This window comes from Salinibacillus aidingensis (assembly GCF_055393355.1).
In genome coordinates, this window is record NZ_AP043759.1 from 400512 (window position 1) to 456348 (window position 55837).

Annotated in this window: 65 protein-coding genes, 2 pseudogenes and 1 riboswitch (2 of these 68 only partly in view); of the genes and pseudogenes, 43 read left to right on the plus strand and 24 right to left on the minus strand. The window is 41.3% G+C overall.

Annotated features, from left to right (window positions below; genetic code table 11):
* Window positions 1-833, plus strand: partial view of an IS200/IS605 family element RNA-guided endonuclease TnpB gene (tnpB, locus tag ACZ5OK_RS02240; protein ID WP_343841851.1) — the 3' portion only. It extends 259 nt beyond the left edge of the window; only the last 833 of its 1092 coding nucleotides appear in the window; its start codon lies off the left edge, out of view; it ends in the stop codon at window positions 831-833.
* Between the two features lie 239 nt (window positions 834-1072).
* On the opposite strand, the gene ACZ5OK_RS02245 is transcribed toward tnpB, so the two are convergent.
* Complete coding sequence (locus ACZ5OK_RS02245; protein ID WP_343841853.1) at window positions 1073-1990, minus strand: SDR family oxidoreductase; 918 nt, start codon at window positions 1988-1990, stop codon at window positions 1073-1075.
* 134 nt (window positions 1991-2124) lie between these two features.
* On the opposite strand from ACZ5OK_RS02245, the gene ACZ5OK_RS02250 reads away from it, so the two are divergent.
* Complete coding sequence (locus tag ACZ5OK_RS02250; protein ID WP_343841854.1) at window positions 2125-2295, plus strand: hypothetical protein; 171 nt, start codon at window positions 2125-2127, stop codon at window positions 2293-2295.
* 79 nt (window positions 2296-2374) lie between these two features.
* On the opposite strand, the pseudogene ACZ5OK_RS02255 reads toward ACZ5OK_RS02250, so the two are convergent.
* Window positions 2375-3071 (minus strand): annotated as a pseudogene (locus tag ACZ5OK_RS02255) (aspartate/glutamate racemase family protein).
* Between the two features lie 101 nt (window positions 3072-3172).
* Between ACZ5OK_RS02255 and ACZ5OK_RS02260 the strand changes: the two are divergent.
* From ACZ5OK_RS02260 to ACZ5OK_RS02270, 3 genes are all read left to right on the plus strand, one after another.
* On the plus strand, window positions 3173-4333 hold the full coding sequence (locus ACZ5OK_RS02260; protein ID WP_343841857.1) for an MFS transporter: 1161 nt from the start codon (window positions 3173-3175) through the stop codon (window positions 4331-4333).
* Window positions 4334-4932: 599 nt separating this feature from the next.
* The gene (gene putP / locus ACZ5OK_RS02265) at window positions 4933-6429 is read left to right on the plus strand and encodes a sodium/proline symporter PutP (RefSeq protein ID WP_343841860.1); all 1497 of its coding nucleotides are present in this window, start codon (window positions 4933-4935) and stop codon (window positions 6427-6429) included.
* A gap of 131 nt (window positions 6430-6560) precedes the next feature.
* A complete protein-coding gene (locus tag ACZ5OK_RS02270) occupies window positions 6561-7514 on the plus strand; it encodes an agmatinase family protein (protein ID WP_343841863.1) in 954 nt (317 codons plus the stop codon).
* Window positions 7515-7585: 71 nt separating this feature from the next.
* On the opposite strand, the gene ACZ5OK_RS02275 is transcribed toward ACZ5OK_RS02270, so the two are convergent.
* Window positions 7586-7969 carry an SLAP domain-containing protein gene (locus tag ACZ5OK_RS02275; protein ID WP_343841865.1) on the minus strand — a complete coding sequence of 128 codons (384 nt, stop codon included), beginning with the start codon at window positions 7967-7969 and terminating at the stop codon, window positions 7586-7588.
* A gap of 81 nt (window positions 7970-8050) precedes the next feature.
* On the opposite strand from ACZ5OK_RS02275, the gene ACZ5OK_RS02280 reads away from it, so the two are divergent.
* The 5 genes from ACZ5OK_RS02280 (at window position 8051) to ACZ5OK_RS02300 (ending at window position 10354) form a co-directional block, all read left to right on the plus strand.
* On the plus strand, window positions 8051-8629 hold the full coding sequence (locus ACZ5OK_RS02280; RefSeq protein ID WP_343841867.1) for a hypothetical protein: 579 nt from the start codon (window positions 8051-8053) through the stop codon (window positions 8627-8629).
* A gap of 74 nt (window positions 8630-8703) precedes the next feature.
* On the plus strand, window positions 8704-8982 hold the full coding sequence (locus ACZ5OK_RS02285; protein ID WP_343841870.1) for a hypothetical protein: 279 nt from the start codon (window positions 8704-8706) through the stop codon (window positions 8980-8982).
* 467 nt (window positions 8983-9449) lie between these two features.
* A complete protein-coding gene (locus tag ACZ5OK_RS02290) occupies window positions 9450-9755 on the plus strand; it encodes a hypothetical protein (protein ID WP_343841872.1) in 306 nt (101 codons plus the stop codon).
* A 39-nt stretch (window positions 9756-9794) separates the two neighbouring features.
* The gene (locus tag ACZ5OK_RS02295) at window positions 9795-9953 is read left to right on the plus strand and encodes a hypothetical protein (RefSeq protein WP_343841875.1); all 159 of its coding nucleotides are present in this window, start codon (window positions 9795-9797) and stop codon (window positions 9951-9953) included.
* On the plus strand, window positions 9950-10354 hold the full coding sequence (locus ACZ5OK_RS02300) for a spore coat protein (RefSeq protein ID WP_464758351.1): 405 nt from the start codon (window positions 9950-9952) through the stop codon (window positions 10352-10354). Before ACZ5OK_RS02295 ends, ACZ5OK_RS02300 begins: the two co-directional genes overlap by 4 nt.
* A gap of 142 nt (window positions 10355-10496) precedes the next feature.
* Here ACZ5OK_RS02300 and ACZ5OK_RS02305 read toward each other — a convergent pair whose 3' ends face one another.
* From ACZ5OK_RS02305 to ACZ5OK_RS02320, 4 genes are all read right to left on the minus strand, one after another.
* Window positions 10497-11126 (minus strand): queuosine precursor transporter, encoded by a 630-nt coding sequence (locus ACZ5OK_RS02305; RefSeq protein ID WP_343841880.1) that lies wholly within the window; start codon window positions 11124-11126, stop codon window positions 10497-10499.
* 45 nt (window positions 11127-11171) lie between these two features.
* On the minus strand, window positions 11172-11669 hold the full coding sequence (gene queF, locus ACZ5OK_RS02310; protein ID WP_343841882.1) for a preQ(1) synthase: 498 nt from the start codon (window positions 11667-11669) through the stop codon (window positions 11172-11174).
* A 73-nt stretch (window positions 11670-11742) separates the two neighbouring features.
* A riboswitch (PreQ1 riboswitch) is annotated at window positions 11743-11789 on the minus strand.
* Between the two features lie 83 nt (window positions 11790-11872).
* Window positions 11873-12049 carry a hypothetical protein gene (locus ACZ5OK_RS02315; RefSeq protein WP_343841885.1) on the minus strand — a complete coding sequence of 59 codons (177 nt, stop codon included), beginning with the start codon at window positions 12047-12049 and terminating at the stop codon, window positions 11873-11875.
* Between the two features lie 2 nt (window positions 12050-12051).
* Window positions 12052-12894, minus strand: a complete 843-nt coding sequence (locus ACZ5OK_RS02320) for a hypothetical protein (protein ID WP_343841888.1) — start codon at window positions 12892-12894, stop codon at window positions 12052-12054.
* A gap of 430 nt (window positions 12895-13324) precedes the next feature.
* Between ACZ5OK_RS02320 and ACZ5OK_RS02325 the strand changes: the two genes are divergently transcribed.
* Entirely contained in the window at window positions 13325-13753 is a 429-nt protein-coding gene (locus ACZ5OK_RS02325) for a VanZ family protein (RefSeq protein WP_343841892.1), read from the plus strand.
* A gap of 22 nt (window positions 13754-13775) precedes the next feature.
* Here ACZ5OK_RS02325 and ACZ5OK_RS02330 read toward each other — a convergent pair whose 3' ends face one another.
* On the minus strand, window positions 13776-13952 hold the full coding sequence (locus tag ACZ5OK_RS02330) for a hypothetical protein (RefSeq protein WP_343841895.1): 177 nt from the start codon (window positions 13950-13952) through the stop codon (window positions 13776-13778).
* A gap of 67 nt (window positions 13953-14019) precedes the next feature.
* On the minus strand, window positions 14020-15975 hold the full coding sequence (locus ACZ5OK_RS02335; protein WP_343841898.1) for an aconitate hydratase: 1956 nt from the start codon (window positions 15973-15975) through the stop codon (window positions 14020-14022).
* Window positions 15976-16258: 283 nt separating this feature from the next.
* On the opposite strand from ACZ5OK_RS02335, the gene ACZ5OK_RS02340 reads away from it, so the two are divergent.
* Window positions 16259-17245 carry a Gfo/Idh/MocA family protein gene (locus ACZ5OK_RS02340; protein WP_343841901.1) on the plus strand — a complete coding sequence of 329 codons (987 nt, stop codon included), beginning with the start codon at window positions 16259-16261 and terminating at the stop codon, window positions 17243-17245.
* Window positions 17246-17484: 239 nt separating this feature from the next.
* Here ACZ5OK_RS02340 and ACZ5OK_RS02345 read toward each other — a convergent pair whose 3' ends face one another.
* From ACZ5OK_RS02345 to ACZ5OK_RS02360, 4 genes are all read right to left on the minus strand, one after another.
* Window positions 17485-17817 (minus strand): helix-turn-helix domain-containing protein, encoded by a 333-nt coding sequence (locus ACZ5OK_RS02345; protein ID WP_343842213.1) that lies wholly within the window; start codon window positions 17815-17817, stop codon window positions 17485-17487.
* 92 nt (window positions 17818-17909) lie between these two features.
* A complete protein-coding gene (locus tag ACZ5OK_RS02350; RefSeq protein WP_343841904.1) occupies window positions 17910-18026 on the minus strand; it encodes an anti-repressor SinI family protein in 117 nt (38 codons plus the stop codon).
* 425 nt (window positions 18027-18451) lie between these two features.
* A complete protein-coding gene (gene mreBH, locus ACZ5OK_RS02355) occupies window positions 18452-19459 on the minus strand; it encodes a rod-share determining protein MreBH (RefSeq protein WP_343841907.1) in 1008 nt (335 codons plus the stop codon).
* Between the two features lie 128 nt (window positions 19460-19587).
* Window positions 19588-19719: a YflJ family protein gene (locus tag ACZ5OK_RS02360; protein ID WP_044163932.1), complete on the minus strand. Its 132-nt coding sequence runs from the start codon at window positions 19717-19719 to the stop codon at window positions 19588-19590.
* Window positions 19720-19905: 186 nt separating this feature from the next.
* Here ACZ5OK_RS02360 and ACZ5OK_RS02365 point away from each other — a divergent pair, with 186 nt between their 5' ends.
* Together ACZ5OK_RS02365 and ACZ5OK_RS02370 are read left to right on the plus strand one after the other, a co-directional pair.
* Window positions 19906-20631: a YkgJ family cysteine cluster protein gene (locus tag ACZ5OK_RS02365; protein ID WP_464758356.1), complete on the plus strand. Its 726-nt coding sequence runs from the start codon at window positions 19906-19908 to the stop codon at window positions 20629-20631.
* Between the two features lie 15 nt (window positions 20632-20646).
* Window positions 20647-21027: a DnaJ family domain-containing protein gene (locus ACZ5OK_RS02370; protein ID WP_343841912.1), complete on the plus strand. Its 381-nt coding sequence runs from the start codon at window positions 20647-20649 to the stop codon at window positions 21025-21027.
* A gap of 162 nt (window positions 21028-21189) precedes the next feature.
* Here the strand turns inward: ACZ5OK_RS02370 and ACZ5OK_RS02375 are convergent, their stop codons facing one another.
* Complete coding sequence (locus ACZ5OK_RS02375; RefSeq protein WP_343841915.1) at window positions 21190-22017, minus strand: HAD family hydrolase; 828 nt, start codon at window positions 22015-22017, stop codon at window positions 21190-21192.
* A 95-nt stretch (window positions 22018-22112) separates the two neighbouring features.
* On the opposite strand from ACZ5OK_RS02375, the gene ACZ5OK_RS02380 reads away from it, so the two are divergent.
* The 5 genes from ACZ5OK_RS02380 to ACZ5OK_RS02400 all read left to right on the plus strand — a co-directional run bounded on the left by ACZ5OK_RS02380 (window position 22113) and on the right by ACZ5OK_RS02400 (window position 25681).
* Window positions 22113-22784 (plus strand): SOS response-associated peptidase, encoded by a 672-nt coding sequence (locus ACZ5OK_RS02380; protein WP_343841918.1) that lies wholly within the window; start codon window positions 22113-22115, stop codon window positions 22782-22784.
* Window positions 22785-22946: 162 nt separating this feature from the next.
* The gene (locus ACZ5OK_RS02385) at window positions 22947-23465 is read left to right on the plus strand and encodes an RNA polymerase sigma factor (RefSeq protein WP_343841920.1); all 519 of its coding nucleotides are present in this window, start codon (window positions 22947-22949) and stop codon (window positions 23463-23465) included.
* Window positions 23462-23905 (plus strand): hypothetical protein, encoded by a 444-nt coding sequence (locus ACZ5OK_RS02390; RefSeq protein ID WP_343841922.1) that lies wholly within the window; start codon window positions 23462-23464, stop codon window positions 23903-23905. Before ACZ5OK_RS02385 ends, ACZ5OK_RS02390 begins: the two co-directional genes overlap by 4 nt.
* Window positions 23898-25007, plus strand: coding sequence for a hypothetical protein (locus ACZ5OK_RS02395; protein WP_343841925.1), 1110 nt, complete (start codon window positions 23898-23900; stop codon window positions 25005-25007). Before ACZ5OK_RS02390 ends, ACZ5OK_RS02395 begins: the two co-directional genes overlap by 8 nt.
* The gene (locus ACZ5OK_RS02400) at window positions 25004-25681 is read left to right on the plus strand and encodes a LiaF transmembrane domain-containing protein (RefSeq protein WP_343841928.1); all 678 of its coding nucleotides are present in this window, start codon (window positions 25004-25006) and stop codon (window positions 25679-25681) included. Before ACZ5OK_RS02395 ends, ACZ5OK_RS02400 begins: the two co-directional genes overlap by 4 nt.
* Before the next feature lie 120 nt (window positions 25682-25801).
* Here the strand turns inward: ACZ5OK_RS02400 and ACZ5OK_RS02405 are convergent, their stop codons facing one another.
* Window positions 25802-27193, minus strand: coding sequence for an alanine/glycine:cation symporter family protein (locus tag ACZ5OK_RS02405; RefSeq protein WP_464758759.1), 1392 nt, complete (start codon window positions 27191-27193; stop codon window positions 25802-25804).
* Window positions 27194-27371: 178 nt separating this feature from the next.
* On the opposite strand from ACZ5OK_RS02405, the gene ACZ5OK_RS02410 reads away from it, so the two are divergent.
* The 3 genes from ACZ5OK_RS02410 (at window position 27372) to ACZ5OK_RS02420 (ending at window position 28995) form a co-directional block, all read left to right on the plus strand.
* Window positions 27372-27845, plus strand: a complete 474-nt coding sequence (locus ACZ5OK_RS02410) for a low molecular weight protein-tyrosine-phosphatase (RefSeq protein ID WP_343841934.1) — start codon at window positions 27372-27374, stop codon at window positions 27843-27845.
* A 16-nt stretch (window positions 27846-27861) separates the two neighbouring features.
* Complete coding sequence (locus tag ACZ5OK_RS02415) at window positions 27862-28128, plus strand: YtxH domain-containing protein (protein WP_343841936.1); 267 nt, start codon at window positions 27862-27864, stop codon at window positions 28126-28128.
* A gap of 69 nt (window positions 28129-28197) precedes the next feature.
* The gene (locus ACZ5OK_RS02420) at window positions 28198-28995 is read left to right on the plus strand and encodes a YihY/virulence factor BrkB family protein (protein WP_343841938.1); all 798 of its coding nucleotides are present in this window, start codon (window positions 28198-28200) and stop codon (window positions 28993-28995) included.
* Between the two features lie 136 nt (window positions 28996-29131).
* Here ACZ5OK_RS02420 and ACZ5OK_RS02425 read toward each other — a convergent pair whose 3' ends face one another.
* Together ACZ5OK_RS02425 and ACZ5OK_RS02430 are read right to left on the minus strand one after the other, a co-directional pair.
* A complete protein-coding gene (locus ACZ5OK_RS02425) occupies window positions 29132-31066 on the minus strand; it encodes a heavy metal translocating P-type ATPase (RefSeq protein ID WP_343841940.1) in 1935 nt (644 codons plus the stop codon).
* Between the two features lie 411 nt (window positions 31067-31477).
* Entirely contained in the window at window positions 31478-32668 is a 1191-nt protein-coding gene (locus ACZ5OK_RS02430) for an MFS transporter (RefSeq protein WP_343841942.1), read from the minus strand.
* Window positions 32669-32847: 179 nt separating this feature from the next.
* Here ACZ5OK_RS02430 and ACZ5OK_RS02435 point away from each other — a divergent pair, with 179 nt between their 5' ends.
* Window positions 32848-33663: a YfkD family protein gene (locus ACZ5OK_RS02435; RefSeq protein WP_425542228.1), complete on the plus strand. Its 816-nt coding sequence runs from the start codon at window positions 32848-32850 to the stop codon at window positions 33661-33663.
* Window positions 33664-33703: 40 nt separating this feature from the next.
* Here ACZ5OK_RS02435 and ACZ5OK_RS02440 read toward each other — a convergent pair whose 3' ends face one another.
* Window positions 33704-34564: a mechanosensitive ion channel family protein gene (locus tag ACZ5OK_RS02440; protein WP_343841948.1), complete on the minus strand. Its 861-nt coding sequence runs from the start codon at window positions 34562-34564 to the stop codon at window positions 33704-33706.
* Between the two features lie 90 nt (window positions 34565-34654).
* Here ACZ5OK_RS02440 and ACZ5OK_RS02445 point away from each other — a divergent pair, with 90 nt between their 5' ends.
* The 7 genes from ACZ5OK_RS02445 (at window position 34655) to ACZ5OK_RS02475 (ending at window position 41793) form a co-directional block, all read left to right on the plus strand.
* Window positions 34655-34807 (plus strand): SE1561 family protein, encoded by a 153-nt coding sequence (locus tag ACZ5OK_RS02445; protein ID WP_202925668.1) that lies wholly within the window; start codon window positions 34655-34657, stop codon window positions 34805-34807.
* Between the two features lie 141 nt (window positions 34808-34948).
* Window positions 34949-36253 (plus strand): Na+/H+ antiporter family protein, encoded by a 1305-nt coding sequence (locus ACZ5OK_RS02450; RefSeq protein WP_343841952.1) that lies wholly within the window; start codon window positions 34949-34951, stop codon window positions 36251-36253.
* 54 nt (window positions 36254-36307) lie between these two features.
* On the plus strand, window positions 36308-37576 hold the full coding sequence (hisD, locus tag ACZ5OK_RS02455) for a histidinol dehydrogenase (protein WP_343841955.1): 1269 nt from the start codon (window positions 36308-36310) through the stop codon (window positions 37574-37576).
* 61 nt (window positions 37577-37637) lie between these two features.
* Window positions 37638-38435, plus strand: coding sequence for a delta-lactam-biosynthetic de-N-acetylase (gene pdaA, locus ACZ5OK_RS02460; protein ID WP_238389606.1), 798 nt, complete (start codon window positions 37638-37640; stop codon window positions 38433-38435).
* Window positions 38436-39006: 571 nt separating this feature from the next.
* A complete protein-coding gene (locus tag ACZ5OK_RS02465) occupies window positions 39007-39876 on the plus strand; it encodes a DNA-3-methyladenine glycosylase family protein (RefSeq protein ID WP_343841962.1) in 870 nt (289 codons plus the stop codon).
* Between the two features lie 71 nt (window positions 39877-39947).
* Window positions 39948-40703: a GNAT family N-acetyltransferase gene (locus tag ACZ5OK_RS02470; protein ID WP_343841965.1), complete on the plus strand. Its 756-nt coding sequence runs from the start codon at window positions 39948-39950 to the stop codon at window positions 40701-40703.
* A 184-nt stretch (window positions 40704-40887) separates the two neighbouring features.
* Window positions 40888-41793 carry a ferritin family protein gene (locus tag ACZ5OK_RS02475; RefSeq protein ID WP_343841968.1) on the plus strand — a complete coding sequence of 302 codons (906 nt, stop codon included), beginning with the start codon at window positions 40888-40890 and terminating at the stop codon, window positions 41791-41793.
* A gap of 111 nt (window positions 41794-41904) precedes the next feature.
* On the opposite strand, the gene ACZ5OK_RS02480 is transcribed toward ACZ5OK_RS02475, so the two are convergent.
* Window positions 41905-42798: a Cof-type HAD-IIB family hydrolase gene (locus ACZ5OK_RS02480; RefSeq protein WP_343841971.1), complete on the minus strand. Its 894-nt coding sequence runs from the start codon at window positions 42796-42798 to the stop codon at window positions 41905-41907.
* A 208-nt stretch (window positions 42799-43006) separates the two neighbouring features.
* Here ACZ5OK_RS02480 and ACZ5OK_RS02485 point away from each other — a divergent pair, with 208 nt between their 5' ends.
* From ACZ5OK_RS02485 to ACZ5OK_RS02500, 4 genes are all read left to right on the plus strand, one after another.
* A complete protein-coding gene (locus ACZ5OK_RS02485; RefSeq protein ID WP_343841974.1) occupies window positions 43007-43774 on the plus strand; it encodes an SDR family NAD(P)-dependent oxidoreductase in 768 nt (255 codons plus the stop codon).
* 13 nt (window positions 43775-43787) lie between these two features.
* Window positions 43788-44708: a heme o synthase gene (gene cyoE, locus ACZ5OK_RS02490; protein ID WP_343841977.1), complete on the plus strand. Its 921-nt coding sequence runs from the start codon at window positions 43788-43790 to the stop codon at window positions 44706-44708.
* A gap of 114 nt (window positions 44709-44822) precedes the next feature.
* On the plus strand, window positions 44823-45002 hold the full coding sequence (locus tag ACZ5OK_RS02495) for a hypothetical protein (RefSeq protein ID WP_343841980.1): 180 nt from the start codon (window positions 44823-44825) through the stop codon (window positions 45000-45002).
* Window positions 44995-45144: a hypothetical protein gene (locus ACZ5OK_RS02500; RefSeq protein WP_343841983.1), complete on the plus strand. Its 150-nt coding sequence runs from the start codon at window positions 44995-44997 to the stop codon at window positions 45142-45144. Before ACZ5OK_RS02495 ends, ACZ5OK_RS02500 begins: the two co-directional genes overlap by 8 nt.
* Window positions 45145-45266: 122 nt before the next feature.
* Here ACZ5OK_RS02500 and ACZ5OK_RS02505 read toward each other — a convergent pair whose 3' ends face one another.
* Window positions 45267-45629 carry a DoxX family protein gene (locus ACZ5OK_RS02505; RefSeq protein ID WP_343841985.1) on the minus strand — a complete coding sequence of 121 codons (363 nt, stop codon included), beginning with the start codon at window positions 45627-45629 and terminating at the stop codon, window positions 45267-45269.
* Window positions 45630-45897: 268 nt separating this feature from the next.
* Here ACZ5OK_RS02505 and ACZ5OK_RS02510 point away from each other — a divergent pair, with 268 nt between their 5' ends.
* From ACZ5OK_RS02510 to pepV, 9 genes and pseudogenes are all read left to right on the plus strand, one after another.
* On the plus strand, window positions 45898-47016 hold the full coding sequence (locus ACZ5OK_RS02510) for an NAD(P)/FAD-dependent oxidoreductase (RefSeq protein WP_343841988.1): 1119 nt from the start codon (window positions 45898-45900) through the stop codon (window positions 47014-47016).
* Window positions 47017-47071: 55 nt separating this feature from the next.
* Window positions 47072-47677 (plus strand): transporter, encoded by a 606-nt coding sequence (locus ACZ5OK_RS02515; RefSeq protein ID WP_343841990.1) that lies wholly within the window; start codon window positions 47072-47074, stop codon window positions 47675-47677.
* A gap of 59 nt (window positions 47678-47736) precedes the next feature.
* Window positions 47737-48051, plus strand: coding sequence for a hypothetical protein (locus ACZ5OK_RS02520; RefSeq protein WP_343841993.1), 315 nt, complete (start codon window positions 47737-47739; stop codon window positions 48049-48051).
* Window positions 48044-48397 (plus strand): annotated as a pseudogene (locus tag ACZ5OK_RS02525) (MMPL family transporter); the annotation flags it as partial. The gene ACZ5OK_RS02520 and the pseudogene ACZ5OK_RS02525, both read left to right, overlap by 8 nt.
* A 202-nt stretch (window positions 48398-48599) precedes the next feature.
* Window positions 48600-49250, plus strand: coding sequence for a hypothetical protein (locus ACZ5OK_RS02530; protein ID WP_343841995.1), 651 nt, complete (start codon window positions 48600-48602; stop codon window positions 49248-49250).
* Window positions 49247-49984 (plus strand): cytochrome c biogenesis CcdA family protein, encoded by a 738-nt coding sequence (locus ACZ5OK_RS02535; RefSeq protein ID WP_343841997.1) that lies wholly within the window; start codon window positions 49247-49249, stop codon window positions 49982-49984. Before ACZ5OK_RS02530 ends, ACZ5OK_RS02535 begins: the two co-directional genes overlap by 4 nt.
* 18 nt (window positions 49985-50002) lie before the next feature.
* Window positions 50003-50521: a TlpA family protein disulfide reductase gene (locus tag ACZ5OK_RS02540; RefSeq protein WP_343842000.1), complete on the plus strand. Its 519-nt coding sequence runs from the start codon at window positions 50003-50005 to the stop codon at window positions 50519-50521.
* A gap of 150 nt (window positions 50522-50671) precedes the next feature.
* The gene (locus ACZ5OK_RS02545; RefSeq protein ID WP_343842002.1) at window positions 50672-51484 is read left to right on the plus strand and encodes a hypothetical protein; all 813 of its coding nucleotides are present in this window, start codon (window positions 50672-50674) and stop codon (window positions 51482-51484) included.
* A 47-nt stretch (window positions 51485-51531) separates the two neighbouring features.
* Window positions 51532-52923: a dipeptidase PepV gene (pepV, locus tag ACZ5OK_RS02550; RefSeq protein WP_464758370.1), complete on the plus strand. Its 1392-nt coding sequence runs from the start codon at window positions 51532-51534 to the stop codon at window positions 52921-52923.
* 47 nt (window positions 52924-52970) lie between these two features.
* Here pepV and ACZ5OK_RS02555 read toward each other — a convergent pair whose 3' ends face one another.
* From ACZ5OK_RS02555 to ACZ5OK_RS02570, 4 genes are all read right to left on the minus strand, one after another.
* Window positions 52971-53618 (minus strand): glycoside hydrolase domain-containing protein, encoded by a 648-nt coding sequence (locus tag ACZ5OK_RS02555; protein ID WP_343842007.1) that lies wholly within the window; start codon window positions 53616-53618, stop codon window positions 52971-52973.
* A gap of 185 nt (window positions 53619-53803) precedes the next feature.
* Window positions 53804-54280, minus strand: coding sequence for a hypothetical protein (locus ACZ5OK_RS02560; protein ID WP_464758371.1), 477 nt, complete (start codon window positions 54278-54280; stop codon window positions 53804-53806).
* Between the two features lie 65 nt (window positions 54281-54345).
* Window positions 54346-54609, minus strand: a complete 264-nt coding sequence (locus ACZ5OK_RS02565) for a hypothetical protein (RefSeq protein WP_343842012.1) — start codon at window positions 54607-54609, stop codon at window positions 54346-54348.
* A gap of 756 nt (window positions 54610-55365) precedes the next feature.
* Window positions 55366-55837, minus strand: the 3' end of a protein-coding gene (locus tag ACZ5OK_RS02570) for a zinc-dependent alcohol dehydrogenase (RefSeq protein WP_343842014.1). 662 nt of this gene lie beyond the right edge of the window; 472 of the gene's 1134 nt are visible here — the last part of the coding sequence; its start codon lies off the right edge, out of view — the gene reads right to left on this strand; its stop codon occupies window positions 55366-55368.

Here is a 55837-nt window from a genome sequence, read left to right on the forward strand (position 1 = left end):
ACAAATCCCCTCGTTTCAAGTCTAAAAAGAACAAGGTTCAATCGTACGTAACTAAACATACAAACGGCAACATTGCTATTGTTCATAATAAAATCAAGTTACCTAAGATTGGTTTCGTTAAGTTTGCAAAAAGCCGAGAAGTTGAAGGTCGTATTTTAAACGCTACGATTAGACGTAACCCAAGTGGGAAATACTTTGTATCTATTCTTGTTGAAACAGAAGTCCATGAGCAACCTAAAACAAATTCGTCTGTTGGCATTGATGTTGGACTAAAGGATTTTGCGATTCTATCTAACGGAACGGTATATAAGAATTCTAAATACTTCCGTAAACTTGAGAAAAGGTTAGCAAAAGCCCAAAAGGTTCTTTCCAGACGAAAAAAAGGTTCTTCTAACTGGCATAAGCAACGTATCAAGGTTGCACGATTGCATGAAAAAATAGCTAATGCACGAAAGGACTATTTGCATAAAATCTCTACCAGTATTGTCAAAAACCACGACATCATTGGTATGGAAGATTTGCAGGTAAGTAATATGTTGAAAAATCACAACTTAGCTAAAGCGATAAGTGAAGTAAGTTGGTCGCCATTCCGTACCATGATTGAATACAAAGCAAAATGGTATGGAAAACAAATAGTCACAGTAGCGAAAAGCTTCCCTTCCAGCCAACTTTGTTCTTGTTGCGGCTATCAAAACAAAGACGTTAAGAATCTTGCATTGCGTGAGTGGGAATGCCCAGAATGCAACACTCATCATGATAGAGATATTAACGCAAGTATCAATCTTCGTAAGGAAGCAATACGATTAACCGCAGGAACTGCGGGGATAGCCTAATAATTAACTGACCGATAGGTTGGTGTTCCTAGGAATCCCCACTTCAATCAGCCCGAAGGGTGATAAGTGGCGGGTAGTTCAAATGTTTTCTTTTTCCTTATTCAGTTGTGTACTATATACGGAAAAAACGGTGGGAGGATAAGGATATTTAAGAGAAATAAGGTTTTAACAACATTAGGTCTTTACGTTTTGTAACAGAAAAAGAAGCAGATAAAAATGTTCTGCTTCTTTTCAGGAAGTTACCCAAACACCTGCCCGCCATTTACATGTAATGTTTGCCCTGTTACAAAACGGGAGTCATCAGAAGCAAGATAGACAAAGGTAGGAGCGACTTCAAATGGCTGGCCTTGTCGATCCATGGGATTATTGGCTAGTGGCACTTGATCTGCAGAGAAACTTGATGGAATTAAAGGAGTCCATATACGTCCTGGAGCAATGGCATTGACACGGATTCCTTTTTTTACCAGACTGTTGGCTAAAGCACGGGTGAATCCTACGTTGGCTCCCTTTGTTGCAGTGTAGTCAATTAATTGTTCGTTGCCATCAAACGCGACTACAGAAGATGTATTAATGATGGAGCTCCCTTCTTTTAGGTGTTTCAGTGCTTCACGGGTTGTATAAAAATGTGAGTATATGTTGACCTTAAAGGTGTCATCGAACTGTTCATCGGTGATATCCAGTAAGCTTAATTGCTGAAATTGAATTCCGACATGATTACATAGAATATCGAGTTTTCCGAACCTATTTACCGTAAGATTTACAATGTCAATGCATTGTTGTTTGTGTCTGAGATCACCAGGCAGCAATAAACACCTTTGACCAATCTCTTCAATTCTATTCTTTGTTCGCTTAGCATCTTCATGCTCATCTAAGTAAGCGATGGCAATATTTGCGCCCTCCTTTGCGAAGGCAATAGCTGCCGCTGCCCCCATTCCGCTGTCTCCTCCAGTAATGAGGGCAACCTTTCCTGTTAATTTGCCACTTCCTTTGTAGTTGGGATTTTCAACTATGGGCTTTGGTACCATTGCTCCTTCTACACCAGGCTGCCGATATTGACGCTGCTCAGGGACGGTTAAGGGAACCTCCTCATATTGTGTAATTTTCCCGTAGTTCGGGTACAAGGGATAATTTTGGTTCTTTGAGTGATTCGTAGACATTTTATGCACAATCCTCCTCATTAACAATTTAAATTAACCTATGTTTCTTAGGCGAATGACGTGCAAATAAGTACAGGCTCGTTTTTTTGAAAGGAGAATAGCATATAGGGAATATGCAATGAGGAGGAATTGGAATGCAATATTATTACAATCCTGAAGTGAAGTTACTGTTGATCAACCAGTCTAATGAAAAGGATGCAGTCATCTATGATGAGAATTCTCATCCTTTTAAGGCACCGAAGATTGGTCCAAGACCGCCATATTACTGTTATCCAAGATATGAACCTTATTATCCGGTTATTTAGTCCTGTTATCATAGAAAACAGATTTTGTCTCAGGCTTCCTGGTTTTACTGATATTTACCAGAGAAGCCTTTATTGTAGTCTATGATTCTATGTTTAATGCCAGATGAGCAGCTTCTTTAGCGTGTAGAAAAGTAGTATCAAATAAAGGAATATCTGTATCCTGTTGATTTATTAATAAGCCATGTTCCGTACAGCCTAAAATAATCCCTTTAGCTCCGTGACTGAATAACTGTTTTATAATGTCCAAAACAAAATTTTTGGAGAGAGGCTGGTTTTCCCGACGCACAATTCTTCAAAATAATGGCATTTAGTCTCTGTCTATCTTCTCTGTTTGGAATAGATACCGTTATACCATTTGCCTCCAGACGTGATGTATAAAAATCCTGTTCCATTGTATATTGCGTTCCAAGCAGTCCGACTCTTTGAATACCTTCGTTTTGGAGTTTCCTGGCTGTTGGATCGGCGGTATGAATAATAGGGATAGTTAGCGTTTTATCCATATAAGGAATGACTTTATGTATGGTATTGGTACAAATCACGATCATATCTGAACCAGCATATTCTAAAGATTGTCCAACTTCTGCTAATAATTGACCAGCTTTATCCCATCCTCAGTTTCTCTGATATTGTTCGACTTCATCAAAATCAATACTATATAAAATGCATTTTGCGGAATGCATTTCGCCCAATTTTTTGTTCACTTCTTCATTAATGATTGGGTAATATTCCAATGATGATTTCCAGTTCATACCACGGATAAGTCCAATCGTTTTCATGTGCAACACTCCCTTACCTTGTTTTAGGGACAGTCCCCAAAAAATTAGCTTGTCTAACTTCGCTATTCTCTGCATACATTGTTGGAGAGAGGTGAGGAAATTTGAAGCAGACAGCTGCAGAAAAACTACCAATCTTTTTGATTATGTTTTTGATTAGTTTAATTGCGAGTATCGAATCACCTGTCTTCACACCCTTTGCATCTGGGTTCGGGGCTACAAGTGTTTTGATCGGAATGATGCTCAGTTTTGGATCACTGGCCGACCTGGTTGGAAATTTATTGGCGGGGCCCCTGGTTGATCGTTTTGGGAAGAAACTTTTTATTATTTTTCCCTTGTTTGTTTCTGGAGGGCTATTTATAGCGCATGGCCTGGTTTCAAACTCGAGTGAACTATTTCTTTTGCATGGTTTAAATGAGTTTGCTATGGCCTTTTTAATTCCGGCAGCTTTCACACTTCTATCAGGATATGCGAAAAACCGAAGACAACAGGGGAAGAATATGGCGATTAACGGGATTCTTACAACCATTGCAAGCATTATGGCTCCTGTCATTGGTGGGCAGATGGTAGTGTGGATAGGTTATGTGAATACGTATTACTTTATTGGATCTGCGATGTTACTTACTAGTATATATGGGATGACCTTTTTAAAGGAAAGAGATTTTATCGTGAAAGAGCCGAGAGGTACACAAGTTAGTCTTATGAAAATCTTTACTTCACAGGAACTGAAACTCATTTATTTGATCGGATTTGCCGTGATGTATATCCACGGCGTCATTGCTTATGAAATACCTTATTTAACGGTTGAAAGAGGGGTTTCCACGTTAAATACAGGTCAGTTGTTCAGCTTTATGGGGCTTGGTACGTTTCTTGCCTTATCCCTTTTCTTTATTAATCGCTTCGATCCCTTTAAAAGGTTTATGACAGGCCTTGCAGGGATGAATGCCTCTTTGTTCTTATTGTTCGGGTTATCTTTTGCTTTACCTGTGTCATTGTTTTTCGTTGGTTTTTTCTTTGGTCTGGTCATGCCGGCCATTGCTACAGCCATTACGGAAAGTGTTTCTGCAAAGTATCATGGCAGAGCCTTTGGTGTCATGTCAGCTGTTTATTCTTTGGGAATTATTATAAGTTCCTTTGTTACCGGGTTTATACGGGATATAATTTCTCCATACTTTATTGCTTTTGTGGTAGGAATGATCATTCTCATGTTTGTTGGGTATTCAAAGCTGTCCATGGCCCCGGCCATTCGAAAAAAGACCTCATAGGATAATGCTTAGGAACTTATAAGGAGAAGTGCTGAAGGGTGATCTCATTTTGGGACCACCCATTCTTTTATAATTTTTTCTTTATTCCTCATAAAGTTTGGATAAATCAGTAAGTACATATAGGTATAAGGATTTTATCACGCATTAACTGGCCGTAATATCCCCACTTCAAGGGTCCTGAGGTTACGCCAACAAAACTACAAGTGGGGGATAAACGACCAGTAAATTCCTGATAAGTTCAACTAACCATCAGTGGGGGGAGTAAACCCCCACTGATGGAAGTTTCACTTTATGATGTTTTTTGACAAAATACTTGATTCATTAAGGAATATCCCTTTTAATTATATGTATAACAATTTTTTAAAAATTCTATATTTATATTCAATTCTGTCACTTCAAGGAAGCGGGAAATGGACAGGAAGGAACCCTGAGACATGAGAAAACCGATTCCTGTTTTCAGGATCGTTTTCTATACATTCCATAAGAGGAGGGAAGAAAATGATTACAGGCTGGACATTATTCTGGTTTGCGGTGCCCATGCCGTTACTCGTTATCTGGGCAATATACACTTACTTTAAAGAAGGGAAGGATGAAGGTTAATGGATCCGATTTTAATTACTTTTGTAGCCTACTTGGCACTTATGTTAACCATTGGAATTATAACGTATCGTAAAACAAATACTTTATCAGATTATGTGCTGGGTGGTCGTAAGCTTGGAAGCTGGGTGACGGCATTTTCGGCTGCAGCCAGTGACTTTAGCGGATGGCTTTTAATTGGATTGCCCGGGGCAGCTTATGCAGCCGGTTTTGGCCAGTGGAGCTTATGGATTGCTGTAGGTCTTGCAGTTGGAGCTGCGATTAACTGGACTTATGTTGCAAAGCGCCTTCGTGTTTATACGGAATACTCCAATGATTCCATCACCCTGCCGGAGTTTTTTGAAAATCGATTCCGTGATCGATCAAATCTGCTTCGTCTTATTTCAGCGGTATTTATTTTAGCCTTTTTCTTATTCTATACAGCCTCGGGTTTGGTGAGTGGTGCCAAACTGTTCCAGGGGACATTTGACGTCGATTATCATTTCGCATTAATTATCGGTGCTCTTATCATTGTTGGATATACGTTTCTTGGCGGATTTATTGCGGTTAGTTATACAGACTTTATACAAGGTGTATTAATGTCGACGGCTCTGTTATTTACATCCATTTATGGACTTATTCAGGTTGGCGGTTTTGGTGGTCTGTTCGAGCAGCTGAGTGCAGTTAATGGAAGCCTGGTAGATGGTTTTGCTGCAACCTCCTATAATCAGCCGGAAGGAATTATTTGGGAAGCGGCAGGTCCGATAGGCTTCGTAGGAATTATTTCTGCCTTGGCCTGGGGGCTTGGTTATTTTGGACAGCCTCACATTTTAGCAAGGTTTATGGCTATCCGATCCCATCAGGAAGTGCGAAAAGCAAGGTTAATCAGCATATCCCTTGGTCTTGTCATTCCGTTATATGGTGCCCTTATCGTTGGGATGCTTGGGATTGTGACATTTGATCAGCCGCTTGCAGACTCTGAGCAGGTGTTTATTCAGCTTGTGCAGGTCGTATATGACCCTTGGATAGCTGGTGCGCTGTTAGCTGCTGTATTAGCTGCCATTATGAGTACGGTAGACTCCCAACTGCTCGTATCCTCCAGTGCACTTTCTGAAGACTTCTACCGTAAATACTTTCGTAAAAATGCTTCAGATAAGGAGCTGGTCTGGGTTGGACGTCTCTCTGTGTTAGTGATTGCCATTATTGCGCTATTGATTGCCTGGAATGAAACGAGCTCTGTGCTGGATCTTGTATCTTATGCCTGGGCTGGATTCGGGGCAACGTTTGGCCCTGCAGTGTTATTCTCCTTATTCTGGAGAAATACATCCAGAAACGGGGTACTTGCCGGTATTATTGTCGGTGGTGTCACAGTATTTACCTGGCAGTATACAGGATCTGCCCTGTATGAAATGGTACCAGGCTTTGTCTTCTCCAGTATTGCTATTATCATCTTCAGTTTTGTAGGTCAAAAATCATCTGATGAAGTGAAGGAAGAGTATGATAAGGTTGCCGGCGCATAATAGGATAAGGTGTTTCAAAAAATACCTGTTGCTTTAAGGGAAGCCCACCTTCCGCTACAATATAGTTATAAACGGAATTTTTGCAGTAATCAAACAACTATTAACATTCAAGGCAAAGGGAGTGGAACAGCATGAGTAATGAAAAATTATATGGCAATACCCCTTGTTTTTTAGGGGGTAAAAAAGCTTCGATTAAGGATCAGAATGTAAATGATTATGATGTACTCATTTATGGTGTACCGTGGGAAGGTGCGGTTACCTGGGGAGATTACACAGGTGTTGAGCTTGGTCCGAAAGTGATTCGTCTCAATTCTGCCCGTTATTCGGGATATTTACCAGAGTTGAACCATATCGATGTTTTGAGTCATTATCAGCTTGCTGATTTAGGTGATGTGGATGTTGTTCCGGCGGATACGTTCGAAACGATGGACAGAATCACGAACTTTGCAGCCAAAGTATGGGATACCAATGCCTTTCCCGTTGCGTTTGGCGGGGATCATGGGATTACCTATCCGATTGTAAAGGCCCTGAGTGAAAAGGTCGATGGAAAAGTGGGGATCATTCACCTGGATGCTCACTACGATAACCATCCTGATTATGAGGGAGATAAATACGCAAGAAGCACCCCTTTTGCACGTATTTATGAAAGTGAAAGTGTACGAAACGAAAGCATTGTCCATATGGGAATTCATGGCCCAAGAAATAAACCTGAGACTGGTAAATATGCAGATGAAGCCGGCGCAACGACGATAACTTCAAGAGAAATCAGGAAAAGCAATGATGTAGAGGCAATGGCAAAGCATGCTTATGATATTGCAAGCGAGGGTACCGATGCGGTTTACTTAAGCATTTGCAGTGATGTGCTGGATTTTGCTTTTAATCCGGGTGGACCGGTGGATGGCAATGGTCTTACTTCCTATGAGCTAGTCGAACTGGTTCATGCCTTTGCAAAATTAGGTGTAAATGGGATGGACTACGTTGAGGTTTACCCTCAGCAGGATGCCAATGATAATTCCTCCCATTTTGTAACCACTGTTATTCTTTATGCACTCGCGGGGGATATCCTCAGAAAACAAAATCAGTAAAGTATAAAAACCTGCCCTGAAGCTAATCACTTCAAGGCAGGTTATTTTTGCCTTCAGAATGAATAGAAGCCTCAAAGTATGTTTTCCACATATCCTTCACTTACACCTGTAACCTTTGAATAACAATTTTTTTCGGGAAATATAAACGTCCAGGGCACACTTGTATAAGGTTCAATGATAAGGTCACGTAACTGAAACGTATGCTCAGCGATAACTTGATTTTTGTTTACATAACGTAACGTACGATTATTAAATGTCAGTGGTTGCTCACTTCGATTATGGATAAGTACAGTTACCAGAAAATCTGACCGATAGTTAACAGCTGTCCATAGAAGTGTGAAGAACTGCTGGGAAGCACAGGTTTTTTGAAAGATTTGTTGAATGATAAGCCGGTCCCTTTCAGATAGATTCTTGTTCCAAGATCGTTCAAACTCAAGACGTTGCTTCTTTGTCATTATGATCACTCCAAATAGTAGAGATGCGATAAATAGTCGTGTTACGATAGGTAAGGAACTCCGAAAAAAGGAGAGATACGTTTGAAACAGAATTTTATGGATCAGTTTTATACGATAGATCAAGAGACAGGTGAATATATCATAGAAATTTCACTTCAAAACTATGATGATGTTTTTAATACCTGGGATTCATCCGTTTATAATATTCGTGATCTGGACTCCAGTCTGAAATCCTTTTTGGAGGAATGCTCCTATGACATTGATTCCAAAAGGAGCATTAAGCTTCGATTTAATATGAGTAATCAAAATAAAGACGAAAAGATGGAAGCTTTGATCGCTGAAGGAATACGAAATTATTTCCAATATTCTCACTACATAACGAAGAAGCGCTTCTCAGAAAAGCGTAAGCGATCGATTATATACATTATCCTGTCCCTGCTATTTACCATTGTATCGTACTTTTTTAAAGCGACAAATGAGAGCGAATTAGTAGGAGAAATCATTTCTTTAAGCTTAACAGTTGGCGGATGGGTATTTCTTTGGGAGACCTTTTCTCTATTGTTTATCCAGAGCAGTGATTTAAGGAAGCAAAAGAAACAGTACAGACGGATATTTACTGCACCGATTCTATTCCGCTACGTGGATCAATCAAAAAATTAAGAATAGAGCTTTTTCGTAATGGAGAGGAATGGAAGTAGTGTCCTGGTGTGCCATTTAAAAAGGAGGATCACGTTTTGGAGATAAATATTAAGAATCGACTCGAACAGCCGAAAGAGAGTACGGATACAGAATTTATAAACGATATCGTCTATTATTTTGAACAGGAAGATTATGAGAACCTTATTCATTCGGTGGAGGAAGCCAAACAGGAGCTGGAGTCTGATGGGGAGGACATGTATACGCTGAACGTGTTGGAAATATTGGGATATATTGAACTCAATCAAATGACTGAAGCTGAAAAGACCTGGGGAGTTACTGGAAAATGCCCTCGCAGATGTCATCAAATTCTTTGAGAAAACCAAAAACAATAAAAAAATCAAAAAGTATGAGCAAAAGGTCGTTCATTTGCTAAATAACAGAAGTAAGGCAGTAAGGTAAGTTTAATCAGATTAAAAATCATAGTTAATTCTTTGCAGACGCTCAGGGATCATCATCTCTGAGCGTCTTTCTTGTAAAAAAGAAAATGCTACTGTTAAAGGGTTTCAATAAGAGTTCATTGCTATTGTGCTCTGTTTATCTTTTTATTCTTAATTTAAAAATTACTTTAATACAAGGAGAATATAGAACTCCAGGTTTAATGGAATTCCCTTTTCATTCCTGTCATCGTAAGCTTTAGCAAATGATTATAGGTAACTCTACTATTATATTCTACTATGGATAGGAACCCTTTTTACAATAGAATAGGAGACAGCCCTGACTAACATAGAGTTCCCCCATATACTACTAGTGAAAGATAGTTGAAAGGAGTGATGGATAAACAATGAATGAACTCAACCAGGAGCTGCAGAATTTATCCAAGAGCTTAGCCGGTGTTTCGGTTTCTAAAGTGTTGCAAAAGCATGGCATAGGTCAAGATTCAGGTGTCAACGATTTATCAGATTCTCAAAAACAGGAACTACGAAATATAGCCCAAAATCTTGAAACGATGGTTAACGAATATGTTGCCCAGCAAAATGATTCTAACTCATCATCTCAGTCAGAAGATGGAGAGAAGGATTCAGAACCTAAGGAAAGTCCGCTTCGAGAGTTTTTAAAGGAAAAGAAAGAAAAGGAGGTTGATGGATAATGGTAAGAAGGAGAAGAAGGCGAAACGATTTTGTAGATTTTGCAGGAAATACGTGGGAGAATGATTGTGGCTGCGGTAGACGCAGAAATGCCAGAGTTAGTGATTTCGACTGTGGATGTGAATCACACAGAAACGTCAGATCTTCCCATTGTGACTGCGGCTGTGATTCACAAAGAGGTGCTCGTGCTGGCGCTATGATGGGGAATAGAGGCTTTAGTGATGACGATGCGCTTGTTGATAATGCTGCCTATCAGGTTGACGAAATGCATCAGGGATCCCATGAAGTGATTGAGATTATCGATTCCTGTGATGTAGATGTCACATCCAATGACACACAAATTGCTCTATCCATTCAGGTGGCTATCCAGATTGCTATCGCAGTCGTTGTTAATATCACGATTGCAGATTCAAACCGCGCCGAGCAGGTAACCAATGACTTGTTACAACGCACGGAAATGAAGCAGATTAATAAACAGAAAGTACGTATCGAAGGATCCAAAGATGTAAACGTAACGACCAGCGATACGGATATCGCCCTGTCCCTGCAAGTACTTGTTCAAGTTCTTCTAGCATTCCTCATCCAGCTGGATATCCTTTAATTTGAATAAACCCAACCCGTGGAGCACTCCCATTGATAAAAGGCTGACTCAAAATGATGAGTTAGCCTTCTTCGTTTATATAGAAATTTTAGAGGGTGGGTCGTCTGTTTTTTTACGTCCCACCCTCTCATAGTTCAATAGATTATGCACTGATTGGCAAATCTGAAGTTTCTTTTTCCTTTCTGGCGATCTTTACGAATAGATAAGTAATTGGCGTATCCAGAAGCGCTACAATCAGTTTAAATACATATTGGGTGGCCATCATGCTTAGTAATGCCGTTGCCGGAACAGTTCCCATAAAAGCAATCGTAATGAATATACTTGTATCGACAAACTGACTTGATATAGTAGAAACATTATTTCGCAGCCACAGTTTCTTTGCACCGTGTTTACGTTTTAGACGATGAAAAATATACACATCAAAATGCTGACTGGCAAGATAGGACAATGTACTGGCTAAAATTACACGGAGACTGCCACCTAATATGGTTTCAAATTCCTGCTGATTTCCAAACAGCGGAGCAGCAGGCAACTCTATAGCGATAAACAGGAATATTAGCGCAATAATTTGAGTGAAAAAACCAGCCTGGACGGTTTTCTTTGCTGCCTCTTTTCCGTATACTTCACCGATCACATCTGTAATTAAATAGGTAATGACATATACAATAACGGCAGCTGGTAAAACAAAATCACCGATACTGAACAATTTGACACCCAGGATATTTGATAAAACTAATAACCCCACAAATAAAGCATTTAAGTAAACAAACATTCTGTATCCTCTCCTTTTATGGGAGGATTCCAAGTTTCCCCTCTATTATCGATTATCTATTTTTTCCGGATACATGTCATGATTCATCAGGCGATGCATGGCCATTTCTTCATATTTGGTTTCTGGTCTTCCATAATTGCAATATGGATCAATGGAGATTCCGCCTCGAGGGGTGAATTTGCCCCATACCTCTATGTAGCGAGGGTCCATAAGTTCAATTAAATCATTCATTATAATGTTCATACTATCTTCATGAAAGTCTCCATGATTACGGAAACTGAATAAGTATAGTTTTAAAGATTTACTCTCTACCATTTTTTGATCGGGGATATAGCTGATATAAACCGTACCAAAATCCGGCTGGTGGGTTTTAGGACATAAGGTTGTAAATTCCGGGCAATTAAACTTTACAAAGTAATCGCGATTCGGATGCTTATTATCAAATGTTTCCAGCACTTCAGGTGTATAATTAAAAGCATAAGTTGTCTGCTGATTTCCCAGTAGTGACAGATCTGTCAGCTCTTCATCATTTCTGTCGGACATCTTCAAACCTCCCTTTATTCGGCCATTAAAAAAGCCATATCCTAAGGGGATATGGCTGATTCTATCACGTCATATGTCCTTAGTTTTTTATAGAGGGTTTAAGCTAAGAACCTCTCCCGTACTTTTATGGATCATTCTATTTCATGGAATAAGTATATAGATAAGTGGTATTCATGTCAATTAGCTTATAGGAGTGTATTTTGTTATACCCATTTTCGAAGTAAGGTGCGGGCTTTTGCTGGTGAACATTTTCCGGTTTTTGAATCCAGTTTTTTAAATCCTGATTCGTATTTGGCAGGGGGGACTTTCATATCTGTTGATAAAGTTAAAACAGAGATATTTGTCGGATTCTTTTTCGTCTCCTTTTCCTTTACTTTCACTTTTATACCACCTTTTCTAGTATATATTTAATCATTTTGTGTGTAAGGTCGTTAATTTTGCCTAACAGCATCAAATAGGAGGACGCTGCCTGAAAGTGTTGAAGCTTTTCTTCTGTAATCATATGCTGATGTTTAAATAATAGAGCATAACCAAGGCGAAATTCCCCGTAATTCCGGACAAACACAAATTCCCGGTTTTCTCCATTAAAATTACGTTTCACCCGATCATCCCAAAACTGCGGATTAGGCTGCTGAAGCGCCCATCTTATAATACGTTTATCTTCTTCGGTTGGCTTCAAATGCTCATTTAAGTTTACAATCATTAAAAAGCTTTTATGATCGTTTTGATAAAATTCCTCATTTTCTTTTTCAATGGATTTCTGGTATTCATCCTTATCCATTTGCAGCACCCATAAACTCTTTAAATCATTGTTATCCATTTCAAAAATTTCTGCAACCATTTCGTCAAATTTTTTCATAAAAGTTATAATTTTTTCATTAATTTTGGCATCATCTTCGGAGTCTACAGCATCTAACATAGAGGCAATTTCGCTTTGACAGACCATTTCAGGGTAGGAGGATTGCGGTTGGACCGGCTTTTGAAATAATCTGATTATTCCTTTAATCATAATTATATAAAAAATCATAGCCAGGGAAATCACCAGCCAATGGATAAATCGTGAGGATTGTAAACCAGGCTGAAGCTTATCCGTAAAGGGAAATAAAATAAAGCCTGTCACTTCATTCAAATTTTCTTTTGATAAAGTGGCGGTTAGGATGATAAAGCTGAAAATTCCCAATATGCTTGAAATGTAAGTAACATTCAAGAATTTACGAAACTTCATTCCATCACCACACCTTGTTTTATATTACATAAATTTTAACAAAGTGTAATGGAAAAACCTATAAGATATGGTGAAAAAGGGAAAAATTACCCTCTTTCACCCATTGGTTTTCTAGGAGTATGGACGTAGGAGGGAATTTCCTCATCCAATTCCATGATCGAATAGAAAACCATCTGCTGTCCAATCTGTACCGTTCCTTCCTTTTGCGTCACGGGAGGAATGCTTTCGGTCAGCGGTGTCTTATTTTTCAGGATCCTTAAAATGAGAAAGCACCTCCTTGATGATTGCACCTATTTACAAGTATATTATGCTTCACGTTTTCTATCCGCAAAAATTTTCTAAAGATTAGGCTGTTCATTTTCGAAGGTTTTCAGATTACAGTAGTCATGGTGTTACAGGTAATCTATAATCAATTTAGAGGTGTTTTTAGTTGAGAAAAAAGGCTGTCGCTATTTTAATACTATATACAGGTTTACTTATTTATTGGATGTTTTTTGGTTTCTCCAGGGTACAAACCGAAGATTACATGTATAATCTGATTCCGTTATCAACATTAAAGCTTTATATCGAGAATTTTTCTCACTTTCCTTTAGAAACCTGGCTGATCAATTTAGCCGGTAACATAGGAGTTTTCATTCCCTTTGGAGTGCTATTACCTCTGTGCTTTCAAAAGCTTTGGGTAATCAGGGATTTTCTTAAAGTATTTTTGGTCGGTATTTTTATTCTGGAGCTGTGTCAGCTGAGTTTCAGAGTAGGAAGCTTTGACGTGGATGATATTCTTCTTAATACAGTAGGAGCTTTAACAGGCTTTTTATTGCTGCGGATTTTTTACATCATAAAAATGCACATATCAAAATAAAGGAGTGCTAATAAGCACTCCTTTATTCAAGAACTCGATTATTTTCATCTACCGAAAAAGGAGTGTCAGGCTCAGGATTGTCTCCCGGCTGAAAAACCCCATCACCCCCACAGACAGTACACGTATACTGCCATTCCTCATCATCAGCTAAAAGTCCAGTACCATCGCATGCTTTACATACATGATTACGGTCAACCATGGTAAATCTCTCCTTGTTTCAATGGTTGCCCATAGTTTTACACGGTACCGCAAATTCATGCGTGGTATTAAGCTTTTGAATTCTGTCTGTCCTTCACCCAATTAATTAAGCCGCCTTTAAGCATCATGTCAACTTGTCTGGAAGATAGAGCATGTGTAAGTTCCATTTCAATATTCTTGTCTTTTACCGTCGCTTTTATGTCATTACCCTGCTGTACCTTGTCACGCAGGTCTTTAAATTGGAGTACATCTCCCTGCTGTAATTTGTCAAAGTCCTCATCGTGTTTAAAGGTAAGAGGGAGGACACCAAAATTAACCAGGTTCTGCCAGTGAATACGGGCAAAGTCTTTGACTACAGCGACACGTAATCCGAGGTATCGTGGAGCGAGTGCGGCATGTTCACGGCTGGACCCTTGACCATAGTTATAGCCGCCTACAATAGCATGGCCGCCATGATCCCGAATATCCATAGCACGGTCATAATAGCTCTCATCTATGATTTCAAAAGTGAATTTACTGATTTCAGGTAAATTACTGCGGTATGGGAGAACCCTGGCGCCACCAGCTAAAATTTCATCTGTGGAAATGTTATCGTTCATTTTAAGAAGTATCGGTACCTCCAGCTCATCTGGCAGCCTATCCATTTCCGGTATGGAGGCAATATTAGGCCCCTTGTAGAGCTCTACTTTTTTAGCTTCTTCCTCCGGTAAGGGTTTATCCAGTAGCTGATCATCTACATTCGGCTTTTTCGGCCCTTTAATGTTTGGATAATTCATCTCCAATGTACGAGGATCCGTAATTTCACCCTTTAATGCGGAGGCGGCTGCCGTTTCTGGTCCGCATAGAAAGACACTGTCTTCTTTGGTGCCGGAACGACCAGGAAAGTTTCTTGGTGTTGTACGCAGGCTGTTTCGGCCGGTTGCAGGCGCCTGCCCCATTCCAATACAGCCATTACATCCAGCCTGATGAAGACGTCCTCCCGATTGAAGGAAGCTTGCGATATGTCCTTCCTGTACAAGTTCTGTCAGCATCTGTCGTGATGTTGGATTAACATCTAAGGAAACGCCTTCAGCAATCTTTTTATCCTTTACAATTTCAGCTGCCATGGCAAAATCACGAAAACCAGGCTGAGCAGAAGAGCCGATATAGGATTGATATATGGATTCGCCAGCAATGTCCTTAACTGGGACTACATTACCTGGACTTGATGGCTTTGCAATAAGAGGTTCAAGCTCGGATAAATTGATTTCCTCCTCAATATCGTAGGAAGCTCCTTTATCCGCCTTTAATTCAATCCATTCGTCCCTACGTTCCTGTTCTTTTAAGAAGCGCTTCACTTCCTCATCGGAAGGAAAGACCGTTCCTGTGGCTCCAAGTTCAGCGCCCATATTGGCAATCACATGCCGATCCATGGCATCTAAATTCTTTAATCCTGGACCATAATATTCAATCACACGTCCGACTCCGCCTTTTACATCGTGACGACGGAGCAATTCCAAAATAACATCCTTGGCTCCAACCCAGTCAGGCAGTTCACCGGTCAATTTAATTCCCCAGACTTCAGGCATTTTGACATAAAAGGGTTCGCCGGCAATAGCCATTGCAACATCAATACCGCCAGCCCCCATGGCGAGCATTCCCATACTGCCGTTTGCACATGTATGACTGTCTGAACCTAATAATGTTTTCCCGGGCTTCGCTAATCTTTGCATATGGACAGGGTGACTAACGCCGTTTCCAGGGCGACTATAATACAGTCCAAAACGTCTGGCTGCACTCTGTAAAAACAAGTGATCATCAGGGTTTTTATTATCTACTTGAATCAGGTTATGATCGACATACTGGGCTGATGCCTCTGTTTTGGCATAATCCAGTCCCATCGCTTCAAGCTCAAGCATAACCATTGTTCCGGTTGCATCCTGTGTTAAAGTCTGATCAATCTTTAACCCAATCTCCTCACCAGGAGTCATCTCCCCGGATACCAAATGGTCTTTTATCAGCTTTTGGGTAACATTAAGCTTCAACATCATTCCTCCTTATATAGTTCTATAACCGCACAAACACTTTATAAAACATCCCATCAAAAATAGTTTATTCGTTTATAAATTCACAAATACCATGTAAAATATACATAGGAAAGCGGAAGGGCCTTGCTAAGCTTTGAACCTATATAAGAAAAAGTGGCATTTCTTATATTACCAGGACCAGGCCCTGCAGCTGGACAATAGTAAAGAGAAGGGCCGTGATGATCGCGACAACATAAGAGGATTACCCAGGATTTATAACTAGAGACTAGGAGGTTTTTATATGGTACGATTCGGAATTATAGGGACAAATTGGATAACAGAACGGTTCTTAGATGCAGCTCAACAGGTAGAGGATTTTCAATTAACGGCTGTGTTTTCACGTACAGAAAAAAGAGCAGCAGAATTTGCATCGAAGTATAATGCTCCATATACATTTACGAGCATTCAGGAGATGGCGGATAGTGATCAGCTTGATGCCGTATACATTGCGTCTCCAAATTCTCTTCATAAAGAGTATGCTATTGCTTTAATGAATGGAAAAAAACATGTGTTATGTGAAAAACCTATGGGGTCAAATGTGCGTGAAGTGGAAGAAATGATCCAGGCAGCGCGGGACAATCAGGTTTTGCTTATGGAAGCGCTAAAAAGCAGCTTTCTGCCTAATTTTAAGGCTGTTCAGGAAAATTTACATAAAGTGGGGAAGATACGTCGATATATAGGCAACTACTGCCAATATTCTTCCAGATATGATACTTACAAAGAAGGTACTGTGCTAAACGCCTTTAAACCTGAATTTTCGAATGGATCTCTGATGGACATTGGAGTATATGGTATATATCCAATGGTGGTGCTGTTTGGCGAACCTAAAGAGGTAAAAGCAAATGGTGTAATGTTAGAATCCGGAGTAGATGGGGAAGGTACGGTTTTAGTGAAATATGATGAAATGGAAGGCATCGTTATGCATTCCAAGATTACCAATACAGAATTGCCTTCTGAAATTCAAGGTGAGAAAGGGAGCCTTATCATTGACCCTATACATAGGGCTGAACGAGTAGTATTCCGGGACCATCATGGAAATGAAGAAGATTTAAGTGTTCCACAAAAAGAGAATTCCATGTATGATGAAGCAAAGGAATTCATTTCGCTAATAAAAGAGAATAAATTGGAATCAGATATCAATACCTTTAAGAATTCCGTCACAACAGCCCGAATTATGGAGGAAGCGCGGAAGCAGGTAGGCGTTGTGTTTCCGGCTGACCAAAAATAGGAGATGTACGAAAAAGAGCATTTTCAAGGTGATTTGGAAATGCTCTTTTTTATTTCGGGACATTAAGCCTTGTCTATGTAATACGTTTATCACGCATTAACTGGCCGTAATACCCTCGCTTCAGGTTTTGAGGGTACCCAACAAGACTAAGTGGAGGATAAACGGCCATTAAATTCCTGATAAGTTCAACTAACCATCAGTGGGGGATGGAGAAAACCTCCACTCATGGAAGGTTCGCTTTATTTATTTTGCTCTAACTTCCATTTATTATATTCTAAAAAGCTTTTAAACTCCTCTTTGGAAACACCAGATTGCATGGCTTCCTGAACTAAGGTTATCCATTCCTGATCTAAATGTTCCTTTGACAGATTCTCTGTGCTGTCATGAAGAAAGGTATTTACCGATACACCTAAAACAGCAGAAATTTTTTCAAGAAACTGAATGGAAGGGTTGGATTGCAAATTCCGTTCAATGGAGCTTAAATATGATTTTGCCACACCTGCTTGTTCAGCTAGTTCGGAGAGTGACATATTTTTTTGTTCACGCTGCTTTTTTATACGTTCCCCTATCATCTTCTTCACCTTCCTTAGGCCTCATTATAACATAAAAACGTCCAGCTGTTTGATATGGAGAACGTAATTTTTTAAAAATTAAGTCTATACGACTAAAAGGGAACAGGATTGGTAAGAAATTTTTTTATCTCCTCCTCAGTAATACCTATTTCCAGCGCTTCCAGTATGAGTTCTACCCACTCAGGGTCAAGGCTTGTAAGCTGACTCATTCCATTGATTCCCCCTCTGCTCTAAGAATAAATACTTTCTCTTTTTTAAGTAAGACTTTCCCGAAACATGTTCTCTAGTCTATAGATACCATAAAGTAGTATATAAGACTTAAGATTAAAAGAATGGAATAAAATGTCGATGACAATATTACAAATATTTACATAATAACCGAGATTTATATTATATTATTAAAACCAGGGAAAAAATTTGAAAAGAGAGGGAACCTATCAAAGAAATATCCAAAAAAAGACTAAAACCATCCCTGAATTTGTCGAACGATTTTTTTAAAATGACCCCCATAAACAAAGGCGGACGCGGCCATTCTGATTTCTTAGTCACAAATCCGATATTTTAAAATGACCGTCCAACATAAAAAATACAGTGAATGTTTGCACTCACTGTATTTCATAAAATATACGGGATGTTATTTTGTAGCCTTCTGAAGCTTTGTGATCATTTTAAGGGATTTACCTGTTCCAATGGCTACACACTCCAGTGGTTCTGGTGCAATATGAACAGGTACATCGATTTCATTGGACAGCCATTCCTGCATGCCTTTAAGCAGTGCACCACCACCAGTCAGAGTAATTCCCTGATCAACAATGTCACCACTTAATTCAGGAGGGCAGCTTTCAAGGGTGGTCTGAATAGCCTCAAGAATTTGTTCAAGAGACTCCTGTAACGCTTTTTGAATCTCTGTTGAAGTTAACGCAATGGTCTTAGGTAATCCGGATACCATATCACGTCCGCGAACCTCCATGGTTTCTTCCGGATGGTCAATTAATGCGTAGCCAATTTGGATTTTGACTTGTTCAGCGGTCCGTTCCCCAATTAAGACATTGTATTTTTTCCGTACATGCTGAATGATGGCCTGATCGATTTTGTCCCCGCCAACCCGGGTTGACTGTGAGGAGACAATTCCGCCAAAGGAGATAATGGCAACTTCACTCGTACCTCCACCAATATCAACGACCATGTTGGAAACAGGCTCGTCCACTGGCAGACCTGCACCAATTGCAGCGGCAATAGGCTCTTCAATTAAATGAACATACTTAGCTCCGTATTCCTTTATTGCATTATGAATGGCGCGGCGTTCTACTGAGGTTGCACCTGTTGGAACACAAACGACAACAGAAGGCTTGCGTAACGAATGACCTAACTTTTTGCTTACCTTTTTCAGCATTTCTTTAAGCATCTGAGAAGTCACTTCATAATCAGCAATGACGCCATCCTTCATCGGACGAACAGGTACAATGTTTTGAGGTGTTTTTCCAATCATTTGCTTTGCTTCTTCACCTACAGCAAGTACGTTTTGGGTAGTTGTATCAATCGCAACCACAGCGGGTTCATTATATACAATGCCTTTATTTTTGGTATAAATAAGTAAATTAGCTGTACCGAGATCAATGCCAATTTCTGCTGATGAGAACATATCCTTTTCCTCCATTAGTTCTAGATTCCATGTATACTTAGTTAGTTTACCACTTTTTAATTATATATAAAAATTAAATATCTATAACAAAAAAATAACAGGGAGCATAGTCCCTGTAATAAAACTGGTTATTGTTGCTTGCTTTCCAATAAATTGGCAAGTACGTGTTTCTTATAGCTTTCGATTTTACGTTCTTCATAACGATTAACACCGATTTTCTTTAGTTCGTTAACGTACCAGCCTTTACTTCCGATATGCATGTGACTCATCCTTTCATCCATAATCACACTGAAGTATTTTCAGAGTCTAGGTTATTCTAACATTCATCCATGAATCTATGAAAGAGAAAACACCAGAAAATACCCGTATGAATTCTGGTAAATATCGTCTATAATTTTTAATAGAATGAATGAAGGGATTTATTATGAATGAAGACATATTTATCAGTGGAAGAAATTACGGAGCGAATGAAACACCTGCAAAATTCCTATGAAATCGATGAAGAGAAGTTTTACAAGGTAGTGGAAGCTTGGGCGAATAAAGACATGGATGTAGAACAGAAATTGCTGGCAAGCTTTCAGGAACTCCTTCAGGTTGTTAGTGGTGAAATGGAACAGATGGATGAAACGATGGGGATGAAACCTACCTGTCAAATGGGATGTGCCTTCTGCTGCTATTTTCCGATTATTATTTCAAAGATGGAAGCTAAGCTCATGACAAAGGCGATTGAGTGCTTCCCCCATGATCGTAAGGAAGCCATTACATCCCATTTAACAGCCTATTTTGAAAAGTACGGAGAAACACTGAAGACCGTTACTTCCCTTGACTACGAAGAGGATTCTGATTTCAAACGGAAATATATTCGCAGTCACGTGCCCTGCCCTCTTTTAAATACGGAAACAAACATGTGCATGGCATATGAAATCAGACCGATTCCGTGTCGGACATATGTGAACTATACAGACCCGAAAATTTGTGCAGAGAACGAAATGCCAGAAGAAACGATTAGTTTTGAATTTTTGTATAATGAATATATGGGAGCACTGAATGAATTTGTTCAGTTTTTATACGAAGAAGAGCATACGGCCTTTATTGACTATCCGGATGATCTGTTTTCCTATGATTATTTGCCGAATTGGCTAAAAGCCTGGAGTGAGGAGAAGTCTATATAGTGTGGAGGTGTATGAATGGATATTGGGTATATTCTTGCTGAAGAAAAAATCAAGACTTCCATTGATAAGGGAGAGCTGGATGACCTGCCGGGGAAGGGGAAGCCGTTGCCTGAGGATGATCTGGCCGGCGTATCTGAGGATTTACGTACAAGCTACCGGATGATGAAAAATGCCGGTGTCCTGCCAGAGGAAATGAAAATTAAAAAGGAAATGGTAACTCTTGAAGAATTAATGAATCAGACCCAGGATGAGAAGCTGCAGGAGGAATATAAAGAAAAGCTTACGGAAAAGCACCTTCATTATCAGTCTTTAATGGATAAACGAAGACTCTCCTCCTCACCGGCCTATCCCAAGTACAGAGGAAAAATTCAGAAGAGGTTTGGAATTCGATACTAGGGCGATTCGCTCTGGTTTATTTTTTTGTAAAAAAGGATGAAGGTCCATTTGCATGGCTAATCTATGAAAAAAGTCCTTCAGCACAGGCTGAAGGACTTTTAACAGGAATTTCACGATTTATTGGTTTTTCATTCGTCCCAATAAGGATAACATGGAATGGCCTTATTCCGTCGCAAGCGTCCGTATTTTTGCAAATTTGTCGTTTTTAAGCGGGACCTCGTTTGAAGTCGTTAACCATATTCCATACATACCGAGCTGAAGGGCCGGGGCGACTTCATTCATAAAGTTATCCCCGATGGAAAGCACCTGTTCAGGCTTCACATCGTATCGAGTTAAAACTTCCTTAAAATGCTTGTTTGTATTCATTGGCTTTAAAGCACTTGGGACAATATCGGAAAAAATATGGTCCAGGCCTAAAAATTTAAGTAAACGATGTACATCATCAATTTCACTGTTGGTTATCAACACAAGCTTTTTCGCTTTTGACAGTTCCTCTAAATATTGCTGCAGCCCTGGGGTGGGTTCAAGCATACCATCAAGATTTGCCATTTGTTCCTTTGTGCGTCGATAAGCCCATTGGGTATCTTCAACCGTCAGTCCGAAATGACGTGCAATGGAGTATGGCGGCCACCAGCCATCACCAATGGGAACAAAGCGCTGATAATCAAATTCGGATACAGACAGCTTTGTCGGTGCATCGTAAATATGTACCTGTTCATTGTCCCAATTTTGGGCATTCGTTAACTCTGTTGTGAACGGGTCCCAGGTCCAGATCACATCCTCCTGAACGTCATAGACTTTACCAATCGTCAAAGCGTGATCGCCTGCTAATGACTTCTGATAAAGCTCATCAAAGGCCTTATGGTGCTTTTCAGGGAGACGCTGTTTCAGGTTTTCGACCATTAAGGCAAAATGCTGGTCCCCCTCATATAAAGTCCCGTCCAGGTCAAAAATAATGACATCTGTTTTCTCAATAAACGAATTTAACATAACCTAGTTCCTTTCTTCATTCTTTTCGTAAAACCATGTACAATACATGATAACAGAATTATCTTAATTTTACATTGAAATAAAGGGTGATTAAAATGTGTGGACGTTTTACGTTGCTTGCGGAGGAACTGGAAATTCTGGAGGCTTTTGGTGTAGCTCATGAAATTGAAAACTACGAGCCGCGTTATAACATAGCTCCGGGACAATCTGTGCTCGCGATTGTCCATGACGGAGGGAAAAAACGGGCGGGATATTTGAAGTGGGGGCTTGTACCATCCTGGGCCAAGGATCCGTCCATTGGTTATAAAATGATAAATGCACGCACTGAAACGGCAGCCGGGAAGCCCAGCTTTAAACGCTTGATGGAGCGGAGACGCTGTTTAATTGTAGCTGACAGCTTTTATGAATGGAAAAAACTTGATCAAAAGACTAAGCAGCCGTTGAGAATTTCGCTGCAGGACCGTAAGCTATTTGCCTTTGCCGGACTGTGGGATCGTTGGAAGCAGGGAGATAAGGAAATGGTTACATGCACCATTATGACGAAAAGTCCCAACGAATTTATGTCAGAGATTCATAACCGCATGCCTGTCATCCTGCCGAAAGAAAAGGAAGAGGACTGGATAAAAAAAGAGTCACGTGATCCAATGGAAATGCAGAACTTTTTATTGGACCTGCCCAATGAAGATCTGACTGCCTATGAGGTTAGTACGTATGTAAACAGTGCGAAAAATGAGGGAGAAACGTGCATCGCTCCACTGGCCGATTAATAGGACTTATGGCCTTATGCCAATACTACTGACTAAGTTTATTAGTCAGTATATTTTTTGCTCAATTTTTGTAGGGTACCATTGTTAAAGAATCGTCTAAAAGATGTGAGTAAGTAGAGAAGGGAGGGGAGCAGGATTCACGATGAACCATTAATTGAAAGAGTGAAAGCGGGTCACCAGCAGGCTCTGCGTATGTTGATTGAAAAGTATAAGCACCATGTGTTCAAGGTGACCTACAGTGTAGCCAAAAATCAACAGGAAGCTGAAGACTTAACACAGGAAACCTTCATCAAGATGGTTGATGCGCTCCCCTCCTATCAGGCGCAGGGCTTTAAAACCTGGTTAAGTCGAATTGCTTATCATACGGCGATTGACTCCTATCGTAAGAAAAAGCGAAGGCAGGAGGATTTAACCTCCTTTGATGAGCCGATTTTCCAAGTGGAACAGGGAAGTAGTGCTGAGGCTGAGATGCTTAAGAATTCACAGAAGGAAAAGATTCGTGAGGCGATTGAGTCAATGCCGGTAAATTTTCGGGATGTGGTGTTTCGCTACTACATTCAGGAGAAGTCTTATGCTGAAATTGCCTTTGACTTAAATATAGCGGAGAAAACGGTGGAAATGCGGCTGTATCGGGCAAGAAAATGGATGCGCCAAAATTGGAAGGAGGATGATTTTTCATGAGTAATCACGTTGAATGGGAAGTCCTGCAGCAGTATGTGAAAGAGCAGCTGCCAGAAGAGCAACAGCTAAAAATTGAAGATCACCTCAGTGATTGTGACGTTTGCTTTCATCAGTATATGGACGTGATTGATGAATGGTCCGTTCCCTTTTCCGTTTCTGATTCATTTACGGATGAGACGATGGAAAAGCTGGCGATCGTTCAGCCTAATCAAATGAAAAACAAAGCGAATGCTTCTTCCAGAGATGTACATCGAAAAACGCTTGCTCATTATTTCCTGGCAGCCGGCTTAACGGTCTTACTTATGTTTTCAGGGGTTTTTGACATGCTGTTTAGCCTGGATGACCAAATCGAAGCTGATGATCCACCAATATCCGAAAAAATCTTGGAAGCCAATTATTTGAACACAGGAAATGGAAAGGAGGAGCAAGGAAATGAATAAATCCAGGTTATTTGCATTTTTGTTAGCTTTCATCCCCGGCTTTGGTCATATTTATTTACAGCGAAAAATCAGAGGAGTGCTCTACGGACTTGGATTTGCAGGTACACTGGGTCTGGCCTTTATTATTGCGGTGATGTCTCCTTATGGGTATGACTTTCTGGTGGCCTTATTATTCGCCTTTGGAATTTGGATCATCAATATGTTAGATATGGTGATTACATTATTAAGCGGGGCAGCTATTCCGGCGGACAGCCATACTGTTTCCGGTACAGATGGAAATAGCGTTCAACCACAAAAAATGGATGGGGATAAACAGGAACGTTTTCTGACCATCATTCTTTCCTTTATTCCAGGGGTTGGTCATTTTCACTTAGGTCTGAATTATCGTGGTTTAACATTTTTAGCTGGCTTTTTTGGCCTTGGTACGATGATTTTATTTGTGACGATTCTAACCGGACAGCCAGGCTTTCTGATTTTTGCGCTTGGTCTGCCAATCATCTGGATTTACAGCCTTTTTGATACGATCCAGCTGTTGAATAAACAGCAGAATGGAGAGGAACTTGTAGATCGCTCAATTATGGAGGATTTTGAACAGCAACGAGCAAGCGGCAGGAAGAGCAAAGCAACCACAACCGTTCTCTCGATATTTCCAGGTGCAGGTCATATGTATTTAGGATTGCAAAAACGGGGATTGCAGCTCATGATAGGATTTTTATTATCCATTTATATTCTTGATGTACTAAGGATTTCGCTGTTTCTCTTTTTAGTACCTGTCATCTGGTTCTTCAGCTTTTTTGACGCTTTACAACAGCAATCCCGACATGAGGTAGGGGAGGCGAAAGATATCCCGATTATTGGTTATTTTGCCAACCATCAGCGCTGGCTGGGGATCGGCTTAATTCTATTAGGCTTGTTCTTCATTGTGGATTCAATACTCATGCCGGCTTTTGGCCGATACATGATGGAAGCCTTTCAATTGGATATACGGTATTATTATCAGAGATATTTACAGCTCGTCATCGTTTGTCTGCTTCTCATCGGCGGCGGTATACGTCTTCTTATGGGTTCGAAGGCAAAGGATAAAGGGGGAGAGGATCAATGAGACAATGGAGGATCGGAACGTTTTCCATGGGTCTGCTCTTAATTCTATTAGGAGTGACTCTGCTTGTTGCCAATTTTGGGAATCCTGACATTGTTCAGGTAGCTATAGCCTGGTGGCCGATTATACTTGTCATCATAGGATTGGAGATTTTACTCTATCTATTTTCATCAAAGGAGAAAACTCCCTTCTTAAAATTTGATTTTCTATCGATTGTATTTATAGGATTTATTGGTTTTGCCGGAGCAGGTTTTTATTTGGCCGCATCATTGGGCATTACAGAGGAGATGGAAGCAGCTGTTCATCAGGAGGTAGACGCTGGTGCCCTTCCGATGATTGAGGAAGAGGTGCCGGATCACATTGAAAAAATCGTTATTTTCACAGATGCCGCACAGCCGGAGATTTTGACGCATAATAATCAGAATCTGGTTATTTTTGGGACCTATGAAACAACGATGTCTAACGTTACGATGGAGCCAAATGATATTGCGCAGGTAGTGGAAGTTGGAAATACATTATATGTTCAGTTTTTCCAGGGAGATTATCAGACGGGTCTGATTGACAAAAGAAATCGGATTCAGCCTAAGCTATCTGTTCCTGAAACGGTGGATATAGAATGGGCACATAATAGAAAAGGCACTCCTCTGGAAAAGGAAGTCCAAGCTGGTGCGGCCTGAGAAAAGAGGAAAAGACCAGATCATATTAATATGACCTGGTCTTTCTGATTATTGCTGAATTTTCCTCACTGCCCCCGTACCGGAACGGCTTCGTTCATGGAGTATTGCCCCTTCACAATTCTATACGGAAACACTCCCCGACTTCTTTTCCTCTTTCTCCTTTTGGGCAACCTTCCTGAACCGATTCGTTTCAGCAACGACAACCCCGGATAGGGCAAGAAGGCCGACTAGGTTAGGAAAGGCCATTAATCCGTTCATGACATCGGAAAATTTAAATACGACATCTACGGTTGTAATCGATCCAATGAAAATGAAGACGACGAAAACATATCGGTAAATTCGAACGCCACCTTCACCAGTCAGATATCCAATCGCTCTTTCCCCATAATAGGACCAGCCAAGGATTGTCGAGAACGTGAAGAATAGAACACCGAGTGTAACAATGTACATTCCGGCGTCTCCCAGGAACTGAGCGAAGGATGCACTGGTTAACACGGAACTGTCCATTCCACCATCATACTGACCAGCCATAACAATGGTAAGCCCTGTGATGGTACAGACCACAATGGTATCGATAAATACCTGAGTCATGGAAACTAAAGCCTGGCGCGCCGGATAATCCGTTTTGGCTGCGGCCGCTGCAATTGGTGCAGAACCGAGACCTGCTTCGTTCGAGAACAGACCACGGGCAACCCCGTAACGAATAGCAGCCCCAAGCAGACCACCAAAACCGGCCTCAAGACTAAAGGCTTCTGAAAAAATTAACCCAAAGGCCTGACCGACCAGATCAAAATTCATGACGATTAAGATAAGCCCGCCGGTAATGTAAAAGGCCGCCATGATCGGAACAAAGAATGCGGTAACTTTACCGATGACTTTAATTCCCCCGACGATAACAAGACCAGCTAAAACAGTAAATATGATTCCAGTAACAAATGGAGGCACATTAAAAGTATCTTCCAAGGATAAAGCGGCTGTGTTGGACTGGGTCATATTCCCGATTCCAAATGCAGCTAAGGAAGCGAAAACAGCAAAAGCCACACCTAATGCTCTTCCTGTTTTGTTATTCAGGCCCTTTTCCAAGTAATACATGGGCCCACCAGCCATAAGACCCTGCTCATTTTTGGTACGGTATTTTACCGCTAATAGAGCCTCTGCATACTTTGTGGCCATACCGACAAGTGCGGTAATCCACATCCAGAATACAGCTCCGGGCCCACCCGCTACAACTGCTGTGGCAACCCCGGCAATGTTACCTGTACCAATCGTAGCGGCCAGTGCGGTTGTTAAAGCCTGGTAATGGGTGATATCTCCTTCAGACTTTTTATCCTGCTTGCTAAAAACTAATTTTAAAGCATAAGGCAGGGTTCGAAATTGTAAAAATAACAGTCTGAAGGTTAAAAATAACCCTGTGCCAACGAGTAGAATGAGTAAGGGTGGCCCCCAGATCACACTACTGATATTGCCTAAAATTTCAGCGCCCTTCTCGTTGAATGTTTGTAAGCCAGCAATAAGACTATCCAATGGTTTCCCCCCTCAATTTAAATATAAGTGTCGTCCATATAGTAAATATTCTAAAAATTCGCATAAAATGTCAAGGTTATTTAGGAAAAAAGATATACTTTTTCTATTTTTATTAAAAATTTGATATATTAAAGGTGAAAAAATTGCTGGTAAAGAAGGTGACACAATGAAGATCAATGTTTTATTTGTTTGTCTTGGAAATATATGCAGATCACCAATGGCCGAGGCCATTTTTCGGCAAATGGTTGAAAAGGAAGGGCTTTCTGGCAAGGTGGAGACGGACTCTGCCGGAATCGGACATTGGCACATAGGTCAACCCCCGCACAAGGGTACACAGGAACTTTTATCCGAAAAGTCAGTACCTGTTGAAGGAATGAAAGCCAGACAAATTGATACGTCTGATTGGGACAAGTTTGAATATATTGTAGGTATGGATGCGCAAAATATAAGAGATTTACAGGCGCTCAGGAATACATCGGATCAGGTGGAAGTGAAACGTTTAATGGACTATGTACCTCATCCGAAAGAAAGAGACGTCCCTGACCCGTATTTTACTGGTAACTTTGATTACGTTTTTGAATTAGTTGAGGAAGGATGCAGGTATTTATTAAAGGATATTAAGAAGAAGTGGAATTTATAATAAGGAGGAAGAAAACGTGAAGCAAAATCGATGGAAACGTGGTATACTTATCGGCGCTGCAGTTGGGGCGCTTAGTTCTTTGTTTCATCGGGAAACAAGAGAAGGTGCCATAGCATTTGGCAGGGATGTAATGGATCAATTCAAAAATTATCGGGAGGATCCTTCTAAAGCCTTTGAGGATTTAAGAACAACCGTTGAAGGTATTGAGTATTATGCAGACTCCATTATTAAACAGCTGGATGATGCTGATCAGATGCTTGAAAAGAGACCTAAACAAAATTAATAACATGCGATAAAATTACTTTTCAGGGTGAATCTTATGATCCCAAAAATCCGCCGTTTTTTTAAAAGAATGTTTGATCGATATGTGGATGACGATGTTGGAGGGCGAGCCGCACAGCTTGCCTATTTTTTTCTGCTTTCCTTGTTTCCGTTTATTATCTTTCTGTTAACCTTAATGGCTTATATTCCTGTTACCGTTGAACAGATGATGTCCCTGGTGGGCAGCTATGTTCCGGGGGATACGATGAACTTTATTGAACAAAATATAGGTCAGTTGATGGATAACAAGAATGGACAATTATTATCCATTGGTCTTATCAGTACCTTATTTATCGCGTCAAACGGAATCAATGCATTAATTCGCGTCATCAATTTAACCTATGAAATACACCCTAAGCGTTCGTTTATTTCAGCGAGACTGATCTCAATGGTGCTGACCGTAGCGATGTATCTGGTCATCATTACGGCCTTGTTATTGCCGGTATTTGGTGAAGTGCTCGGTATTTATGTTTTTTCCTTTTTTGGCGCAGGGGATGAATTTCTTCGGGTATGGGAAGCCATGCGCTGGGTCATTTCGGCCATTGTTATGCTCTTTATTTTTATCTTCCTGTATAAAATTTCTCCTGAAAAACGTGTGACGTTAACCGAGGCTTTACCCGGAGCCATTTTTGCCACTTTCGGATGGCAGCTTGTATCCTTTATTTTTGCCTTTTATGTTGAAAACTTTGGCCATTATGATGCAAGGTATGGCAGTCTGGGGGCCATGATTGTATTGATGATCTGGCTGTATTTATCGGCGCTGATTATTATCCTGGGCGGAGAAATGAATGCTACCTTATATAAAATGAAAAAGCACAGGCGGGGATAAACGTCTGTTGCTAATGGGGATCATATGTGTATTATTGCTTTATTATAATGGGAATGCAAAAAAAGTCGGGAGCTACCTGAAAAGGATAATCCCGACTTTTATTCTTTCTATAACAAATTCGGTTTCGTAATGGCCTTTACGCTTCCTTCAGCATCCGCAATCCATTCAGAATCACCAGAATTGTACTTCCTTCATGACCGACAACCCCTAATGGAAGGTTCAGGCTCTGCAAAAAGTTGGATAGCAGTAAAATCGCAATGACAGAAATGGAAAAGATGACATTTTGTTTAACGATACGATTCATCTTTTTGGATAAGGATACGGAATAAGCGATTTTCGGTAAATCATTTTTCATCAGCACCATATCTGCAGTCTCCAGTGCAACATCGGTTCCTTCTCCCATGGCGATTCCGAGGTTTGAGGTTGCCAAGGCTGGTGCATCATTAATGCCATCTCCGGTCATGGCTACCGATTGATATTCGGTTTGTAATGCCTTCAGTTTTTCTACCTTTTCTTCCGGAAGACAATTTGCATAATACTCGGTAATCCCGCATTCTTCAGCAATCGCCTTGGCTGTTGTTTCATTATCCCCCGTAATCATAACGGTTTGAATGCCTTCATGATTTAGTGTGCGGATTGCTTTTATTGCATCTTCCCGAACGGTATCCTTCAGAGCAAATAAGGCTTTCACCTGATCATCAAGGGAAACAAATACAATCGTTTTTCCCTGTCCAGCCAGCTTTTCATGGATACCGTTGTAAAAGGCAGTTGCCTGCTCAGTGCCGATAAATTCTGCTTTTCCGATTTTCCAATTGGACCCTGAAATGCTGGCCGATATTCCGTTACCAGCCGTGTTAATCATGTCATCCACCTCAGCGGTTAAAGCAATATTCTGCTTTAGAGCATACTGAATAACAGCCTTGGCGAGTGGATGGGTAGATTCCTTTTCCATGGAACCAGCTATATTCAGTATGACATCTTTATTTTCATTGTCAGCTGCATAGAAGTCAGTTACTTCAGGCTCCCCATTCGTTAACGTGCCGGTTTTATCCAGGGCAATTGCTTTAATATGGGAAAGATTCTCTAAATGTACGCCACCTTTAAACAGAATCCCATGACGGGCGCCGTTTGATATGCCTGAAAGGGTGGCCGGCATAATGGAGGCAACAAGAGCACATGGAGAGGCAACAACCAGGAAAATCATCGCGCGGTAGAAGGTATCCTGCCAGGACCAGCCAAGCAAATAATGGGGCAGGAACATCATTAAGGCTGCACCAATAAGTACGATCTTCACATAGGTTCCTTCAAAGCGTTCAATAAAGAGCTGGGAAGGTGAGCGTTCGCTTTTCGCTGACTGAACGAGATGGATAATTTTCTGGAATACACTCTCATTAGGAGATTTGGTCAGTTCAATCTCAAGACTTCCATTTAAATTCACTGTTCCGGCAAAAACCTCATCCTCCAATTGCTTTTCCACCGGCATGGATTCACCAGTGATGGCGGATTCATCGATGGCTGTTCGACCGCGGGTAATTTTTCCGTCTGCAGGAATTCTTTCTCCGGCTTTTACGAAAATATTGTCCCCAAGCTGTAAAGCAGAAACAGGCACAACCTCCTCTTTATCACCATGAATACGAACGGCTTCCTCTGGCTGAAGCTTCATAAGGGAGGAGAGTTCTTTCTCACTTTTATTCATTGTATACGTTTCGAGTGCCCCGCTAAGAGCAAAGATGAAAATCAGAATAGCTCCTTCCATCCAGTAACCGATAACAGCAGAACCGATCGCGGCAATAATCATGAGCAGCTCGACATTCAAATCCTTATTATCTATGGTTTCTTCAATACCTTCCTTTGCCTTGGCAAATCCGCCGATCACAAAGGCAGATAAATATAAAGTGACCGTAATGGAATGGGGAAAATAGGATTCAGTCGCCCATGCAAATAATATAAGTACGCCGCTGAACAGGGCTGCAATAAGCTCAAGGTGCTCCTTTATCTTTGTTATCCAATTAAAAAATGGATGGCGCTTGGGTTGAGCTGTCTTTTCATTTACAGAATAAGATAATTCCATCCCGTATTCTCAACTCCCTTCATCTAATTGATAATGATTTTCGTTTACTAGATCCTTTTAACTTCAGATTTAACTGGTGAATGATAATAATTATCATTCGATTTATAGATTATAATAATTATTATTTAACTATTATTATCATAACACATATCAAGTGAAATTCAATGTAAAAGTTGAGGAATTCATGACGTTTTTCTAAACAAAAAAAGACTGATAAAAGGGAATGTCAGATCCCTTTTATCAGTCATGATCCTGCGATTATCACGCATGAACTGGCCGTAATACCCCCACTTCAAGTCTTGTGGGTAACCCAGCAAGACTAAGTAGGGATAAACGGCCAGTAAATTCCTGATAAGTTCAACTAACCATCAGTGGGGGATGGAGAAACCCCACACTGATGGAAGTTTCACTTTATACTGTCTGATTGGATGATGATGATACGTGGAGTTTTTCCTTCCTGGTGAAAATCGCAAGCCAGATGAGAAATAATGAAAGGGTAATCATATGGAAAAAGGACAGGCCAGGGAAATAGTCAATAAACAGACCGCCTAAGAAAGGTCCGATAATGCTGCCGAAGCTGAAGAAGATTCCGCATAGGATATTCCCTGCAGGAAGCAGATTCTTGGGTAATAAATCAGTCATGTAGGACACACCTAGAGAAAAGACCGAGCCCACGCACATCCCTGCCAGAATAAAGCTGATAAACAGTCCGATAATGGATTGTTCAACCACAGACGCCATGATAAAGATGATCATGCCGCCAGCTATAACGGATAGCAGCACTTTTCGTCTCCCGATTTTATCACTGAGAGCACCCAGAGGAAGCTGAGTGATGATACTGCCGCCTGCGAAACAGGGAAGAATATAAGACAGCATATCCACATCGTGACCGATTCTCATTCCGTAGACAGGGAAATTTCCGTGCAGCGACGCTTCAAGCAAACCATATGCAAATGGCGGTAAAAAGGCTACCCAGGCAATTTTTGCTGCCTGATAAAATCGTTTGAAGGAGCTTCGGTTGGAACGGAAATCGACTTCTTCATCTTCTGCAGACGGAAATTCATTACGTACCCAGAACATCAATGACCACACAAGGATACAAAGTATGGAACTAAGGATAAACGGTAAGGATTGATGAAGGTAAATAAGCTGAGTCATCAGGGGTCCAAGCGTAAACCCTGTTCCAAATGACAGCCCATATAATGCTATATCCCGGCCTCGTTTCTCAGGTGCACTCGTTGATGTAATCCAGGTCTGTGTACTGAAATTCAGCATTTGATCACCAATGCCGATGACTAAGCGCAAAATAAACCAGAACCAGAGTGCCTCCCATAACGTGAAGAAGAATAAGGAGGTGAATACCAGAGCTCCACCGATGAGAATCATAGGTTTAAAACCGATTTTGCGCAGTGGCTTTTCCATAAATGGGGAAGCAATTAATACCCCTATATAAAGTCCGGTTGCATGAAGGCCATTAATAGAAGATGAAACGCCATTCTGTTCTAAAATAATGGCAATCAAAGGAAGGAGCATTCCTTGTGAAAAACCGGATATCCCTACAAGTGAAACCAGTATATAGAAGCGGGTTCGTTTCGATACCATCCTTATTCCTCCTTTTTCTCTAATTTCAGCCTCTTGTATCGTAACGTAAATAACGGCTATGTCAATCAAAATCCATCACAAAGCATCGGGTGATGGTTAAGACTTATACTCATCTGCATAGATTTAATGGCACAAGATAAAAATAAGAGAAAAATTTAGGAAAGGCTGTGATGAAACGTATGAAAAAGAGCTTTTTCATGTTCCTGACGATTGTCTTCATAGCAACAATCATGTTTCCTGGTGTCTTGCTGGCTAAAGATGAGAAGACAGAGGATAAAGAGGATTCAACCAATAATTCCATCCCGAATCATGTATTGAATATATCTAAGGAAAATACTTATCCAAATACAAAGAAAGATCAAACCTATTTAGAGCCGAATGATCTGGCTAAAGAGTTGATAGACAGTTCCGAAGTCAAAGTGGAGAATCCTGAGTTTATCAAAATGTTAAATGAATCGTCTTTAAACCCTTCCAAGCTTGCTTTTGGTTATCGCGGGGAAATTTATCTTGGTCATTGGCCTCTGAATTATAAATCCGATGAATCAAGTATGAACTGGGAGTACCAGGAAATTAATGTGAATGTCCTGAATAATCTCGGTGGCGATGAAAAGAAATCCTTAAACTATGTGCAGGAGAAAGAAAAGAGAATTAAAGGCGGCTTAACCTCTAAAACAGAGCGTGCAAACGATGTGAAAAAAATGATTCAAATGAAGGCGCAATCCAGCACAGATCTGCCATTGTCCTTTGAGACAGTAGTGGGAACAGGTACAAAGAAGGATCAGACATATGGAGTGCCATCCAAAAAAGTAGGTTATTTACATGCCTTTGCACCTGCGTTAAATGAGAAGGGTGTCGTTACGTATGGTGAGGTTTATTTAATTTTAAAGGGCTCAAAAAAACGACTGGAAATCAGAAATGTAACAAAGCAGGGAATTGGAGCCTGGATTCCAATACAGGACCATGTATCGTTTTCCTTCCAGCTAAAGTCGAATTAACTCGCGATTTCAAACAATGATCAAAAAAAGTCCGCCATCCCTATTCATGGGAAGCGGACTTTACATCAACATGCTGCATCGCCATTTCAATATTATGATTATATAAAGTTTCCGCAATAATCATTCTCGCCTGTTTAGCGGCGGTGAAGTAAAAGATATCACTGGTTACTCCAATAATGGTAAACTTGTATCCCCGAAAGCTTTCGTTGAGAGAGGACATACCGTAAACCTGAAACTTTTCTATAGGCTGGTTATGCTGATCTTTTTTCAGATAATGGCTTAGTTCCTCATTTAAACGTTCACAGGCTTCCTCCAAAACCTGATAAACCCGGGTTGGATTTTCCTGAAAACTTGTGGTGATATTCTCAATGACACGCATATGGTCAATATTATAATTTTGTATGGAGTTCACCTGCCCGTTACTCATCGTGATGAGTTTCCCGCTCCATTCACGAATACGGAGAAAACGAAGGCCAATATCCTCAACTGTTCCTGTAAACTGATCGTTGACTGTGATAAAATCGCCTTTGTGCAATTGCTTCTCATATAAAAGGAAAACACCGGACAGGAAGTCACTAATGACGCTTTGGGCGCCCAGACCGATGACGATACCGGCAACCCCGGCACCAGCCAGCAGGTTTGTCACAGGAACATCGAAAACCGAGAGCGCAAATAGCACATAACCGAACGTAGCAGTGTAGCGGACAATGGAACGAATCATGGCTTCCAGCGTTTTTTCTTCCCGTTCCTCGATAAAGTTTGTTTTTTTAAAAAAGGTCCGTACGACTCGTGTAATAAATTTTACGATGACAACGGTGATAATCGCGCCAATGATAAGCTTTGTAATTCGTAAATCGGCAAAATCACTCCAATAGCCTTGAACTGTATTCCAAGCATCCATGGCTTATTCCTCCTTGCTGTATCATCAACGAATATTATACAGAAAAAAAGAAGGAAGCGCGAATGGAATCATAGAAAGAGGGTGAAGATCATGAATGAACAACAGGAAAAAATTACAGAACTCAGACAGCGCCTGGAGCAGGTGATGGAACGAATTGAAGGAGTCTCCCCCGACCAGATGACGGTCGACGATATTGATCAATTCATCGATATGCTCGATCAGCTTGAGGAAAAATGCAGATAAGTGGGGACTGTCCCCACTTTCTCTAAAGCACTAAAGGATTTTACTCAAAGGGTTGATTTTTTTGCGTTAATCCTTTATCATATTAAAACATTAGAGAGTTAGAGTGATAAAATATTAAATTCATAGATTGGAGAAGAAATGATGGCATCAGCAGTTATTTTCTCAGTACTTATTATGGTTATTTTAAGTTTATTACGTGTGAATGTTATGGTTTCCATTCTCATATCAGCCCTTGTGGCAGGAGTGATGACAGGAAATAGCCTGACAGAAACTGTTACTCTTCTTGTAAATGGAATGTCAGACGGTGGAAACACAGCATTGAGCTATATTCTATTAGGGGCCTTTGCAGCGGCTGTAAGTTATACAGGAATCACGAGTATTCTTGTGAAATCCCTCATCAGGGTTATTAGAGGGAAAAGAAGTATCATGCTTCTTACTTTAGCCATTGTGGCATCTTTTTCCCAAAACTTAATTCCAGTGCATATTGCTTTTATTCCGATTCTTATTCCACCTTTACTAATATTGTTTGACAAGATGAAAATCGACCGACGTGGAGTGGCGGCTGCGCTAACTTTTGGACTAAAAGCTCCATACATGGTGATTCCTTTTGGATTTGGGCTTATTTTCCAGAAGACGATTAAAGAAAGCATGGGTGAAAGTGGATTATCGGTATCAAAAACTGATATTACCCTGTCCATGATTATTCCTGTTGCAGGGATGGTTGTTGGTTTACTCATCGCTATATTCTTTACTTACCGTAAAGACAGAAACTATGAAACTAGTGGTGATACGCAGGATGTAGATCTAGAGAGTTTAAGTAATGTGAAATTTGAAACCAAACACTTTCTTACCTTAATGGTTATTGTTGCAACGATTACTATTCAGGCAATAACAAAAGATTTAGTGATTGGTGCATTGGCTGGTTTGATTCTTATGTTCCTATTTGTCGTTGTTCCGTTCAGAGAAGGGGAAAACATCATGACAGAAGGAATCAAAATGATGGGGATGATTGCTTTCATCATGCTTGTTTCGAATGGATTCGCAAACATATTGCAGGAAACAGGCTCCGTAACAGCTTTAGTTGAACAAACGTCCGGAATTCTTGGTGATAACAAGCTCATTATTGCCTTCATTCTGCTTCTGGTAGGTTTAGTCGTTACCATCGGAATTGGAACTTCATTTGGTACGATTCCGATTCTCGCGGCATTATATGTGCCTATTGCAAGTGAAGCAGGCTTTTCAGCTATGGCTATTGCAGCTCTTATTGGAACAGCAGGTGCATTAGGTGACGCCGGTTCTCCAGCATCCGACAGTACATTAGGCCCAACATCTGGTCTAAATGCCGATGGAAAGCACAATCACATTTGGGATACCTGTGTGCCAACCTTTACACACTATAACATCCCACTTGTCATATTCGGACTGATTGCGGCTGTCGTCCTATAATTTCGGGACTGTCCCCACATGCTTTAAAGCGCTAAAGGAAAGGTGGTTTTTCTGGTGAAGATCATTAGGGATTCTCAGGTGAATTTGGAACGGACGATATTAGATGAGCATGACGAGCAGTATGATGCAGTCAAAGGGATATTAAAACAGGTGAAAGACAACGGTGATCGAGCACTCTATGCATTAACGGAGCGGCTGGATGGTGTAAAACTCCCTGACTTATTAGTATCCAAATCAGAAATTATTGAAGCATATGGGACTGTGGAAAACAGCTTTGTCAATGCCATTAAGCAAGCTACCGCAAATATACGCTCCTTTCATGAAAAGCAGAAACGGCAAAGCTGGATGGATACGTCACCCAATGGCACCATTTTAGGCCAGCTGGTTCGCCCGATATCCAAAGCGGGTATTTATGTGCCGGGAGGAAGGGCTGCGTATCCTTCTTCAGTATTGATGAACGGGATCCCCGCACTGGTCGCAGGTGTTGAGCAAATCGTTATGGTCACCCCTCCGGATAAACACGGAATGGTTAACCCTGGCGTATTGATTGCAGCTAATGAACTTGGTATCAAACAGATCTATAAAATCGGGGGAGCACAGGCAGTAGGTGCGCTGGCCTATGGTACAGAGACCATACCAAAAGTGGATAAAATCACGGGTCCTGGGAATATTTATGTAGCCCTGGCCAAAAAAGAAGTGTACGGATTGGTGGATATTGATTCTGTAGCAGGACCAAGCGAAATCCTTGTGATTGCAGATGAAACGGCGAATCCACAGCTGGCAGCAGCGGATTTGATTTCACAAGCAGAGCATGACCCCCTTTCTACGGCAACTATGATTACAACTTCTGATCAAATAGCTAAACAGGTTCGTACAGAGGTCACCCGACAGCTTCAGAACCTTCCAAGGCGAGAGATTGCAGAAGCATCCATCGAAAACAATGGAGCCATTTATGTGGTTCCGGACTTGGATACAGCGGTTCAAATGACAAATGATTATGCACCGGAGCATCTGGAGTTACTTGTAAAAGAACCGTTTGAACTGATAGGCAAAATAAAAAATGCTGGAGCCATTTTCGTCGGTGAAAATAGCACAGAAGCGATAGGGGATTATTTCGCCGGTCCTAATCACATACTGCCAACGGGTGGAACAGCCAAATTTTCCTCGCCTTTAGGTGTGGATGACTTTATAAAAAAATCCAGCCTGATTTCCTACAGCAAAGCAGATCTGGATAAAAATGCTGAATCCATCGCAACATTGGCTCAGTTTGAACAATTACAAGGCCATGCAAATGCCGTCATTTTCCGAAAACAACGATCCTGATGCATGAAAATGCGCTACCTGCAAATGCTATAGGCAAAGAGAGAAAAGCAGGTGATGAGGATTGCGTGCATGGAAAATTCCGGTGATTATCCTGACAATGCTTTGTGTCATGATTAGTCCATGGTCAGAAGCGTTTGCTTATGATCAGACGGCTTTTGGCTGGGGGTATAAAAAGAATACGGAGCATAACCCGCCTGATGCAGGGAAATATGGAAAAATGCTTGATGAATATAACAGTTATTATGTTGATAAGTCCGGTGAAAAAGTTGTATATCTTACCTTTGATCTTGGCTATGAAGCAGGTTATACGGATATGATATTAGATATCCTGAAAAAGGAAAATGTACCTGCTGCTTTTTTTCTGGCCGGACATTACATTACCAGTGCCACTGATCTAGTCAAAAGAATGCATGAAGAAGGGCATGTGATTGGCAATCATTCGTACAATCACCGTGACTTCACCACCCTTAGTGAAGAAAAAATAAAAGAAGAATTAGACAAGATTAATAAAGAGCTTAACGATGCTATTGGGATTCGTCATACACAATTTGTCAGGCCGCCACGGGGGGATTTCAGTGAGCGAACCCTTGCGATAACTGAAGAATTAGGTTATACCAGCATTTTCTGGTCTTCCGCACTGGTGGACTGGGGCTCACAAAAAGGATGGAACACGGCCTATAAAAATATTATTGATCATATACATCCAGGCGCCATTGTTCTGTTACATGCCACATCGAAGGAAAATGCGCTTGCTCTTGAACATTTAATCCCTGAATTACGCAAGAGAGGGTATAAATTTAAGAGCTTGGAATACCTGCTCTGGAAAGAAGAGGTTGACCTTCCATACCAATTTCGTTAACGATGTTTGAAAGCTGTCTCCAATGGGGGCAGCTTTTTATTTGTATTTGGGAGAGTTATTTACTTCTAATTACTTCTGGCTTAAATTAAGGGATTCAGGCTGAATGAAGGCGTGATTCAATGAAAGCTGACAACTCCAGCTTGATTATTCTCAAAAAAGATGAATAAAAGAATGTATATATTTCATTCGCATATAGTTGGACGGATTATAAGAATTTAAGCTCAATCTTTATGAAAGCAGGTTTAATTATTTTAAAAAATGGATTAAAAAATTTGAAAATAGGTTTAAACCGCTATATTTTGGAGTGAAAAAGAAAATTCATGCTTAATTATTACAATTTGTGATGAATACGGCAACTCCAGGATGAATTCTGCACTCCAGAGGTAGAATTTTACTCCCTGAGAATGACTCCTGCACTGCACCCTGACCTCGAACCTTGGCCCCTAAGAATCCTGGTACCCCAACCCCTGGACACCTGGACATATGATGAAAAAGCAAGACAACTCCCTTCATAAAATAACGCATTTTTATGGTAAAATACGTCTAACACCGATTATAGAGGAGAATTCTTATGTGGACGAAAGAAATAAAGGTAAATGGAATGTTCGACTTTGACTATACCTTGCTTCGTTTTTCCTTTGACCCATTAGTTGACCTGAATCGTGAAGAGCGTTGGGTTCGAATTCCCCTGCGCCTTGGCACAGAAAAGCACATCGTAAAGGTACGGGCCATCGGTACTCCATATGAACCGTTTTTTGAGATACAGGGAAATGACGAGGCCAAGAAGGACAAGCTGATGGCTTTCATTAACGATATTTTCCTTTGGGATCGTGACCTAAGGCCCATTCAGCAGTTTTTTCAAAAAACAAAACTGGCACCGCTCTTTGAACAATACCCGGGTACTCCAATTGTCAAAGACTTTCATCCATTTGATTGCTTAATGAAAACCATTATTCATCAGCAGTTAAACATGACATTTGCTTACACATTGACTACTAGATACATACAAAACTTTGGGGAAGAAATCAATGGGGTATGGTTTCAGCCCACGCCGGAAAAAGTGGCCAGTCTGGATTATGATGCCTTGAGAGAGCTTCAGTTCAGTCAGCGCAAAGCAGAATATGTAATTGATACAGCACGAAAAATTGCAGATGGAAAGCTTGATTTGCAGAAGTTATCACGATTACCCGATGAGGATGTACTTAACATTTTGACCAAGGTACGAGGGGTTGGCCCATGGACCGTGGAAAATTGGCTCATGTTTGGCTTAGGCAGGGAAAATTTGCTGCCCGCGGCTGATATCGGTATACAGAATGCACTTAAAAAATTCCTTGGGAAAGATAAGAAACCGCACAAAGACGACATTTATCAAATGGGTGAAGAGTGGAGCCCTTATCGAAGTTATGCCTCTCTTACGTTGTGGAGAAGCATTGAAGGATAATGGATCATTTTCAGGATAACTTCCGGGCGCTGCAATAGATAGAGACTTTACGAAAAAGGGGAAGAGGAAAAATGGCGAAATGGACGTTTAACCATATTGAAACTATTGGACATATTACAGAGGATAATGATTTTTACAGACAGTATCACTATCCGGAAATGCTGATCCGTTATGATAGTAATTTTATAGAATTTAAGCAGATGCCAACGTTGGTGCAGTTAAAAGAGCTGGAGCAGAATATGCGTGAATTTCATCGGCAGTATAACCAGAGGCATCTTAAATTTGAGTTTCCCGATAATCAGAAGCCTGTTTTTGATGTAATGAACTATTTAAAAGAGAACAAGTATGATGTAGGCTTCCTGGAATTGTACTCAATTGAGCCTGATCAATTCCCCCGTGTAGAAAATCATCCAGATATTGAAGTGAAAGAAGTAACGGATGAGCTTTTCAATGACTTTATCAAACTTCAGTATAAACAGGATATTGAAAATGGTGAGGAATTTGCCAAGGGAAAAATACAATTAAATGAGCGTCAGCATAAGAATGACCAGTATATGAAGGTTGTCGCTTACTATAAAGGTAAGCCAGCAGGTACAATGAATGTAATTTTGTCGGAGCAGACAGTAGAAATTGATGATCTGGCTGTGCTTGAAGAACATCAACGTAAGGGAATCGGCTCCAGACTTCAGCGTTTTGTGATGGATCGCTTCCCGGAAAGCACAATCATTCTGGTTGCTGATGGAGAGGATACACCGAGAGAAATGTACCAGAAACAGGGTTATCAGTATCAGGGATTTAAGTATGAGGCGTTAAAAATTGAGAAATAAGAATGACATTGTACAACGATTTACCTTATTTATGTAACAAAAGGGGCTGTCATCTGACAGTCCTTTTTGTTACATATCGATTCAATCCTTCACTCCTTCATAACAGATAAATTGTATCCTTCACAAACACCCATACATACAGCATAAATAAATATGAGGGGATCAAATGTGAAGGAGGACAATCATGTATTCTTATCTTAATGGTACACAGTATAATGCATATAATCTTGTGCAAACGGATACTCATCTGTTAGCAGATATTCAGAAAGCCATTCATGGAGAGTATAGTGCCATTGCCTGTTATGCGAGCTTAGCTGAGATGGCACCTGCAAAGGATGTGAAGGAAAAAATAGTTGAGATACGACAGGATGAAAAACGGCATTTTGAGGAGTTCAGTCATATTTATACAAACCTGTCAGGACAAAGCCCGGATTATACCATTACTGAGGAATGTCCGGAAAACTATAGAGCAGGGATTGAATTTGCATTTAAAGATGAACAGGAAACCGTTGACTTTTATTTGGATATAGCCGATCGGGCTGATGACCCATATATTAAAGACAGGTTCCGTCGTGCGGCTGCCGATGAACAGAATCATGCCGTCTGGTTTATGTTTTTTATCTCAAAGTTAAGAAATCGTGATATCGAGCATCGTCAAATCGAGAATTTTGGTGCAAAAGGGGCGTTGGGTGCAGCTGCACTGACTCTCCCTCAAATGTTAACGTATGCCCTTCAGGATGAATATCTGGCCCAAGCGAGATATGAAAATGTTTTGGCAACCTTTGGGGATATCAGAACGTTCACTCAAATAAAAGAAGCAGAAAGGCGACATATCCAGGCGCTTTTGCCACTTTTTGAACGGTATCAGGTGCCGCTTCCTCAAAATATCGCCCAGAGTTTTGTCAGCACACCGGATAGTATTAAAGCCGCATATCAGGCTGGCGTTCAGGGTGAGATAGAAAATATTTCAATGTATGATCGGTTCCTGGCCTATAATCTTCCTTTTGATGTGAGGACTGTTTTTCAGCAGGTCCGGAATGCTTCTGTCAATCATTTGGCAGCGTTTGAAAGAGGGCTTGCCAGAGCATAGGGTATATACACTCACTTATATTTTGCGAATAAAAGATTGTTGACCAATCTCCCTGTAAGTTGAAAGAAAAAGGTGGTCCTCCTAAAGGAACCACCTGATCTTTTTCGTATATTAAAATTTTTCAGGTGCAGGTTCATTTCCCTGCTTCATTTCCTCAAGCATTTCTTCAATCGCATAAGCGACTCCATCTTCTTCATTCGTTTTCGTTTTATAGTTGCAGAGGGATAAAATCTCCTCGGCTGCATTTTCCATGGCCACGCCACGTCCTGCTCGTTCCAGCATGCTTTTATCATTTAAATTATCACCCATAGCCATAACATCCTCCATGGAAATGTTCATTTGTTTAGCTAGTCGCTCGAGGGCCATTCCTTTTTGTGCATTCGGGTGATTAAATTCAAGGTTAATGTGACCGGATGACGTAATGGCGATATCCGATTCATTTTTCAGCTGCTCATAAACCATTTCCAGGTTGTCTGGATTCAAAGATGAACAAAGCATTTTAAAGATCTGAATATCGTTATGATTGATTAATTTACGATAATCATCGATAAACTGTATTTTTTCATTCTGAAAGCGCTGATTCACCTGTGTCTCAACTTCTTCTCTTGTCACATCCGGATTGGCCGATTTCATAATGTCCTCAAGAACTTCCGCAAACTGCTCCCGGCTTGAAGAATAAATCCCATCACTCGTGAAAAATTCAATATATAAATGGGCATCCTGACTGACAGCAAGGATTTTTTTGCACGTTTCCCGGTCCATTGGGATACTGTCAATCAAATGGTGGTTCTCATCATAAATAGTCGCCCCGTTTAAGGCAATAATCGGACAGTTTATACCTGCATGCTTAAGAGGCTTAATGGCTGCATCATAGGATCTTCCGGTTGCAGCCGCAAACTGTATCCCCTTCGATTGTGCTTTATTTATCGCTTTGATATTTCTTTCACTAATCATCCCTTTTTCATTTAAAAGGGTTCCGTCAAAATCTGATGCAATGAACTTCATCTATAACGCCTGCCTTATTGTAATGTTTTCGTCCTGTTTTTTTGCTATATAGATGGATGAGTCAGAGTCTTTGTTGATTTACATCAACACCGGACATTGTTATCCAATCAATATAGAGAAGGGGTTTACTTGAAAAACTTTTGTCTATCCTCTAATTTAAACATAGAAGTGTCAAGATTGAAATGCAAAAATGGAAGGTGAATAAAAGATGGATTTACAGCTGCAAGGAAAACATGTGCTCGTAACGGGTGGTTCAAAAGGTATTGGAAAGGCGATTGCCAAAGAGTTTCTAGAGGAAGGTGCCCGTGTATCGATTGCGGCCCGAAACCTGAATGATCTTGAGAAAACAAAAGAAGAATTAGGGCAAGGCATCTCCATTTATCAAACCGATATAACGAATGCAGATGAGCGTGAGAAACTCATGCAATCCTTTGTGAACGAGCACGGTTCAATTGATGTTCTGATTAATAATGCCGGGGGAAGCAAAGGGGCAAATATCACAGACACAGAAATGGATTTATTTTATGATACATTGGAACTGAATTATTTTTCGGCTGTTCATTTAAGTAAGCTGGCTACAGAGCATATGAGAAAGAACAACAGCAACAGCGGCTCGATTATTAATATTACCTCTATTTATGGACGGGAGAGTGGAGGCAAGCCCACCTATAACAATGCTAAATCGGCTTTAATCAGTTTTACAAAAGCTCTGGCGGATGAAGTGGTAGCTGATGGAGTTCGAGTGAACAGCATTGCACCGGGAAGTATTCTGCATGAAACCGGAAACTGGCAAAAACGGATTGAAGCAGACCCGGAAGGCATGAAGCAGTTTGTGAAAAGGGAGATCCCGGGTGGCCGATTTGGTACGCCTGAAGAAATTGCAAATGTGGCTGTGTTTCTTGCTTCAGAAAAGGCATCCTGGGTTGTAGGGACAAGCATAAACGTCGATGGAGGCCAGTCGAAAATGAATTTTTAGGAGGTGAACGAACTTGGCAAAAGAAGTAACCTTCTCCGTCAATCAGGTGGAAGATGAGCAGGTAAAGCCATCCTTGCTTGCCGATTTAAGAGAGCTTTTTAAAGCAGGCGTTTTAATGGCGAACGTACTCCCTGTTTTTACGGGCTTTTGGTTAGCGATCAGGTTAACAGGGCTGTCGTTTTCCGATCATCTTTCTTTGTTGCTGCTGACGATTATCGGCAGTACATGTGTGATGGCAGGAGCTCTTATTATAAATAACTGGTATGATGTGGATATAGATACCGTTATGAGACGGACGCAAAAGCGGCCAACAGTTACCGGGCACATGTCCTTAAAAACGGTATTATGGCTCGGAATTCTTTTAAGTGTTACAGGAATGATTTTATTATGGTTTACCAGTGCTGAAGCGGCGTTTTGGGCTTTTGTCGGCTGGTTTACATATGTATGGTTATATACGATGTGGTCCAAACGCAGATATACTTTAAATACGCTGATTGGGAGTGTTTCCGGAGCGGTCACTCCCCTGATTGGCTGGGCAGCTGTTTCCTCGACCTTTCATTTCATACCCATTGTGCTTTTTTTAGTGATGTTTATTTGGCAGGTGCCTCATACATTTGCTGTAGCTATACGAAAACATGATGAGTATAAAGCAGCTGGAGTGGCCATGCTCCCGGTTGTTCATGGAATCGACATTACGAAGCGGCAGACCACGGTATATATTGCCTGTTTATTTCCACTCCCCTTTTTATTAGCAGAGTTGGGTGTTGCTTTTGTTTTACTCGCCACACTGCTTAATATTGGCTGGTTCATCTTTGCTGTCCGTGGCTTTTTCATGGAAGACCATCTGAAATGGGCACGGATGATTTTCCTGTACTCCCTGAACTATCTGGTCATTTTTTATGTTGCCATGATTATCGTAACTGCCGTTTTCTGAGGCTGGCAAAAATGCACAATAGTAAAGAAGCGCCCGATTAGAAAAACTAATTTGTAAGGAGGCTGGGCTGCCCGGCTTCCTTGCTGTTATTTTCAAAGAGGGAAGGTGTATGATGTGGATAAAAAACGTAAAAAAGACCAGGTGAAGCCCGAAATTGAGAAGGTTGATACGGAAGAAATTAAGCATCATACGTCCCATCCTGATCAAAGTGAAGTGAATATGCAGGATGTAAACTTTGCTCCTGGTGAAAATGGCTATATTTCAGGTGGGAGTGAAGGGAATATTTATGGCTAAACAGCAGAGCCAAAAAGAGGACACAAGGCAAAAGGATCATCACCATGAATTTGCTGAAGAGCTTGCTGATGGGCGTATTAGAGACGAGGTCATCAAACGCCAAATGAAAAGGCAGAGGAAAAAGGGCTGCGGCGGTCTCTAGAAAGAATCAAGGGAGGCAGAATAAACTGCCTCCCTTTAATTGGTTTGCACCCTTGATTTGTGACGAATCATTCAAAGAAGGCCACTCCGGCTTTACAACTGCCTCCTTAACAGCCACTCTGGCTATTGAGGATAACTATTATATAAAAACCACAGCAAAGCAAGCATAACGATATCAAGGCGGGCCTCAAATAAAAAGGACATAAATCCTGTTTCCAAAATAGGGATTTTGGTCAGGAATATGGCACCAAACATAATGAAAATCAAAGGGATAGAAGCGAGCTTAACCCACTTTTGCGCGATAAAGCAGAGAGCTCCTATCACTTCAATGACCGCAATAACCTTGACCATAATCAGGGGATAAGGAAGTCCCATATGAACAAAGTGCTGGCCAAAATCCTCATTTATTAATTTCATGATTCCGGATGTGAGAAAAACAAAGGCCGTAACATAGCTCATCACTTTTAACGGTGACAGTCTGTACATGAAATCCCTCCCTCATTCACTTTATGCAGGGATGAGGACAAACAGTCATATTTTTTATCACGCATAACTGGCCGTAATACACCCACAGATGGAAGTTTCACTTTTGTTGCAGGAAATTATAAAATATCGGGTTTGTGGCTAAGAAATCAGGGGAGGACATGTCCGGCTCCGGCGAAGTTGACTTTCCTGAAAAAGGGATGAATCTACCACTGTTTGAGGTTTGGCATTATAATGGAAATAGAAATTTGTATAGAAAAGGTGTTTTAACATGAAAAAAGTCATTGTAGCAGGTGCGGGTATTTTAGGTGCTTCAACAGCCTATCACTTAGCGAAGGACGGAGCAGAAGTAACCATTGTGGATCGATTCGATGAGGGGCAGGCGACAGACTCAGCAGCAGGCATGATCTGCCCGTGGCTGTCCCAGCGCCGAAATAAGGCGTGGTACCAGTTAGCCAAAGGCGGTGCCCGCTATTTTCCTGATCTAGTTCAGCAATTGGCAGAGGATGGAGAGGAGAATACCGGATATTATCGTTCAGGGACTCTTTTCGTTCATTCAGATAAAGAAAAATTGGAAAAGAAGATAAAGATGGCGGAAAAAAGACGGGAGGATGCACCCGAAATTGGTGAAATTACCACTCTCAGTCCTGAAGAAACCCAAAAATACTTCCCGCCATTAAAGGAAGGTTATCATGGGGTTCTGGTCAGTGGCGGTGCACGTGTAGACGGACGTGCCATGCGTAAGGCGCTTATTCGCGGAGCTTCGAAGCATGGGGCTGTTTTTGTGGAAGGAGATGCCACTCTTACCTTTGACGGGAACCGTGTGACAGGCGTTCAAGTGAATGACGAAACCTTTGAGGCGGATGAAGTCATCGTAACGGCCGGAGCATGGTCAAAAGACATGATAAAGCCACTGGGAATGGACCTGGACATTACGTATCAGAAGGGGCAGGTCGTTCATCTGGAAATCCCGGGGGTGGATACTCATCAATGGCCTGTCATTATGCCCCCTAATGATCAGCACATTCTGGCCTTTGAAAGTGGCAGAATAGTGATTGGCGCCACCCATGAAAATGATACTGGACTGGACGTGCGAGTGACAGCTGGAGGCGTCAGTGAGGTTCTCGGGAAAGCTCTGGATGTGGCCCCTGGCTTGTCAGAGAGCACAATCATTGATACAAGAACAGGATTCCGCCCTTACACACCTGGGTTTCTGCCGGTCATTGGTCCTCTGCCGGGCTTTGAAGGCATCTATCTTGCCAATGGACTCGGTGCATCCGGACTTACCAGTGGACCATACCTAGGAAGAGAACTTGCTAAGCTGGTGTTTAATAAGCAAACCGAAATTGATATAAGCTTATATGATGTAAAAGGAGCCATCCAATCTTAAGGCATAATTGTTTTGCATTTAAAATAGAAGATGAATCAGGGGAGAGGGGAAAACGATGCAAAAGGTCATGAAATCCATGTATGAAACAATCATGATCATTCTGGTTATGATGACAATCATAACGCTATGGACAGAGAACACCTACAATTCCACGATTAATTGGGTAGTATGGGCGATATTCTTTATTGACTTTGTGATTCGTCTCATCTTTACCCTGGATCGCTGGACATTTATTAAGCAAAATCCCTTTCTCCTCATTGCCATTATTCCGCTGGATCAGTTTTTTCAGGTGGCACGCATCGTTCGTGTTTTTTACCTGTTCAGAATAAAGACGATCACTAAATACTATATTACCCCGCATATTGATAAACTAACCTATCGGGCAAAGGTCGTCATTATAATGGTGATAGTAGGATTGCTGTTCATGGAAGCCCTGTGGATCTGGAATCTTGAAACCACGGTAACCAGCTTTTTTAATGGTCTGTATGTAGTCTTTAGTCATTTGCTGTTTTTTGGTCATCGAATCTTTCAAATTGAAAATGTTTATGCTATATGGACGCTTACGGCTACTTCCGTTGTAGGGATTGTTATTCAGGGGTTGGCTCTGCAATGGTTTTTTTCCAAAGCGGAAGGATTTTACAAGCGAAACAAAAAGCAATGATATAGCGAAACATGAATTGTACATAGAAGAACGTGACTCTGTAGATGAGGTGAGGAGGAATGAAGAATCTGTTAAGATCTGTGACGGATTTTGTTACGACGAAGAAGGGGATGTGGGTGACCCTTTCTACATGGCTGCTGCTGACTCTCCTGTTAGCGGTTTTTGCTCCAAGTGCACGGGATTATGTCGTCTCAAGTGTTGATTCCCTCCCGGAGGATGCTCAATCCGTCATCGCACAAAATAAGGTAGATGAATATTTTGAAGGCGGCGATACTATTCCAGCCATGCTCGTCTTTCAATCTGAAGACGAGCTTGCACCAGAAACACTGATTGATTTATTTGGGGACATCACACCGGAAAATGTGGGTCAGTAACCAGGTTCCGTTGTATTCCTTTGTATTCTTAGTGGCGCTGGGAATTGATTATAATATCATATTAATTTCCCGGTTTTTAGAGGAGCGACGCAGGCACCCGGTTAAGAAGGCCGTGACGATCGCTGTGGAAAATACAGGCGGAGTGATTTCATCAGCCGGGATTATCCTTGCTGCTACCTTTGCCGTCTTAATGACCCAGCCGATTCAGATATTATTTGTTTTTGGCTTTATCGTCGCCATGGGCATATTATTGGACACCTTTATTATCCGGGGAGTACTCATGCCGGCTTTAATTGTATTAATTGAAAAAGATAAAAAGGGACAGACAGAATCCCGGGCAGAATAAATCAAGGGGCTTAACCGTCACGTATCTAACTGGTGAATGGTTAAGCCTTCCTTTTTTTCGGGGAAAATATAGATATAGTCCGGTGATTTGTTCAAAAAAGGTTCACATATATTCAAAAATTGTTAAGCAACTTTCATCAAACTTTCACACGAATCAAATAGAATAACTGTAGATGTCTTGTACACTGATAGGAGGAAAGGAAATGGCAGCAACAGCCGTTATGGAATCGATAGCGATGATGATTATGAGCTTTCTCGCAGGCTTTATCTTCTTTTATTTCATCAGCAGTCAGGAAAAGACTGAAAAGAAGAACCAGATTTCAGTGCTGACCTCACTGCTTATTGATTTTGTCATTTACATCTGGGTGGGAAAAATCATCGTACATATGGATATTTTCTTCAAAGATCCTATTGCCATCCTGGCCATTCCAGGTAATTCACAGGCCTTTTATTTAGCTGTTGTGTTTATACTGATTCACATTTTCGTTCAGACAAAAAGAGGGCAATTGGATCCATTTAAGGTTATGGAGGTCTTTTTCTATACCTTTTTCAGCGCATCATTCGTGTATGAATTCTTGCAATTGACCTGGAATGAAGATACCTATTCCTGGCCCTACTTACCGCTGCTATTTGTTTTATTATCAGGAATGGTCGCTCTGCATGATCGAATGCCGTCGATGCGGCTTATGCCAATAATCGTTTTTATATGGAGCATGGGGCAGCTTTTATTTGCGATAAATCGGCCATTTACCACGGTTTTCGGTTATTCCATTGACTGGTGGTTCTTTCTGCTGATAGCTATTGCCATGCTTTTTGTTGCAGTCATTAATAGAAGGGAGAGGGTGAAATCATGACAGGAGATGTTACACTGTGGCTTGCCCTTGGAGCAGGGGCACTTTCCTTCCTTTCTCCTTGTACACTTCCGATTTTCCCGATGTATTTATCCTACATTACCGGAATAAGTATAAAGGAGTTAGAGGGACAAAAAACAGCCAAAATCCGTTCAAAATTACTGATTCATTCTGTATTTTTCTTATTTGGTGTGTCGCTTGTTTTTATCGGACTGGGGATTGGCGTTTCCTTCCTTGGACAATGGATCCAGGGAATGCTGACAGGTGAAACAGGGCTGTTTATTCAGCGTATCGCAGGGATATTTATTATTATCATGGGATTGTTTGTCGGCGGCTGGCTGACCATTAAAAATCTCATGAAGGAAAAGCGGATGCAGTTTTCGAAAAAGCGGGTCGGATATTTAGGGACGGTTTTTGTAGGAGTGGGCTTTGCGGCAGGCTGGACCCCCTGTATCGGACCGATTTTCGCTTCGATTTTAGTCGTAGCTGCCAGCAATCCTGCGCAGGGAGCTTTTTACACCCTCTTTTATGTAATTGGCTTTGCGATTCCGTTTTTAGTATTAACCTTTTTCATCGGTTCAGCAAGATGGCTGGTACGGTACAGTGAACGGATTATGAAGGCAGGGGGAGCCATTATGGTTGCCATGGGATTGCTCCTTTTCACCGGTCAAATGTCCCGTATTTCTGCTTATTTACTCAAACTGGTTGAAGGAACGTGGTTTTCAAACTTAGGTTAGGAATGGAGGGGTTTAGCAATGAGAAAAGCCATCATTTTGGTTGTGGTTGCCGGACTGTTTTTCTGGGCGGTGTACGATTTTGTCATCCAGTCCAATCAGGAGGCTGAAGCGGACGTCGGAACAAACGTGGATGACCAGGCTCCGGATTTTGAACTAACGACTTTAACAGGAAAGACAGAAAAACTTTCAGACTATCGGGGAGAGCCTGTCATGGTAAACTTCTGGGCATCCTGGTGCGGACCCTGCCGAAGTGAGATGCCGGCCATGCAGAACATGTATGAAAAGAATGATGTCAATATATTAGCCGTTAACTTAACGACCCAGGAAACAAAGAGACAGGATATTCCGGACTTTGTGGATGAGTTTCAATTAACATTCCCGGTTCTATTAGATGTGGAAGGAGAAACCGGCTCAGCCTATCAGATTGGATCGATCCCAACTTCTTTCTTCATTGATTCGGAAGGGATTATCTCCTATAAGCATACCGGACCATTAAATGAGGAACAGATTATGCAGCAGTTTGAGAAAATGAAATAATGGACAAGAGTTGATAACAGGAACTGATGCTGGACGTCATGGAGTCATGATGTTCAGCATATTTTTTTATTAGGTGGTTTTTAAAATATATGGATATAGTGATAGAATAAGGGTTAAGAAATTATTGGAAATTACATGGGAGGATTTTTTGTGAATGATGTAAATATTTTGAAGAATACTTTTGCAATGATTAAAGATAACTTCCCGAAACTGTTTGGAATTTATCTTATTTTAGTAGCACCTATGTACGTTATCGATGCTATCATTATGGGTTCCATAGGGGTGTCGTTTACAGGCGGGGAATCGCTAAATACAACCTGGTATGAATCCCTTCTTTCGACAAGTACACCAGCGCCACTTGAGGAAGGTAATGCCTGGCTTACCGTTACAGGTCTGGTAAGTACAATGGTTCTGTTACCGATTGCTTATGGTGCTGTTATTTTTGCTGTGAATCACATTCGAAATGGCGAGTCCTTTACGGTTTCTGCTGTCATCAAACAGGCACTCAATCGCTTTTGGCCGATTTTTGGCAGCCATTTATTATTTATTCTGATGTTCACAGGATTAGTGATTGTCTTCTTGCTTCCTATCATGATGTTTGGCGTTCTTGGCGTCATAATTGCAATTCTGGCCTTTATAGGTTTTGCCATCTTACTGGGGTACTGGCTTACCAGATGGAGTTTTTATCTGATTAAGGTGGTATTTGGAGACACCGCACCTGGTTTTTCCAAGAGCTGGGACTTTACAGAGGGACGTGTGTGGCCGCTTATGGGCTTGTACATTGTAGTTTTTCTAATCACACTGCTCATCAATCTGTTTGTTGAGTTTATTGCCGGTTTTCTATTTGGAAATGGAATACTGCCAATTTTCATGCTGGATATTACAAGTCTATTGGTATCACTAATCTTTTTTGTGGCTTATAGTCTGGTTTATTTTGAGTTGAAGGCTGAGCGGGGAGAATAAGGCAGGCATAATATCATAACAAGAGGTGACAAACATGACAAAATGGTATGAAGAAGTACATAAAAGAAAAGCTCAGTTACTGGAGGATTCCGAAAGGCTTATTAAGAATTGAAAGTGTCAAAGACCTGGAAACTAAAACAGACGATCAGCCTATGGGTACAAATGTGGGCGAGGCACTGCATTACGTTTTGGATTTATCTGATGAGGCTGGTCTTATTACCAAAAATCTTGACGGCTATGCAGGTCATGGACAGCTGGGAGATGTGGATGCTGACACGATTGGGATTCTGTGCCACGTCGATGTAGTGCCGGCAACAGGGGATTGGACAAGTCCTCCGTTTGAACCGGAAATCAGGGATGGCAGGCTTTATGCACGAGGAGCCATTGACGATAAGGGACCTACAATGGCTGCTTTTTATGGTTTGAAAATTGTGAAGGAACTTGGTCTTCCCCTACGTAAAAACGTACGTATCATTTTTGGTACGGATGAAGAAAGCGGTATGAGCTGTATGAAATATTATAAAGAACATGAAGATATGCCAAAAATCGGTTTTGCTCCAGATGCAGATTTTCCAATTATCCATGCTGAAAAGGGTCAGATGAATGTGCGAGTGTCCGTCGCAGATAATCGTGACTCAGGAAGTGATCAGTCCGATATTCAGCTTGTCTCCTTTAAGGCCGGGGATCGTGCTAATATGGTTCCTGGAAAGGCTACAGCGGTACTCAAAGGGTCATATGGGCAGATAAAAAAAGACTTTTTCACATTCTCCCGGAAACAGGGACTTGCGTATGAATACAGCGAAGAAGGCGATCAGTTGAAACTGATCCTATATGGCATATCTGCTCATGGTATGGCACCGCAGACTGGGGTGAATGCAGGAACGACATTGGCTGCGTTCTTAACATCGATGAATATGCAGGCCGATGCACGAACCTTCTTGAATTTTGTTGCGGATTTGCATAAGGATTTTGAAGGAGAAGGGCTGAGGATTGCTTTTAAAGATAAAATTACAGGTCCGCTTACTGTTAATCCTGGCCTGATTTCTTTTGATTCAAACCAGAATTTTGTCCATTTAAACATCCGCTGTCCGGTGACTGCAGAATATGAGTCCATCCAGCAGGACTTAAATATGGCACTTTATCAAAAAGGAATGGTGATGCAGGATTACAGAGAATCCAGCCCTCATCATGTACCTGAGGATAACCCAATGATTAAAGCTCTGCAAAAGGCTTATCAGGAGGAAACAGGGGGAAATCCAGTACTTCTTACAACGGGGGGTGGCACCTATGCCCGTTTCATGGAAGAAGGGGTAGCTTATGGAGCTTCTTTCCCTGGAAAGGAAATGACAGCCCATCAGACAGATGAATATATTGAGATAGAAGATTTACTAAAGGCTACAGCTATATACGCACGGGCCATCTATGAGCTGGCAAAATAACAGACCAGGCTCTGCTCTTAACTCTGGTGCGGAGTCTGGTCTTATGTTTACCAAAGCATCTGAAACACTCGTTCATCAATTAAGTTCGTATCAATGGGACATGCAGAAGCGTCCCGTCCATATTGCCAGGCCCATACGTTGGCATCACAGGGCGGCTTTGCGGGATTAAAGGCGGGAGCTTCTGTCCGCCCCGTAGCGCCTGCTTCTGGTTCAGCACTCCATAATACAGACTGATTGGATACCTCGGAATTGCTGGTTTTAGCTGAGCAAAAAGCATTGCTGAAATTGCCTGTCTCAGGGTCATGATAAAAGCCGGGGCGATATCCCGTCGGACGCATGGCATCTACGTATCCTCTGATCCATGCTTCATCAACCTCAAAAAATCGCTCCACATTGGCAAAGAGCACAGTACCTTTAGGGACGCCCAATCGTCTGGCATGAAAGGCGGCATTTTGAGCAATGACACGTCCCTGCCGATTCCCTCTTGCTTCACGGAACTTATTATAAATCGGCATGACCTTTGTACCGCTGTTAAGGAGCAGCTCAATTTCTTCCTGTGTTAAACCTTCCGAAGCATTAGGTACGGTGGTCAGGTAACGGCCCCAATAGTCTGGTTTACCGTAATTATTTAAAACACAACGATATAAATCTTCGGTCACATTCGTGGAGGAATCCACTCCCCACAGATAGCTCATGGTTTCACTCCTCACTTGATAAATTTTTCCTTATAAAAGGGCAGGGGTTAGCACATTTGGTTTCATTCCTATGTATATGGTTTTATCCTGGATTTGGAGACAAATCGATGGAAAGGAAGACACAAAAAGTCCCCTCAGGATACAGGCATTACCTGTGAACCTGAGGGGCTTTCTTTTCGGCAATACTATAAGGTAGGTTTATCATGTTCATTGACCACTACATTTTTAAATTGAAAGGCGGCCTGCTGTTTGCGATTCGTCAGGACCATGATATCAACTTCAGCTGTATTGGGTGAAAGCATTAGGTTACGCTGGGCCTTTTTCCAGTTGTCCGTCAATTTGATCGGGTCACTGATGGTTTCCTTAATGAATTTTCCCGCGACATCCGTTTCCGAAATACGTATCAGCATTTCTCCTTTACCTTTAAGCTCAAGCTGAAAGGTAATCTGCTTTCCTCCATTAATTTCTTTCGGGGTAAACACAAATCCTTCATCCTGTTTGGCCCCTTGTGTATTTACATGATAAGTATGCTCAGCTATTTCACTGATTTCGGCATCTCCCACACCAAAATATTTATAAGATTTTTCTTCTGCCAGTATAGTTGCAGAACCAGCGAATATCATTAAGAAACTCATCCACACTGCAATTATTTTTTTCAACATACGGCCTCCTAAGTATAAAACGATTATTTCTTAGTTTGGGCAGTACAACAGAAATTATGTCCATTTCAGGAATTTTGATGAACTTCATGCAGGGGAAAGGTCAGCAGCGGAATGTCCTCTGCAACAACTGATACGACTGCATCTTCAATCATCGGAAATTTCTCTTCAATATACTGACGAGCCTCATCTTCCAGGGATCCGATTTGATGATGAGTGACCAGACCAGGCTCAGCGGCAAACTCCTCCATCTGTGGATTGAGCTCGAGGATAATCACCAGCTTTCCATTCCGCTCTTTGATCTCATAGCTTTGAAACAAATCCTCATTCATGCAGATGAGCCCCCTTCAAAATTATAAAAGATGAATTTTTATAAAGAGCAGCTTTTGCAGCCGTCTTTATATGTATATGAAAGAGTTGCTTATGTGGTTTCTGAAGGGGAAATAATGGTTGTGTGATGCATATTGTTGGCTGGGACCTGGAATGGGGGTGCTGGATACCGGTGCCGTGGACACTTCGATACTGATTCTTTGGCTGATTTAACTGATATATTGGTTAATTAGACGGATAAAATAATCGAATCAGTTGATATATGGCCGGAATCGGCTTGATTCCGGCATCAATAGACTGGATGCAGTGCAGTTGACGGATATTAGCTGGGTTTTGATTGACTTCTCACGTGAATTGGTGGATAAACGTCTCAAACGGACTGATTAAACCGGAGAACAGACGTGAATCCAGGAATTTTTGGCGGATACCCGGGTGTGTGACGGATACCGGCAAAGAATTGACGGATTGAATCAGTCAATCGACGGGAATCTGCCTCAAATAGACCGATTCCTCAATCAAATCGGCGGATACCCATCCCGATCCGATTGATACCCGGCATCAGCAGCCCAGCCCTCAATAACCATTACGGAAACCCGTCCCCATTAGACTGATACTCACCGCCTGGAGACGGATATTCCATCCAAACTGATGGTTAAATGACTAAACTTAATTGATTCCACGGGGTAAAAGAATCAATTTTTATGATGAATGGCTGCCATAATACCGAAAATCCGTCCAAACACCGCGATTATCCGGAACTAGGGCTTCAGCACAACCTTAATACAGTCGTCATCCTTCCCGTTAAAAATATTATAACCATGGGCGGCGTCATCCAGCGGCAGTTTATGGGTAATAATTTCTGTTGGGTCAAACTCTTCATTGACGATTTGTTTATAGAGCTCCGGCATATAGGTCCGGGCATGGGCCTGTCCGGTTTTAATGGTCACATTTCGTGTGAAAAACGGTCCAAGCGGAAACATGTTATATAATCCGCCGTAAACACCGGTGAGCTGGACGGTTCCGGTTTTCTTGACTGCTTTGGTGGCTATTTGGATTGGTCCAAGAGTTCCGCCCTGAAGCTTGAGCTTTTGTTCAATGAACTCAATCGGGGATTTTTTTCCATCCATGCCGACACAGTCAATTACGACATCAGCGCCACCCTTGGTCATTTCTTTCAGCGTTTCCCCGGTATCTTTATCCTCGGCAAAGTTAAAGGTTTCCACATTGTTG

What these genes read in the sequence shown, in the direction of transcription:
- ACZ5OK_RS02510 (WP_343841988.1), top strand. Translation starts at nt 45,898, where the DNA reads ATGAAAAAAGTCATTGTAGCAGGTGCGGGTATTTTAGGTGCTTCAACA.
- ACZ5OK_RS02375 (WP_343841915.1), bottom strand. Translation starts at nt 22,017, where the DNA reads ATGTTAAATTCGTTTATTGAGAAAACAGATGTCATTATTTTTGACCTG.
- ACZ5OK_RS02410 (WP_343841934.1), top strand. Translation starts at nt 27,372, where the DNA reads ATGAAGATCAATGTTTTATTTGTTTGTCTTGGAAATATATGCAGATCA.
- ACZ5OK_RS02390 (WP_343841922.1), top strand. Translation starts at nt 23,462, where the DNA reads ATGAGTAATCACGTTGAATGGGAAGTCCTGCAGCAGTATGTGAAAGAG.
- ACZ5OK_RS02530 (WP_343841995.1), top strand. Translation starts at nt 48,600, where the DNA reads ATGGCAGCAACAGCCGTTATGGAATCGATAGCGATGATGATTATGAGC.
- ACZ5OK_RS02425 (WP_343841940.1), bottom strand. Translation starts at nt 31,066, where the DNA reads ATGGAATTATCTTATTCTGTAAATGAAAAGACAGCTCAACCCAAGCGC.
- ACZ5OK_RS02505 (WP_343841985.1), bottom strand. Translation starts at nt 45,629, where the DNA reads ATGTACAGACTGTCACCGTTAAAAGTGATGAGCTATGTTACGGCCTTT.
- putP (WP_343841860.1), top strand. Translation starts at nt 4,933, where the DNA reads ATGGATCCGATTTTAATTACTTTTGTAGCCTACTTGGCACTTATGTTA.
- ACZ5OK_RS02535 (WP_343841997.1), top strand. Translation starts at nt 49,247, where the DNA reads ATGACAGGAGATGTTACACTGTGGCTTGCCCTTGGAGCAGGGGCACTT.
- ACZ5OK_RS02345 (WP_343842213.1), bottom strand. Translation starts at nt 17,817, where the DNA reads ATGATAGGGGAACGTATAAAAAAGCAGCGTGAACAAAAAAATATGTCA.
- ACZ5OK_RS02520 (WP_343841993.1), top strand. Translation starts at nt 47,737, where the DNA reads ATGAAGAATCTGTTAAGATCTGTGACGGATTTTGTTACGACGAAGAAG.
- ACZ5OK_RS02290 (WP_343841872.1), top strand. Translation starts at nt 9,450, where the DNA reads ATGAATGAACTCAACCAGGAGCTGCAGAATTTATCCAAGAGCTTAGCC.
- ACZ5OK_RS02430 (WP_343841942.1), bottom strand. Translation starts at nt 32,668, where the DNA reads ATGGTATCGAAACGAACCCGCTTCTATATACTGGTTTCACTTGTAGGG.
- ACZ5OK_RS02245 (WP_343841853.1), bottom strand. Translation starts at nt 1,990, where the DNA reads ATGTCTACGAATCACTCAAAGAACCAAAATTATCCCTTGTACCCGAAC.
- ACZ5OK_RS02340 (WP_343841901.1), top strand. Translation starts at nt 16,259, where the DNA reads ATGGTACGATTCGGAATTATAGGGACAAATTGGATAACAGAACGGTTC.
- ACZ5OK_RS02480 (WP_343841971.1), bottom strand. Translation starts at nt 42,798, where the DNA reads ATGAAGTTCATTGCATCAGATTTTGACGGAACCCTTTTAAATGAAAAA.
- ACZ5OK_RS02270 (WP_343841863.1), top strand. Translation starts at nt 6,561, where the DNA reads ATGAGTAATGAAAAATTATATGGCAATACCCCTTGTTTTTTAGGGGGT.
- ACZ5OK_RS02300 (WP_464758351.1), top strand. Translation starts at nt 9,950, where the DNA reads ATGATGGGGAATAGAGGCTTTAGTGATGACGATGCGCTTGTTGATAAT.
- ACZ5OK_RS02330 (WP_343841895.1), bottom strand. Translation starts at nt 13,952, where the DNA reads ATGGTTGACCGTAATCATGTATGTAAAGCATGCGATGGTACTGGACTT.
- pepV (WP_464758370.1), top strand. Translation starts at nt 51,532, where the DNA reads ATGAAGAAGTACATAAAAGAAAAGCTCAGTTACTGGAGGATTCCGAAA.
- ACZ5OK_RS02370 (WP_343841912.1), top strand. Translation starts at nt 20,647, where the DNA reads ATGGATATTGGGTATATTCTTGCTGAAGAAAAAATCAAGACTTCCATT.
- ACZ5OK_RS02275 (WP_343841865.1), bottom strand. Translation starts at nt 7,969, where the DNA reads ATGACAAAGAAGCAACGTCTTGAGTTTGAACGATCTTGGAACAAGAAT.
- ACZ5OK_RS02435 (WP_425542228.1), top strand. Translation starts at nt 32,848, where the DNA reads ATGAAAAAGAGCTTTTTCATGTTCCTGACGATTGTCTTCATAGCAACA.
- ACZ5OK_RS02560 (WP_464758371.1), bottom strand. Translation starts at nt 54,280, where the DNA reads ATGTTGAAAAAAATAATTGCAGTGTGGATGAGTTTCTTAATGATATTC.
- ACZ5OK_RS02360 (WP_044163932.1), bottom strand. Translation starts at nt 19,719, where the DNA reads ATGCATATCGGAAGTAAAGGCTGGTACGTTAACGAACTAAAGAAAATC.
- ACZ5OK_RS02470 (WP_343841965.1), top strand. Translation starts at nt 39,948, where the DNA reads ATGGCGAAATGGACGTTTAACCATATTGAAACTATTGGACATATTACA.
- ACZ5OK_RS02565 (WP_343842012.1), bottom strand. Translation starts at nt 54,609, where the DNA reads ATGAATGAGGATTTGTTTCAAAGCTATGAGATCAAAGAGCGGAATGGA.
- ACZ5OK_RS02475 (WP_343841968.1), top strand. Translation starts at nt 40,888, where the DNA reads ATGTATTCTTATCTTAATGGTACACAGTATAATGCATATAATCTTGTG.
- ACZ5OK_RS02400 (WP_343841928.1), top strand. Translation starts at nt 25,004, where the DNA reads ATGAGACAATGGAGGATCGGAACGTTTTCCATGGGTCTGCTCTTAATT.
- ACZ5OK_RS02450 (WP_343841952.1), top strand. Translation starts at nt 34,949, where the DNA reads ATGGCATCAGCAGTTATTTTCTCAGTACTTATTATGGTTATTTTAAGT.
- ACZ5OK_RS02420 (WP_343841938.1), top strand. Translation starts at nt 28,198, where the DNA reads ATGTTTGATCGATATGTGGATGACGATGTTGGAGGGCGAGCCGCACAG.
- ACZ5OK_RS02485 (WP_343841974.1), top strand. Translation starts at nt 43,007, where the DNA reads ATGGATTTACAGCTGCAAGGAAAACATGTGCTCGTAACGGGTGGTTCA.
- ACZ5OK_RS02440 (WP_343841948.1), bottom strand. Translation starts at nt 34,564, where the DNA reads ATGGATGCTTGGAATACAGTTCAAGGCTATTGGAGTGATTTTGCCGAT.
- ACZ5OK_RS02320 (WP_343841888.1), bottom strand. Translation starts at nt 12,894, where the DNA reads ATGAAGTTTCGTAAATTCTTGAATGTTACTTACATTTCAAGCATATTG.
- ACZ5OK_RS02555 (WP_343842007.1), bottom strand. Translation starts at nt 53,618, where the DNA reads ATGAGCTATCTGTGGGGAGTGGATTCCTCCACGAATGTGACCGAAGAT.
- ACZ5OK_RS02350 (WP_343841904.1), bottom strand. Translation starts at nt 18,026, where the DNA reads ATGAGTCAGCTTACAAGCCTTGACCCTGAGTGGGTAGAACTCATACTG.
- ACZ5OK_RS02305 (WP_343841880.1), bottom strand. Translation starts at nt 11,126, where the DNA reads ATGTTTGTTTACTTAAATGCTTTATTTGTGGGGTTATTAGTTTTATCA.
- ACZ5OK_RS02500 (WP_343841983.1), top strand. Translation starts at nt 44,995, where the DNA reads ATGGCTAAACAGCAGAGCCAAAAAGAGGACACAAGGCAAAAGGATCAT.
- queF (WP_343841882.1), bottom strand. Translation starts at nt 11,669, where the DNA reads ATGTCCGACAGAAATGATGAAGAGCTGACAGATCTGTCACTACTGGGA.
- ACZ5OK_RS02465 (WP_343841962.1), top strand. Translation starts at nt 39,007, where the DNA reads ATGTGGACGAAAGAAATAAAGGTAAATGGAATGTTCGACTTTGACTAT.
- ACZ5OK_RS02445 (WP_202925668.1), top strand. Translation starts at nt 34,655, where the DNA reads ATGAATGAACAACAGGAAAAAATTACAGAACTCAGACAGCGCCTGGAG.
- ACZ5OK_RS02250 (WP_343841854.1), top strand. Translation starts at nt 2,125, where the DNA reads ATGCAATATTATTACAATCCTGAAGTGAAGTTACTGTTGATCAACCAG.
- mreBH (WP_343841907.1), bottom strand. Translation starts at nt 19,459, where the DNA reads ATGTTCTCATCAGCAGAAATTGGCATTGATCTCGGTACAGCTAATTTA.
- ACZ5OK_RS02380 (WP_343841918.1), top strand. Translation starts at nt 22,113, where the DNA reads ATGTGTGGACGTTTTACGTTGCTTGCGGAGGAACTGGAAATTCTGGAG.
- ACZ5OK_RS02540 (WP_343842000.1), top strand. Translation starts at nt 50,003, where the DNA reads ATGAGAAAAGCCATCATTTTGGTTGTGGTTGCCGGACTGTTTTTCTGG.
- ACZ5OK_RS02515 (WP_343841990.1), top strand. Translation starts at nt 47,072, where the DNA reads ATGCAAAAGGTCATGAAATCCATGTATGAAACAATCATGATCATTCTG.
- ACZ5OK_RS02395 (WP_343841925.1), top strand. Translation starts at nt 23,898, where the DNA reads ATGAATAAATCCAGGTTATTTGCATTTTTGTTAGCTTTCATCCCCGGC.